50 protein-coding genes, 16 tRNA genes and 1 rRNA gene (2 of these 67 only partly in view) are annotated in these 57,671 nt (G+C 36.6%); 59 read left to right on the top strand and 8 right to left on the bottom strand.

Annotated features, from left to right (window positions below; translation table 11 throughout):
• From RBU59_RS17790 to RBU59_RS17855, 14 genes are all read left to right on the top strand, one after another.
• A 23S ribosomal RNA gene (locus tag RBU59_RS17790) occupies nt 1-984 on the top strand; it begins 1,936 nt to the left of the window's first position.
• An 82-nt stretch (nt 985-1,066) separates the two neighbouring features.
• A tRNA-Asn gene (locus RBU59_RS17795) sits at nt 1,067-1,138 on the top strand.
• 88 nt (nt 1,139-1,226) lie between these two features.
• Nucleotides 1,227-1,298: transfer RNA gene (locus RBU59_RS17800), tRNA-Glu, on the top strand.
• Nucleotides 1,299-1,332: 34 nt separating this feature from the next.
• Nucleotides 1,333-1,405 (top strand) — tRNA-Thr (locus tag RBU59_RS17805).
• Nucleotides 1,406-1,408: 3 nt separating this feature from the next.
• A tRNA-Ile gene (locus RBU59_RS17810) sits at nt 1,409-1,482 on the top strand.
• 16 nt (nt 1,483-1,498) lie between these two features.
• Nucleotides 1,499-1,572, top strand: a tRNA-Asp gene (locus tag RBU59_RS17815).
• A gap of 38 nt (nt 1,573-1,610) precedes the next feature.
• Nucleotides 1,611-1,683: transfer RNA gene (locus RBU59_RS17820), tRNA-Val, on the top strand.
• Nucleotides 1,684-1,721: 38 nt separating this feature from the next.
• Nucleotides 1,722-1,807 (top strand) — tRNA-Leu (locus RBU59_RS17825).
• A gap of 42 nt (nt 1,808-1,849) precedes the next feature.
• Nucleotides 1,850-1,923 (top strand) — tRNA-Arg (locus RBU59_RS17830).
• 137 nt (nt 1,924-2,060) lie between these two features.
• A tRNA-Glu gene (locus RBU59_RS17835) sits at nt 2,061-2,132 on the top strand.
• A 413-nt stretch (nt 2,133-2,545) separates the two neighbouring features.
• Nucleotides 2,546-3,061 (top strand): DUF1700 domain-containing protein, encoded by a 516-nt coding sequence (locus RBU59_RS17840; protein ID WP_308143843.1) that lies wholly within the window; start codon nt 2,546-2,548, stop codon nt 3,059-3,061.
• A 522-nt stretch (nt 3,062-3,583) separates the two neighbouring features.
• Nucleotides 3,584-3,835: a hypothetical protein gene (locus tag RBU59_RS17845; protein ID WP_308143844.1), complete on the top strand. Its 252-nt coding sequence runs from the start codon at nt 3,584-3,586 to the stop codon at nt 3,833-3,835.
• A gap of 194 nt (nt 3,836-4,029) precedes the next feature.
• Nucleotides 4,030-4,362, top strand: a complete 333-nt coding sequence (locus RBU59_RS17850) for a rhodanese-like domain-containing protein (protein WP_308143845.1) — start codon at nt 4,030-4,032, stop codon at nt 4,360-4,362.
• Nucleotides 4,363-4,649: 287 nt separating this feature from the next.
• Nucleotides 4,650-5,813: a THUMP domain-containing class I SAM-dependent RNA methyltransferase gene (locus RBU59_RS17855; RefSeq protein ID WP_308143846.1), complete on the top strand. Its 1,164-nt coding sequence runs from the start codon at nt 4,650-4,652 to the stop codon at nt 5,811-5,813.
• A gap of 211 nt (nt 5,814-6,024) precedes the next feature.
• Here the strand turns inward: RBU59_RS17855 and RBU59_RS17860 are convergent, their stop codons facing one another.
• Nucleotides 6,025-6,942, bottom strand: coding sequence for an alpha/beta fold hydrolase (locus tag RBU59_RS17860; protein WP_308143847.1), 918 nt, complete (start codon nt 6,940-6,942; stop codon nt 6,025-6,027).
• Nucleotides 6,943-7,564: 622 nt separating this feature from the next.
• Between RBU59_RS17860 and RBU59_RS17865 the strand changes: the two genes are divergently transcribed.
• The 12 genes from RBU59_RS17865 to RBU59_RS17920 all read left to right on the top strand — a co-directional run bounded on the left by RBU59_RS17865 (nt 7,565) and on the right by RBU59_RS17920 (nt 12,994).
• Nucleotides 7,565-8,884, top strand: coding sequence for an N-acetylmuramoyl-L-alanine amidase family protein (locus RBU59_RS17865; RefSeq protein WP_308143848.1), 1,320 nt, complete (start codon nt 7,565-7,567; stop codon nt 8,882-8,884).
• Nucleotides 8,885-8,894: 10 nt separating this feature from the next.
• Nucleotides 8,895-9,494, top strand: coding sequence for an XTP/dITP diphosphatase (locus RBU59_RS17870; protein WP_308143849.1), 600 nt, complete (start codon nt 8,895-8,897; stop codon nt 9,492-9,494).
• A 128-nt stretch (nt 9,495-9,622) separates the two neighbouring features.
• Entirely contained in the window at nt 9,623-10,102 is a 480-nt protein-coding gene (locus RBU59_RS17875; protein ID WP_308143850.1) for a metallophosphoesterase, read from the top strand.
• A gap of 163 nt (nt 10,103-10,265) precedes the next feature.
• Nucleotides 10,266-10,340: transfer RNA gene (locus RBU59_RS17880), tRNA-Pro, on the top strand.
• Between the two features lie 72 nt (nt 10,341-10,412).
• Nucleotides 10,413-10,483 (top strand) — tRNA-Gly (locus RBU59_RS17885).
• 26 nt (nt 10,484-10,509) lie between these two features.
• Nucleotides 10,510-10,583, top strand: a tRNA-Arg gene (locus RBU59_RS17890).
• An 83-nt stretch (nt 10,584-10,666) separates the two neighbouring features.
• Nucleotides 10,667-10,740: transfer RNA gene (locus tag RBU59_RS17895), tRNA-His, on the top strand.
• Between the two features lie 17 nt (nt 10,741-10,757).
• Nucleotides 10,758-10,829, top strand: a tRNA-Gln gene (locus RBU59_RS17900).
• 45 nt (nt 10,830-10,874) lie between these two features.
• A tRNA-Lys gene (locus RBU59_RS17905) sits at nt 10,875-10,947 on the top strand.
• Between the two features lie 24 nt (nt 10,948-10,971).
• Nucleotides 10,972-11,051: transfer RNA gene (locus RBU59_RS17910), tRNA-Leu, on the top strand.
• A gap of 360 nt (nt 11,052-11,411) precedes the next feature.
• A complete protein-coding gene (locus RBU59_RS17915; protein ID WP_308143851.1) occupies nt 11,412-11,957 on the top strand; it encodes a GNAT family N-acetyltransferase in 546 nt (181 codons plus the stop codon).
• Nucleotides 11,958-12,136: 179 nt separating this feature from the next.
• Nucleotides 12,137-12,994, top strand: a complete 858-nt coding sequence (locus RBU59_RS17920) for a DegV family protein (RefSeq protein ID WP_308143852.1) — start codon at nt 12,137-12,139, stop codon at nt 12,992-12,994.
• Nucleotides 12,995-13,079: 85 nt separating this feature from the next.
• Here the strand turns inward: RBU59_RS17920 and RBU59_RS17925 are convergent, their stop codons facing one another.
• The gene (locus tag RBU59_RS17925) at nt 13,080-13,475 is read right to left on the bottom strand and encodes a pyridoxamine 5'-phosphate oxidase family protein (protein ID WP_308143853.1); all 396 of its coding nucleotides are present in this window, start codon (nt 13,473-13,475) and stop codon (nt 13,080-13,082) included.
• Nucleotides 13,476-13,625: 150 nt separating this feature from the next.
• Between RBU59_RS17925 and RBU59_RS17930 the strand changes: the two genes are divergently transcribed.
• From RBU59_RS17930 to RBU59_RS17960, 7 genes are all read left to right on the top strand, one after another.
• A complete protein-coding gene (locus RBU59_RS17930) occupies nt 13,626-13,976 on the top strand; it encodes a winged helix-turn-helix transcriptional regulator (RefSeq protein WP_308143854.1) in 351 nt (116 codons plus the stop codon).
• A gap of 70 nt (nt 13,977-14,046) precedes the next feature.
• Nucleotides 14,047-14,769 carry a M48 family metallopeptidase gene (locus tag RBU59_RS17935; protein ID WP_308143855.1) on the top strand — a complete coding sequence of 241 codons (723 nt, stop codon included), beginning with the start codon at nt 14,047-14,049 and terminating at the stop codon, nt 14,767-14,769.
• Between the two features lie 271 nt (nt 14,770-15,040).
• Nucleotides 15,041-16,333, top strand: a complete 1,293-nt coding sequence (locus RBU59_RS17940) for a BMP family ABC transporter substrate-binding protein (RefSeq protein ID WP_308143856.1) — start codon at nt 15,041-15,043, stop codon at nt 16,331-16,333.
• Nucleotides 16,334-16,438: 105 nt separating this feature from the next.
• Nucleotides 16,439-17,974, top strand: a complete 1,536-nt coding sequence (locus RBU59_RS17945; protein ID WP_308143857.1) for an ABC transporter ATP-binding protein — start codon at nt 16,439-16,441, stop codon at nt 17,972-17,974.
• The gene (locus RBU59_RS17950) at nt 17,971-19,077 is read left to right on the top strand and encodes an ABC transporter permease (protein WP_308143858.1); all 1,107 of its coding nucleotides are present in this window, start codon (nt 17,971-17,973) and stop codon (nt 19,075-19,077) included. The genes RBU59_RS17945 and RBU59_RS17950 overlap by 4 nt, the downstream gene beginning before the upstream one ends.
• 1 nt (nt 19,078) lies before the next feature.
• Nucleotides 19,079-20,059 carry an ABC transporter permease gene (locus tag RBU59_RS17955; protein ID WP_308143859.1) on the top strand — a complete coding sequence of 327 codons (981 nt, stop codon included), beginning with the start codon at nt 19,079-19,081 and terminating at the stop codon, nt 20,057-20,059.
• A 398-nt stretch (nt 20,060-20,457) separates the two neighbouring features.
• Complete coding sequence (locus RBU59_RS17960; protein ID WP_308143860.1) at nt 20,458-22,245, top strand: fibronectin type III domain-containing protein; 1,788 nt, start codon at nt 20,458-20,460, stop codon at nt 22,243-22,245.
• A 159-nt stretch (nt 22,246-22,404) separates the two neighbouring features.
• On the opposite strand, the gene RBU59_RS17965 is transcribed toward RBU59_RS17960, so the two are convergent.
• Complete coding sequence (locus RBU59_RS17965; RefSeq protein WP_308143861.1) at nt 22,405-23,448, bottom strand: D-alanine--D-alanine ligase family protein; 1,044 nt, start codon at nt 23,446-23,448, stop codon at nt 22,405-22,407.
• A gap of 226 nt (nt 23,449-23,674) precedes the next feature.
• Here RBU59_RS17965 and RBU59_RS17970 point away from each other — a divergent pair, with 226 nt between their 5' ends.
• Nucleotides 23,675-24,217, top strand: a complete 543-nt coding sequence (locus tag RBU59_RS17970) for a DJ-1 family glyoxalase III (protein ID WP_308143862.1) — start codon at nt 23,675-23,677, stop codon at nt 24,215-24,217.
• Here the strand turns inward: RBU59_RS17970 and RBU59_RS17975 are convergent.
• Entirely contained in the window at nt 24,201-25,454 is a 1,254-nt protein-coding gene (locus RBU59_RS17975; RefSeq protein ID WP_308143863.1) for an alanine/glycine:cation symporter family protein, read from the bottom strand. The genes RBU59_RS17970 and RBU59_RS17975 overlap by 17 nt on opposite strands.
• Before the next feature lie 370 nt (nt 25,455-25,824).
• On the opposite strand from RBU59_RS17975, the gene RBU59_RS17980 reads away from it, so the two are divergent.
• The 7 genes from RBU59_RS17980 (at nt 25,825) to yihA (ending at nt 34,904) form a co-directional block, all read left to right on the top strand.
• A complete protein-coding gene (locus RBU59_RS17980; protein ID WP_308143864.1) occupies nt 25,825-26,052 on the top strand; it encodes an alpha/beta-type small acid-soluble spore protein in 228 nt (75 codons plus the stop codon).
• A 503-nt stretch (nt 26,053-26,555) separates the two neighbouring features.
• A complete protein-coding gene (gene glmM / locus RBU59_RS17985; RefSeq protein ID WP_308143865.1) occupies nt 26,556-27,905 on the top strand; it encodes a phosphoglucosamine mutase in 1,350 nt (449 codons plus the stop codon).
• A 482-nt stretch (nt 27,906-28,387) separates the two neighbouring features.
• Nucleotides 28,388-29,674, top strand: coding sequence for a trigger factor (gene tig, locus RBU59_RS17990; protein WP_308143866.1), 1,287 nt, complete (start codon nt 28,388-28,390; stop codon nt 29,672-29,674).
• 137 nt (nt 29,675-29,811) lie between these two features.
• On the top strand, nt 29,812-30,393 hold the full coding sequence (clpP, locus tag RBU59_RS17995) for an ATP-dependent Clp endopeptidase proteolytic subunit ClpP (protein WP_308143867.1): 582 nt from the start codon (nt 29,812-29,814) through the stop codon (nt 30,391-30,393).
• A gap of 36 nt (nt 30,394-30,429) precedes the next feature.
• On the top strand, nt 30,430-31,725 hold the full coding sequence (gene clpX, locus RBU59_RS18000; protein ID WP_308143868.1) for an ATP-dependent Clp protease ATP-binding subunit ClpX: 1,296 nt from the start codon (nt 30,430-30,432) through the stop codon (nt 31,723-31,725).
• A 171-nt stretch (nt 31,726-31,896) separates the two neighbouring features.
• Entirely contained in the window at nt 31,897-34,236 is a 2,340-nt protein-coding gene (gene lon / locus RBU59_RS18005) for an endopeptidase La (protein ID WP_308143869.1), read from the top strand.
• A 38-nt stretch (nt 34,237-34,274) separates the two neighbouring features.
• Nucleotides 34,275-34,904, top strand: coding sequence for a ribosome biogenesis GTP-binding protein YihA/YsxC (gene yihA / locus RBU59_RS18010; RefSeq protein ID WP_308143870.1), 630 nt, complete (start codon nt 34,275-34,277; stop codon nt 34,902-34,904).
• Between the two features lie 159 nt (nt 34,905-35,063).
• Here the strand turns inward: yihA and RBU59_RS18015 are convergent, their stop codons facing one another.
• From RBU59_RS18015 to RBU59_RS18025, 3 genes are all read right to left on the bottom strand, one after another.
• Complete coding sequence (locus RBU59_RS18015; protein ID WP_308143871.1) at nt 35,064-35,591, bottom strand: DUF4364 family protein; 528 nt, start codon at nt 35,589-35,591, stop codon at nt 35,064-35,066.
• An 81-nt stretch (nt 35,592-35,672) separates the two neighbouring features.
• Nucleotides 35,673-36,650, bottom strand: a complete 978-nt coding sequence (locus RBU59_RS18020) for a TIGR01212 family radical SAM protein (RefSeq protein ID WP_308143872.1) — start codon at nt 36,648-36,650, stop codon at nt 35,673-35,675.
• A 4-nt stretch (nt 36,651-36,654) separates the two neighbouring features.
• On the bottom strand, nt 36,655-37,806 hold the full coding sequence (locus RBU59_RS18025; RefSeq protein WP_308143873.1) for an NAD(P)-dependent malic enzyme: 1,152 nt from the start codon (nt 37,804-37,806) through the stop codon (nt 36,655-36,657).
• A gap of 461 nt (nt 37,807-38,267) precedes the next feature.
• Here RBU59_RS18025 and rho point away from each other — a divergent pair, with 461 nt between their 5' ends.
• The 8 genes from rho to RBU59_RS18065 all read left to right on the top strand — a co-directional run bounded on the left by rho (nt 38,268) and on the right by RBU59_RS18065 (nt 45,445).
• Nucleotides 38,268-39,914: a transcription termination factor Rho gene (gene rho / locus RBU59_RS18030; protein ID WP_308143874.1), complete on the top strand. Its 1,647-nt coding sequence runs from the start codon at nt 38,268-38,270 to the stop codon at nt 39,912-39,914.
• A gap of 114 nt (nt 39,915-40,028) precedes the next feature.
• A complete protein-coding gene (rpmE, locus tag RBU59_RS18035; RefSeq protein WP_308143875.1) occupies nt 40,029-40,238 on the top strand; it encodes a 50S ribosomal protein L31 in 210 nt (69 codons plus the stop codon).
• Nucleotides 40,239-40,420: 182 nt separating this feature from the next.
• Nucleotides 40,421-41,785 carry a DUF1385 domain-containing protein gene (locus RBU59_RS18040; RefSeq protein WP_308143876.1) on the top strand — a complete coding sequence of 455 codons (1,365 nt, stop codon included), beginning with the start codon at nt 40,421-40,423 and terminating at the stop codon, nt 41,783-41,785.
• A gap of 37 nt (nt 41,786-41,822) precedes the next feature.
• Nucleotides 41,823-42,674, top strand: a complete 852-nt coding sequence (gene prmC / locus RBU59_RS18045) for a peptide chain release factor N(5)-glutamine methyltransferase (protein ID WP_308143877.1) — start codon at nt 41,823-41,825, stop codon at nt 42,672-42,674.
• 146 nt (nt 42,675-42,820) lie between these two features.
• Nucleotides 42,821-43,894 (top strand): peptide chain release factor 1, encoded by a 1,074-nt coding sequence (gene prfA / locus RBU59_RS18050; RefSeq protein ID WP_308143878.1) that lies wholly within the window; start codon nt 42,821-42,823, stop codon nt 43,892-43,894.
• A gap of 141 nt (nt 43,895-44,035) precedes the next feature.
• Nucleotides 44,036-44,206 carry a hypothetical protein gene (locus RBU59_RS18055; protein ID WP_308143879.1) on the top strand — a complete coding sequence of 57 codons (171 nt, stop codon included), beginning with the start codon at nt 44,036-44,038 and terminating at the stop codon, nt 44,204-44,206.
• Complete coding sequence (locus tag RBU59_RS18060; protein WP_308143880.1) at nt 44,196-44,528, top strand: helix-turn-helix transcriptional regulator; 333 nt, start codon at nt 44,196-44,198, stop codon at nt 44,526-44,528. The genes RBU59_RS18055 and RBU59_RS18060 overlap by 11 nt, the downstream gene beginning before the upstream one ends.
• A 47-nt stretch (nt 44,529-44,575) precedes the next feature.
• Nucleotides 44,576-45,445 (top strand): methionyl aminopeptidase, encoded by an 870-nt coding sequence (locus tag RBU59_RS18065; protein ID WP_308143881.1) that lies wholly within the window; start codon nt 44,576-44,578, stop codon nt 45,443-45,445.
• Between the two features lie 120 nt (nt 45,446-45,565).
• Here RBU59_RS18065 and RBU59_RS18070 read toward each other — a convergent pair whose 3' ends face one another.
• Nucleotides 45,566-46,516 (bottom strand): DUF1097 domain-containing protein, encoded by a 951-nt coding sequence (locus RBU59_RS18070; RefSeq protein ID WP_308143882.1) that lies wholly within the window; start codon nt 46,514-46,516, stop codon nt 45,566-45,568.
• Between the two features lie 266 nt (nt 46,517-46,782).
• Between RBU59_RS18070 and RBU59_RS18075 the strand changes: the two genes are divergently transcribed.
• The 10 genes from RBU59_RS18075 to argF form a co-directional block, all read left to right on the top strand.
• Nucleotides 46,783-47,595, top strand: coding sequence for a TrmH family RNA methyltransferase (locus RBU59_RS18075; RefSeq protein ID WP_308143883.1), 813 nt, complete (start codon nt 46,783-46,785; stop codon nt 47,593-47,595).
• Nucleotides 47,596-47,877: 282 nt separating this feature from the next.
• Nucleotides 47,878-48,315, top strand: a complete 438-nt coding sequence (locus RBU59_RS18080) for an NfeD family protein (RefSeq protein WP_308143884.1) — start codon at nt 47,878-47,880, stop codon at nt 48,313-48,315.
• Nucleotides 48,316-48,317: 2 nt separating this feature from the next.
• Entirely contained in the window at nt 48,318-49,250 is a 933-nt protein-coding gene (locus RBU59_RS18085; RefSeq protein WP_308143885.1) for an SPFH domain-containing protein, read from the top strand.
• A gap of 360 nt (nt 49,251-49,610) precedes the next feature.
• Nucleotides 49,611-51,215, top strand: coding sequence for a chemotaxis protein CheA (locus tag RBU59_RS18090; protein WP_308143886.1), 1,605 nt, complete (start codon nt 49,611-49,613; stop codon nt 51,213-51,215).
• A 67-nt stretch (nt 51,216-51,282) separates the two neighbouring features.
• On the top strand, nt 51,283-51,720 hold the full coding sequence (locus RBU59_RS18095; RefSeq protein WP_308143887.1) for a chemotaxis protein CheW: 438 nt from the start codon (nt 51,283-51,285) through the stop codon (nt 51,718-51,720).
• Nucleotides 51,721-51,722: 2 nt separating this feature from the next.
• Nucleotides 51,723-52,211, top strand: a complete 489-nt coding sequence (locus RBU59_RS18100) for a chemotaxis protein CheW (RefSeq protein WP_308143888.1) — start codon at nt 51,723-51,725, stop codon at nt 52,209-52,211.
• Nucleotides 52,212-52,247: 36 nt separating this feature from the next.
• Nucleotides 52,248-54,083: a methyl-accepting chemotaxis protein gene (locus tag RBU59_RS18105; RefSeq protein ID WP_308143889.1), complete on the top strand. Its 1,836-nt coding sequence runs from the start codon at nt 52,248-52,250 to the stop codon at nt 54,081-54,083.
• 146 nt (nt 54,084-54,229) lie between these two features.
• On the top strand, nt 54,230-56,107 hold the full coding sequence (locus tag RBU59_RS18110; RefSeq protein WP_308143890.1) for an LTA synthase family protein: 1,878 nt from the start codon (nt 54,230-54,232) through the stop codon (nt 56,105-56,107).
• A 232-nt stretch (nt 56,108-56,339) separates the two neighbouring features.
• Nucleotides 56,340-57,527, top strand: coding sequence for a patatin-like phospholipase family protein (locus tag RBU59_RS18115; RefSeq protein WP_308143891.1), 1,188 nt, complete (start codon nt 56,340-56,342; stop codon nt 57,525-57,527).
• A 93-nt stretch (nt 57,528-57,620) separates the two neighbouring features.
• Nucleotides 57,621-57,671, top strand: the 5' end (the start) of a protein-coding gene (gene argF, locus RBU59_RS18120) for an ornithine carbamoyltransferase (protein ID WP_308143892.1). It continues 885 nt past the right edge of the window; only the first 51 of its 936 coding nucleotides appear in the window; the start codon lies at nt 57,621-57,623; its stop codon lies beyond the right edge, outside the window.

Below are 57,671 nucleotides of genomic sequence, written 5' to 3' on the forward strand. Positions count from 1 at the left end.
ATAACGGTCCTAAGGTAGCGAAATTCCTTGTCGGGTAAGTTCCGACCCGCACGAAAGGCGTAATGATTTGGGCACTGTCTCGACAATGCACCCGGTGAAATTGAAATACCAGTGAAGATGCTGGTTACCTGCGCCAGGACGGAAAGACCCCATGGAGCTTTACTCTAGCTTGATACTGGGATTCGGTATTGCATGCACAGGATAGGTGGGAGGCTTGGAAGCTACGACTCCGGTCGTGGTGGAGCCACTGTTGGGATACCACCCTTGCAGTATTGGATTTCTAACATGTGCCCGTGATCCGGGCAGTGGACAATGTCAGGTGGGGAGTTTGACTGGGGCGGTCGCCTCCGAAAGGGTATCGGAGGCGCTCAAAGGTCTTCTCAGAATGGTTGGAAACCATTCGCAGAGTGCAAAGGCATAAGAAGGCTTGACTGCGACACCGACGGGTGGAGCAGGTAGGAAACTAGGACTTAGTGATCCGGTGGTATAAAGTGGGATTGCCATCGCTCAACGGATAAAAGCTACCCTGGGGATAACAGGCTTATCACTCCCAAGAGTTCACATCGACGGAGTGGTTTGGCACCTCGATGTCGGCTCATCGCATCCTGGGGCTGTAGTAGGTCCCAAGGGTTGGGCTGTTCGCCCATTAAAGCGGTACGCGAGCTGGGTTCAGAACGTCGTGAGACAGTTCGGTCCCTATCCGGCGCGGGCGTAGGATATTTGAGAGGAGCTGACCTTAGTACGAGAGGACCGGGTTGGACTGACCTCTGGTGGATCGGTTGTACTACCAAGTGCATGGCCGAGTAGCCAAGTCGGGAAGGGATAAACGCTGAAGGCATCTAAGCGTGAAGCCCCCCTCAAGATAAGATATCCCATAGCGTAAGCTAGTAAGACCCCTTGAAGACGACAAGGTGGATAGGTTAGAGGTGGAAGTGCAGTAATGTATGGAGCTGACTAATACTAATAGGTCGAGGGCTTGACCATAAAGTGTTTGTTCATAAATACTAATTTCTATGAAATCAAGAGATTTCAGTTTGTTGGATAAGATATTATCAAATGTAGTTATTCCTCGATAGCTCAATGGTAGAGCACACGGCTGTTAACCGTGGGGTTGTTGGTTCGAGCCCAACTCGGGGAGTTGGTACTCCAAAAGTTAAACTTACGAGTATATAAAAAATAAAATATTAATTGACAAGATATTGTTACTATGTTATAATTAATATTACGGCTCCATGGTCAAGCGGTTAAGACACCGCCCTTTCACGGCGGTAACAGGGGTTCAAATCCCCTTGGAGTCATTTTTTGATACTTAGATTCGTCCGATTACAACTTGCCGACGTGGCTCAATTGGCAGAGCAGCTGACTTGTAATCAGCAGGTTATCGGTTCGAGTCCGATCGTCGGCTTTTGGACCTTTAGCTCAGTTGGTTAGAGCAACCGGCTCATAACCGGTCGGTCCGGGGTTCAAGTCCCTGAAGGTCCACTTAAAAAATTAATATGGCCTAGTGGCTCAGTTGGTTAGAGCGCCGCCCTGTCACGGCGGAGGTCGAGGGTTCGAGTCCCTTCTGGGTCGTTTCTTTTCTATAAAGAAATTTAATAATTTATTCCCATGGGATCTTAGCTCAGCTGGGAGAGCATCTGCCTTACAAGCAGAGGGTCATAGGTTCGAGCCCTATAGGTCCCATTGAATCTTTGATTCAATATTGAACAATTTGTTCAAATGCCGGCGTGGCGGAACTGGCAGACGCACAGGACTTAAAATCCTGCGGGCCTAATCGCCCGTACCGGTTCGATTCCGGTCGCCGGCATTATATTAAGAAATTGTTTCAATGCAAATAAGTCAGTTGTACGTGCGTTTAGCTCAGCTGGATAGAGCGTCTGGCTACGGACCAGAAGGTCGGGGGTTCGAATCCTCTAACGCACATAGTCTAGAAATGATTAAGACTTAAATACGAGTTATTTAAGCCTTTTTTATTGTGTATAGGGTTGTTAAATAAAATTATTAAATTAAAGTAATTTTAGGTTTACAAATCAAAGATAGTATGATATAATTATTTTCTCGGCTCCATGGTCAAGCGGTTAAGACACCGCCCTTTCACGGCGGTAACAGGGGTTCAAATCCCCTTGGAGTCATTTTATTTAACTCTCTAATTCCATATCTATAGAGATATTCTTGAGAATTTTATTTAATAAAGAAATAATTATGACTTAAGTACATTTATACTTAGGTCTTTTTTTATTTCATAGGAAAGTTCTCCGAACTTCCCTATGAATAAAAAGCCCGACACTTCTTATTGAATATTACTTTTAATCCAGTAAAAAAGTTAACAATTTATAATTGTATGAGTACTCAGGTAAAGCACTAATTATTCCCTTCATAATTTATATTTAATTAAATGTTAATAATCGTAGTATTTACGCACTATATAAGATGTGTTAGAATAGAAATACTTATTAATCAGGAATTTACAGAAGGCAGTAATTCCACAGATGAGAACCTGTTAGGTGTAAGAGAGCTTTATTACAGGCATAGTTAGGAGGCATTTATGACTAAGAGTGAATTTATTGACGGTTTAAGAACTGCCTTAACCGGAGAACTCCCCGATTCTGAAATTACAAGTAATATTCGGTTTTATGAAGATTATATAAAAAGTAAAAGTAGTGATACGAGTGAAGAAGCAATTTTGGCACAATTGGGTGATCCAAGATTAATAGCCAAGACTATTATAGAAACTTATCAGATGAGTCATGGACCTTTATATAGCGGCTCTAAACACGATAAAGCTTATCAGGATGCACAAACTGCCGATGGTAGTTCCTATCAGGAATATAGAAGTAATTATGATGGTAATACAAGCGATTATGGAAAAGGGTTTAAGTTTAATATAAGCACTTCATTGAAGTGGTACCATAAGGTAATACTTATTGTCATAGCCATAGTCTTAATTGTATTGTTTTTTATTATCGGCGGTATATTATTACAGCTATTTTTTACTGTTGGTTTGCCTCTTTTAGTTGTATATCTTGGTTATAGATTAATCGTTAATAATTACAGACGGTAACTTTGTAATCTAAAAAAAGAATAGCATAAAAAATCTAAAATAAAGTAACTAAAACAGAATAACTAAAAACCCTGAAGATTCAGATTATTGATTTGGCCTCCATATATTAGACCTTAAATCTAACATATAGGAGGTCACATCATAGTTTTAATGAATTCAGGGTTTTTCTTATTTACTTTTTTACAAAGTGAAACGCCCGCGAGGGGGAGCCAGGCGGGCGTTTCGATGAGGGGAGTATAAATAATTAATAAGGGGTTATATAGTGTGTTAGGAGAAACACGAATGTAATCTCTTTAACACAATTACATTATAATACATTAAGAGATATAATGCAATAAAAAAAGATGAAAATTTATAAAAAATTTTAACTTAGAGATAAGTTAATTAGTTTAGCTAAGAAAAGGGATCTTCTTATATTATGTATTTTATTTATGCGATGAATATTTTCATATTAAATAGTTCATAATAGTTTATGTAATCTGAAAAACATGATTATAAACGATTATTAGGAGGTCAAATAAAATGGAAAACAAATTTAATGATGCAACAACAAGAAACAACGAAAGAAATTCTACAAATAATTCTTCTAGAAATGCTAATACTTCTAACACAACAGGTACTTCTAGAAACAATGAGAGAAACTCTACAAACAATAATTCACAGAATTATACAACGGGTACTTCCAGAAATTCAACATCTAATAGTACTTCTAGAAACAATGAACGAAATTCTAATACCTCTAACTTCCGTGATGCTAACGAAAGAGATAGATAGTAGTGAAGTAGTAAAATAAGTCTTCATCAGAGATGGAGACTTTTTTTAATTCATAATCCAAAGTTAACTTTTTTATATTAACTTAATAATAAATATCTGATTATAATAATGAGTAATAATTTTGACTATAAGCTACTTGATAATGATTATTATGTTTAATCCATGGCACTTGCACAATATGGGGTAAACGGAATATGATAGTAAAGGAATTGAAGGTGATGCTATTGACATTTGAAACTATTCGAGCAAAAGATGTTGAGAACTACATAGGTAGAGATAATGTACTAATCATCGATCTAAGAGAATCAAATGAATACAATAAAGCTCATATACCCACTGCGATTAATATTCCATATATTGATTATGAAAATAGAGAAATTACATTACCTTTAGATCAATTATTAATATTATATTGTGATAGAGGTAATTTAAGTTTATTGTTAGCAAGAGAATTAAGTAATGAGGGATATCAGGTTAAAAATATATATGGTGGCATACGTGCGTATAGAGGACAATTAGAGCGATAATGATAAAATATTATTTTATGGTAAATAATATTCAATGAGAAAAAATATTCCATTTATATTGTGTTTTATTAAAGTTTCTTAGTTATCAGATTAAAATAAGAAGTAACTAAATAATTATTTAACGGAGTCTGTTTGTTGAATTGGCATTTACAAACATTTAATCCATATGTTATAATCTATTGTCAGTTAAACCTCGACGGCCGCATGATTTATAAGCTTATTAAATGAAAAACCATAAATTATGCTGCTGTCTTTTATGTTATAAACGCAGATTGGAGTACAAAAAGATGAGCCGGTTTGAATTTTTAGCACCATGCCATTTTGGTTTAGAAAGTGTTTTAAAAAAAGAAATTGATAATTTAGGATATGAGGTTACACAGGTAGAAGACGGACGTGTAATATTTGCGGGTGATGAATCAGCAGTAAGCAGGGCTAATATTTTCTTAAGGACTACGGAACGTGTTTTATTAAAAGTAGATAAATTTAAGGCGGAATCCTTTGATGAGTTATTTGAAAAAACGAAAGCGATTCCGTGGGAAAATTATATACCGGTAAACGGCAAGTTTTGGGTTGCTAAGGCTACTTCAATTAAAAGTAAAGTTTTCAGTCCTTCCGATATACAGTCTATAATGAAAAAAGCAATCGTAGAACGACTTAAGAAAATATATAAAATTGAATGGTTTCCTGAAGACGGTAATGAATACCCGATAAGAGTTACATTTATGAAAGATGAAATAACAATAGGGATTGATACTTCCGGGGAATCTCTTCATAAACGCGGATACCGTAAACTTACCAGTAAAGCACCGATTACGGAAACTCTGGCAGCGGCGTTAATTCTGTTAACTCCCTGGAATAAGGACAGGATTCTGATAGATCCGTTTTGCGGCAGTGGCACGATTCCAATCGAAGCTGCTATGATAGGTGCCAATATTGCCCCTGGAATAAACCGGTCCTTTATATCTGAAAATTGGACAGATCTAATTCCCAAAAAAAACTGGTATTCCGCTATTGAGGAAGCTAATGATGTAAGACGTGATTCTGTTGAAATGACCATTCAAGGATATGATCTTGATGGAGAAATTATAAAAGCTGCAAGACAAAATGCTGCATTGGCAGAAGTAGATCAATATATACATTTTCAGCAAAGATCAGTAAGTGACTTAAGCCATAATAAAAAATATGGTTTTATTATTACAAATCCGCCGTACGGTGAAAGATTAGAGGATAAGGCAGATTTACCTGCCTTGTATAAGGAAATAGGAAGGACGTTTAATGCCTTGGATTCCTGGTCATATTTTATTATAACCAGTTATGAGGATGCACAAAAATATATTGGAAGAAAAGCAGATAAAAACCGTAAAATCTATAACGGTATGATGAAAACATATTTTTATCAATTTATGGGACCAAAGCCGCCCAAAAGAGAAAATAAAGAGAATTTACATTAGTTATAAAAATATAGATTATGGAAAATAATTTGAAGCAGAACAGTATAAAGTTAATATGTATTAGTCCAGAAAAACCAGAAAAACTAATATTGTGTGTTTTTCTGGTTTTTATCTAATAGGATTTAGGATTCGAGTGTCAAAAGTCATACAATTAATTTATAGTCGTAAAATAACACATCGATACCTCTGTATGGGTATGCTGCCTTATACTTTAAAGTTCTTGCAAAATCCAACTAAGAATGTCTTTCATTACCTCTTCCGCATTTATTTCCTGGAGCAGTTCATGTCTGCATTCCGGATAAAGTCTGCCGGTTAATCTCTTAAATCCCAATTTATTATACAAGGATATCAAATGTTTCACTTCTTTTCCGTAATTTCCCACAGGATCATGATCTCCTGAAATAATTAACAGAGGCAATGAATTGCGTGTATGTTTCATCATAGAGGTTTTGGTGGCATTTGACGCTAACTTTAAAAGATCATAATAAAAACTTATAGTACAGACAAAACCACAGTAGGGATCATGAATATAAGCTCCTACTGCCGGTTTATTTCTTGACAGCCAATCATAGGAGGTTCTGGTAATAAGTCGTGTATATGCTTTTCCTCCAAACATCATATTATTGAAGAAAGGTGAACGGTGCTCCGGTTTTGAGAGGACCTTTATCAGGGAAGCCAGGGCTATTCCGAATTTTGTTTTTAATTTAAAAGGGTGTGTAGTGCCGCATAAAATGGTACCATCTATTTCATCATATGACTGAATCACATTTCGAGCGATGAGAGAGCCCATACTATGTCCCATTATGAAAAGTTTTGTGGTTCTCTTATTTTTCTTTACATAATGTATTACTGATAAAGCATCATCCACCAGGATTTTATATCCTTTTTCTTTGGCTATAAACCCCAATTCTTTCATTTTTTTGTAAGTGCCATGTCCCCTATGGTCATATAAATATACATCTATCCCATGAGTATTCAAAAATTTAGCAAATGGTTCGTATCTTTTATGATGTTCGGCCATTCCGTGTAATATTATAACACTTGCTTTAGGCTCTATGGAACTGAAAAAATGAAATAATATGGTTTTATAACCGTCCTTTTGTGAGATTATCTCAGTATCGATATCCATTCTTTAACCCCTTTCCCATTATCTATATTCTATGCATTCCTTTGATTTATACTGATGCAGCTTAATCGAAATTGGATAATATAAGATGTTGTCTCTTCTCCAGTAGTCAAATTATCACATATTTTAGTAATATCCTATCCATAACCCAGTACAGCCTTGTTTAGTTTTCATATAAGTCGGTACCCACGATCTTCGCCGGTACCGCGCTGGTGTCAATCAGAGTATGTGAACGCCAGCCCTTGTTCCGCTCTTGCCCCAGGGTAGATATAAGACATTGATGTGAAACGAAAGTTATACAAGGCTGCACTAGTAACATATTCCTAATCTATAAATATAAGGTTAAGAAGGTTAAACGTAACCTCCGATATAAATTCCAGTAGAGCATTACCAACAGCTACAAATAATTATATAGCGGTTAAAGAGTCTATACTTAAATTATACATAAAACTGATAAAAAAAGCAAATAAATTCCATAATATGTAATTATATAATAATAATCGCTTAACAAATATACCCTGGAATAATATATTTGTAAAATTATAATAATATTTTTGTAACATAAAAAACTATATTGTAGAATTGTAAAATGCATAGTATAATTTCCATATCAGGGGGAAACTAGATGGATGAAAAACTTCTAAAACATATGGCCAGAAACAGCCTTGCATTAATGGTGCTGGTTATATTTTTATCTTCTATTCTATCAAATTTAGGACAGTATAAGATATTCGCAGACAGCGATCAAAATGACGATATAATGGAAGAGAAGAAAGAGGTAAAGAATGGTGCACTTATTAATACAGATACCGGTAAAACAGAGTCTGCTGATACATCCATCCGGGAACTTCTAGGTGATAAATATTTAATTATTAAGAAACCAGATAAAGAATTATATAATATAAACTTAGAAGATTTATATATGGAAAGAAGTATCCGTCTTGTTATAACTGATCTAAAAGAAGATAAGTTTAATGGAACATCCATTTTAAGAGTTAATCAGGGTTATGAATTTGATGGTATACCGGATAATGAAACAACAGATACCTCGGTACCGGTTAAAGTGGAAAAAAGTAACACAAAAGAGAAATCAAGGCCTGATGCTGCCATTTTCAACAGTAAATCAAATAATAAAAATATTCTGGTACCTGAAGTAATTTCGGCAACTGGTAAGATAACGGCTTATGGAACGGACCCGTCAAAGGTTACCTCAGATCCTGTTAAAAATTTTAATATTAGCTATATACAGGATAAATCCTCAGCTCTTTACACTGCTTCCATAGAAATAACTCTGGATTTTGTATATGCACCTATCTTATATCAGGATGAAGAATATATTTATGTCGACTTAAAACGTCCCAAAGATATATACAATAAAATTGTTGTAATAGATGCCGGGCATGGAGGAAAAGACTGTGGTTCTTTTTCACAAGGTGAGAAATATTATGAAAAAGACATGAATCTCAGCTTAATTAAGGATATAAAAGAAATACTGGATAAGGAAGATATAAAAGTTTATTATACAAGAACTACAGATAAAACCATATTCTTAAACCCCAGGGTTAATTTTGCAAATGATGTGGGAGCAGATCTATTTATAAGTTTACATTGTAATTCCAGTGAATCGGCACAACCTTACGGTTCTGAGGTTTTATATAATGAAAAACAGCAGGGTAACGGATTTGAATCAAAAGATTTAGCAAAGATCGCGCTGGAAGAAATAACAGATGTGACACACAAAGTTAACCGTGGACTGGTACCTGCAAGTGAGATGGTTATTGTGGGTAAATCCAAAGTTCCTGTGGCTTTAATTGAAGTTGCTTTTATGTCCAACCAAGAAGACTTAGATTTCTTATTAAAAGAAGAAAATAAAAAAAAGATTGCCAAAGCAGTTCATCAGGTTATTTTAAGGTCATTTAAGGAATTAGAAAAAGAAACTGAATAGAGGAAGGCGAATGAACAATAGGTTAATTTTTGCAACAACCAATGAAGGAAAAATGAAAGAAATCCGTATGATTCTAAAGGATTTAAACTATGAAATCGTATCAATGAAAGAAGCAGGAATTTTTATTGACATCGTTGAAGATGGCAGTACATTTGAGGAAAATGCAGTTATAAAAGCAAAAACGATTATGGAAATGACCGGAGAAATGGTACTGGCAGATGACTCAGGGCTTGAAGTAGACGCAATGGGTAAGGCACCGGGGATTTATTCCGCCCGTTTTCTGGGAGAAGATACATCTTATGAGATAAAAAATAATTATATACTTGAGCAGTTAAAAGATTTGCCCGAAGAAAAAAGAAGTGCAAGGTTTGTCTGCGCCATAGCCTGTGCATATCCTGGTGGCGAAGTGGTAACCACCCGTGCGACCATAGAAGGCTTCATAGGTCACGAAATTATTGGGGATAATGGGTTTGGATATGACCCTATATTCTGGGTACCTGAGTATGGATGTACATCAGCCCAATTATCTACAGAAATTAAAAATAAAATCAGTCATCGTGGCAAAGCGTTGGAATCGATGAAAGATATAATAAAGAAGAAATTGAAATAGACAGCTATTTATGGGTTTTTGCTAAATAACTCTATATAGAGAAGTTATGGAAGCAATTTTAATTTAACCCTGATTTAAGGATTTACTAGGAGTTAAATCACACCGATGATTAGTTCACGGGAGTTAATATGAAAATAATGATAGTAAGTGATTCACACGGCAGAAATACTAATTTAGAGAAAGCATTGGAAAAAGTAAAACCAATTGATTTATTTCTGCATCTTGGTGATTTTGAAGGCAGCGAAGATTATATCAGGTCTATAGTACCCTGCAAGATTGAAATGGTACCCGGGAATAATGATTATTTTACTGGTCTGGAGAAGGATAAAATTATAAACATAGGTAGGTATACAATATTCTTGACTCATGGGCATCGATATGGAGTTAATTTCGGTACAGAGAGGTTAAAGGATATTGCAATGCAATATGGAGCCGGTATTGCCCTATTTGGACATACCCACCGGCCTTTGATTGACTTGAGCAGTAATATATGGGTCATTAATCCCGGTAGTATTACACAGCCAAGACAGGAGAACGGAAAACCGTCCTTTATCATAATGGACCTTGATTCAAACGGACAAGCTCATTTTACTTTGAATTATATTTAATATATTGGTTAACAATATATACAAATGGCTTAAATGCTGATTTTACAGCATTTATTGTTCAAAAAATAAAAACTGCTAAAAAATTAAAAAAGTTGTTGACATTAAGGTATCTCTATTATATAATAGTTCTTGCGTCACGGAAGACATCATAAACACAGCAACACGGGGTGTGGCTCAGCTTGGCTAGAGTGCTTGATTTGGGATCAAGAGGTCGCAGGTTCGAATCCTGTCACCCCGATTGTATTAACTGTAGTAAGTGATTGTAAAGAATAGATATTTAGCACTTCCCAAGATTTGTACAGACAAATATGCGGGTGTAGTTCAATGGTAGAACACTAGCCTTCCAAGCTAGATACGTGGGTTCGATTCCCATCACCCGCTTAATATGCGTTAAGCATATTTAAAGTGTGCTAGTAGCTCAGTTGGATAGAGCAATGGCCTTCTAAGCCATGTGTCGGGGGTTCGAATCCCTTCTGGCACGTTTTTTTATCTCAGCCTATAAGTTTAAGCAGTAAGAATAATAATTTATAAGCGGACAAGATAAAATAAGCGTAATTGAATATGGTGGGTATAGCGCAGTTGGTTAGCGCGCCAGATTGTGGCTCTGGAGGCCAAGGGTTCGAATCCCTTTATCCACCTTATGGTAGTTTACCATTGGGCTGTCGCCAAGCGGTAAGGCACAGGACTTTGACTCCTGCAGTCGCTGGTTCGAATCCAGCTAGCCCAGTTTCCGGTTTTATCTATCGGAGAACATTAGTGCGAAGCATCATATGGGATATTAGCTCAGTCGGTAGAGCACTTGACTTTTAATCAAGGTGTCCCGGGTTCGAATCCCGGATGTCTCATTTTATTATTTTATAATAAAATAAGCGGATGTGGCGGAACTGGCAGACGCGCTAGACTTAGGATCTAGTGGGAGACCGTGCAGGTTCAATTCCTGTCATCCGCAGTAAATTAGAAGCTACATTTTTGTTGGTAATAAACCAATGAAAGGGTAGCTTTTTTCTTATCTGAAATAGTAATTGAAGTTTGAAGTACCCAAGGTGGTGCTGCATTTTTGCCTTGTTAGTACTGAACGTGATATATTCTCGCTGACTGGTAATTGTAAAAATCAGAGCTTTTGGTTTTACCTTATTAAAAAGAAAAAGTAACTTATTGTTGATCTATTTATTTTGACATGATAAAATAAAATTACTTGTCAGAGGACTTGTAATCATAATTGATTATTTAAGTGGGATAAGATCCGAAAAGGTCTTTTCCCACTTTTTGTTTTTTAGCTTGTTTATTTGAAATGGAGGAGAAAAAGATAATGTTTATTAAAACTGCCAGAATTCTCATTCGAGATTTCGAAGAAAAGGATATAGCTGGATTGTATGAATATCTTGCTGCACCATCTGTAAATTGCTTTTACAGTGAAAGAGTGAAATCTTACGAGGAAGCTTTACAAAAATTAAAAGAAAGACAAAGCGGAGAGATTTACGGTAACTGTTATGCAGTTTGTTTGCTCGACTCTGATTTAATTATTGGTGAAGTGTTTGCAAAGAAAGAAGAACCGGATACTTATAGTGTGGGATGGCACTTTAATTTGAAATACGGCAGAAAAGGATATGCTACAGAAGCGGCGGAGGCGCTATTCAACGATCTGTTTCAAAAGGATGCAAGAAGAATTTACGCCTATACAGAGGATAATAATATCCCATCGCAAAAACTTTGTGAACGGCTTGGAATGCGAAAAGAGGGGCTGTTTCTTGAGTTTATATCTTTTATAAACAATTCCGATGGAACCCCGCACTATGAGAATACTTACCAGTATGCTATTTTGAAAAAAGAGTGGAAAAACTTGTCTTTAGATTGAAAAGTTTATAATAACGTGATAATATGGTTTTGAACACTACTATATGTAATGTTAAAGCCGCAATATAAAACTTGGGATAATCTGGTTTAAAGTAAATCAACTGTTTCAGAATGTTTAAGTGGAATACAGCGGTGAAGAATATTATGGAAAACATATATATAGAAGGAGAACTGTATTTCATGGAGAAGATTGCACTAATAACGGATTCGGCTTGTGACATAGATACTGAGACAGTCAAAAAATACAATATTCGTATTTTACCCTTTAAGATTATATACAGTGACAGGGAATATACGGACAAGATTGATATTACACCGGAAGAGATTTATAATAATATGATAAATGAAATTCCTAAGTCTTCCTTACCGGCAATGGAGGACATAGAGACTGTATATAAATCCCTGGCGGAAGAAAACTATACCCATGTTATTGCAATTGTTATTTCAAGTGGTCTATCGGGTACTTATAATGCTTTTAAACTAGTCAGTGAACAATTTCCTAATATTAGATCTTATGTATATGATACAAAATCGACCTCAGTATGTGAGGGTATCCTTCTGAAGAAATGCGGAGAATGTATAACGGCTGGCAAAAGTTTTGAAGAAATAATAAGTTGTATTCCCCATATCAAAAAGAAAATGCATTTTCATTTTGTATTTGGCACCTTAGAATATGCCAAAAAAGGCGGGCGTATTGGAAGAATATCCGGAACGATCGGCGAGTTTCTAGACATTAAACCTATCGTTGGTTTTGATGATGAATATGGACAATGTTTCACTTATGCAAAGGTAAGAGGCCGGAATAAATCTCTTAATAAACTGGTCGAAATCGGTAAAGAAAGAACTGAGATAAAAAATTGTGATGCATATATTGTCCATGGAAATTCAATCGAAGATGCTACGAAAGTTTATGAATCACTAAAGAAGCTGCCAGGTATAAAAAATGTTTATCTGATAGGACAGATCAGTGCAATCGTTGGTGTATATTCCGGACCCGGTACCATTGGGGTATGTTACGTTGAAAATGAACAGGTATAATAATAAACTAAAAAGCCCCTGTAAGCGGTGACACTTATTAAGACGTGTTACAATTTACAGGGTCCTTTTATAATAGGAAGATTTGCTATAAGCTTATTACTTCCGGTTCACCTGCAAAGGAATAAATCGTAGCAGTTGCTTCTGTAAAATAGAGTACTTCATAGATACCGTCATCTGCTTTATACATATTTTGAAGACTTGGAACGGCAGTAAGCATGGCTTCTCTGGCTTCTTTTCTGTTATCCGGTATCAGTTTACCGGAGAGTCTTAACCATCGACCATCTTGGCTCATAGCTGAGATTTCAACTTTTGGATTTTTCAATATTTGAGCATAAACCTCTTTTTTGTTGTTTGTACAAATATATGTTTTTCCTTCCCATTCCATTACCGCGCCGAATGGGCGTACCCTTGGTTGGTCATTATCCAGTGTTGCTAAGAAAAAAGTTTGACTGTCTGCTAAAAATTGTGCTGCTTTATTCATGATATTGTCCCCTTCCATGAAGTGTGATATAATGATTTACGGATTAATTATAACAGATATAAAAGATATAACAAGTACGATAAGTTTTGTTGGTTAGTATAAAATAGATACTGTTAATATAAAATGAATAAAAGGAGAATAGGTGAAAGAATGGAATATGAGTTTGATCTTTACGGAAAATGTCCATATACAACAGCTCAAAAAATATTTTCGGGGAAATGGGCAATATTGATTATCTATCATTTATGTGAACGAACACTTCGTTTCGGAGAATTGCAAAGGAAAATTCCTGGAATCACCCAGGCTGCCTTGACAAAACAGTTACGTACTCTGGAGGAATACGGCTTAATTCACCGTTATGTTTACCCGGAAATCCCCCCTAAAGTAGAGTATTCTCTTACCGATATTGGAAAGGAATTCATTCCGGTTCTAGAACAGTTCAATAATTTCGGTACGAAGTATATTACTTATTTACAAAAAAAGGAGAATAGTAATAAATGAATCGTAGGACGGCCTGCATATAGCAAGCCTTGTTCCTTAACTATCCAGCAAACTCAGGAGAATTAAATATATGGCAGAAACGATTAACATAGGGAATATAAGTATTACTTATGAGCTTATTCGAAAAAAGGTGAAAAATATTAACTTACATGTAAAAGCAGATGGAAGAATCTTGATTACTGCTAATAACAGGGTAAGTAAAAAATATATTGAAGAATTTATTATAAGAAAAGCAGATTGGATTGACAAGGCCAGGAAACGGTTCGAAAGCCGTGAAATGAGTTATAATGGGGATTTTAAGCCGCAAGATGGGGAAAATATCAGACTTCTGGGAAAGGATTATACGGTTTCTATCAGACATTCCGATAAGAAGGCAATTGAAATCGGAGATAACTTTATAGTTATATATACCAAATATACGGATGAGGAGAGAAAAATTAAAACCTTGTGGGACAGATGGTATGCTGCATTTATAAAGGAAGTATTTCATCAGGTTGTTATAGATCTGTATCCAAAATTTCGTGTATATCAGATAGAAATGCCCATTATTAAGACAAGGAAAATGAAAACCAGGTGGGGTTCCTGTGCAGTATATGGAGGTAGGATTACTTTAAACACCGCACTGATTCATACACCCATAGAGTGTATTGAATATGTAGCGGCTCATGAACTTACTCATTTTCTGCAGCCAAATCACAGCACCAAATTTTATCAGATGCTTGAAATTATTCAGCCGGATTATAAAGCAAGAAAAAAACTCTTGGAGAGTCAGCCTATAACCTACTCTAATTAATTTGATTAAAAATGCTAAATATACTTCGATTGCTACAATATGTTATACTTGATTTTATTCCAGTAGGATATTTGCCGCAATCTAACCCATGGACGGGAGTTGCATGTATTCAATAGTACATACAGCTCCTTACATATTTATGATGATACATTATTTATCCTTTCGTTCATATTGCTTTGAGTACCAAATCATTTGAAAATGGTTTAAAGAAACTGAGAGCATAATGTGATAGATGTTACATTACACAATAATTTTATAGGAGGAAGCTATTATGAAGAAAATTTTAACATTAGTATTAGTACTTGCAATGACAGTAGGATTGGTGACCGGGTGTAGTTCTACGGCTACAAAAGAGACCGGTGAAAACACTGCATCTACAGATAAAACAGCAACCGGTGAAAACAGCACAGCAGAACCAGAAACTGCTACCGAAGAAAATTCTGCAGCAGAAAGTACAGATGTGTCAGGTTTAAAAGTAGGTATTATTTATGTAGGTGACGAAAATGAAGGTTATACTGCTGCTCATATGGCAGGTATTGATGAAATGATTAAGAACCTTGGTTTATCAGAAGATCAGGTTATTGAGAAAACAAATATTGCAGAAGATGAATCCTGTTATGATGCAGCAGTTGATTTAGCAGATCAGGGATGTAACATAATTTTTGCAAACAGCTTTGGACATGAAGATTTTATGCTTCAGGCAGCAAAGGAATATCCTGAGGTTCAGTTCTGTCATGCAACTGGTTATAAAGCAGCTTCCTCCGGCTTACCAAACGTACATAACTACTTTACAGCAGTTTATGAATCACGTTATGTATCAGGTGTGGTAGCTGGTTTGAAATTAAATGAAATGATCGCAAAAGGTACAATTACTGCTGATAAAGCGAAAATGGGTTATGTAGGTGCTTATCCTTATGCTGAAGTAGTATCCGGTTATACTTCTTTCTATCTTGGAGCAAAAAGTGTATGTCCTACTGTAACTATGGAAGTGCAGTATACCAACAGCTGGGCTGATATGGCAGGTGAAAATGAAGTGGCAAAACAGCTGATTGCGGGCGGTGCAGTATTAATCAGCCAGCATGCTGATACTACCGGCGCTCCTACCGCAGCAGAAGAAGCAAAAGTACCTGTTGTAGGATATAATGTGGACATGACTTCCGTAGCACCTGATTCAGCTTTAACTTCCGCAACCATTAACTGGGGACCATATTATACTTATGCAGTTAAGAGTGTAATTGACGGAACACCTATTGATACTGACTGGTGCCAGGGTTACAAAGATGGAGCCGTAGGTATATCTCCGTTAAATGAAAACGTAATAGCAGAAGGAACAGCAGATAAAGTAGCTGAAGTAGAAGCAGCTCTTAAAGATGGTTCTTTAAAAGTATTTGATACAAGTACATTTACCGTAAAAGGCTCCAAAATTGAAGACTTAATTAAATCAGATGCAGATTTTTCTAAGTACTCCGCTTATGTTTCTGACGGATATTTCCATGAATCCGAGTTAATTTCTGCACCGGCATTTGACTTAAGAATTGATGGTATTACAGAATTAACGAAGTAGTATTTTGCAGTGTTTTACCTTTAACAAGTACGGTCTTAAAGTGCCGTACCAAATGCGGAACTGTGTATAGCAGTTCCGCAAATTTACTTTATAGGAGGTCCTTTTGTGGAACAGATAAATGCGATTGAGCTAAAAAATGTTACCAAGTCTTTTGGCGAGGTTATTGCAAATGACAACGTCAATTTATCAGTAAAAAAAGGTGAGATTCTTTCAATTCTGGGAGAGAATGGCAGCGGAAAAACAACGCTGATGAATATGCTTTCCGGAATTTATTTTCCGGATGAAGGACAGATTATTATTAATGGAAATGAGGTAACCATCCGTTCCCCAAAAGATTCCTTTTCTATGGGTATTGGTATGATCCATCAGCATTTTAAACTGATTAACATATTAACAGCCGCTGAAAATATTATTTTAGGCCTGCCTGGCGGAGAACGTTTAAAAATGAACCAGGTCAACGATGACATCAATAAGCTGACAAGTCAGTACGGATTTGACTTGAATCCATCACAGAAAATATATGATATGTCCGTATCCCAGAAACAGACAGTGGAAATCGTGAAGGTTTTATACCGTGGGGCCGATATCCTTATATTAGATGAACCGACAGCCGTACTTACCCCTCAGGAGACCAGGAAATTGTTTGATGTGCTTACGAATATGAGAAAAGCGGGAAAATCCATTATTATCATAACGCATAAACTAAATGAGGTTCTTGAATTATCAGACCGTGTAGCAGTACTTAGAAAAGGGAAATATATTGGAACCGTAAATACCTCTGAAGCTACCGTAGCTTCCTTAACGGAAATGATGGTAGGCGAAAAGGTGCAACTGGATATTGATCGTACGGAACCGGTAAAACCTGAAAAGCGTATTGAGATGAGAGGCATTACCTGTAAAAGCAAAGAGGGTCTGAACTTGTTAAAACAGGCATCTTTTTCAGCTTATAGCGGTGAAATATTAGGAGTCGCTGGTATAGCCGGAAGCGGACAGAAAGAATTGCTGGAATCCATAGCAGGACTTATTCCGATCGAAAGCGGTGAAATACTCTATAATGCTCCGGATGGTACTACTGAGAAAATTTCTGATATGAAACCCGCCCAAATCAGAGACCTTAAGATTCAGCTGTCATTTGTTCCGGAGGACAGACTGGGAATGGGTCTTGTAGGCTCCATGGATTTAACAGATAATATGATGCTAAGAAGTTATAAAGAGGGTAAGCATTTCTTTGTAGACCGTAAGAGACCTAAGGATTTGGCTATGGATATTGTAAATAAACTGGACGTGGTTACGCCGGGTGTGGATACTCCTGTCAGGAGACTTTCCGGCGGAAATGTTCAAAAAGTGTTGGTGGGACGTGAAATTGCTTCAAATCCAACTGTTCTTATGGTAGCATATCCGGTGAGAGGCCTGGATATTAATTCCTCCTATACCATATATAATTTACTGAATGATCAAAAGAAAAAAGGTGTAGCGGTTATCTGTGTCGGAGAGGATCTGGATGTTTTACTGGAACTTTGTGACCGCATTCTTGTATTAAACAGCGGAAAGATAACAGGAGTTGTGGACGCACGTAAAACAACAAAAGAGGAACTGGGTCTGTTAATGACCTCGTCCGGAAAGGGGGCACATGTAAAATGAGCAGAGAAGCAGTAAATAACGAAATGTTTATAAGAATGACCAAACGGGATACTATCTCTAAAAAGAAAGCCTGGCTTATCCGCCTTTTAGCTATTGTACTTTCCCTGATTGTATGTGCTCTTGTTATTGTAGCATTTATTCACGAAAATCCAATTCAGGTTTACCTTGGAATTATAAACGGTGCGGTTGGTAAAAACCGCCGTTTATGGGTTACTATCCGGGAAGGATTGACCTTACTGATTATTGCAATCGGATTAACCCCTGCTTTTAAGATGAAATTCTGGAATATCGGGGCGGAAGGCCAGATATTAATGGGGGGTGCGGCTACGGCAGGTATGATGATTTATTTTGGGAACGCTATCCCCAACTGGCTCTTAATTCTCTTGATTTTTATTGTAAGCAGTTTAGCGGGAATGTTATGGGGACTGCTTCCGGGAATTTTTAAAGCATATTATAATACCAATGAAACCTTGTTTACGCTTATGCTTAATTATGTTGCCATGCAGATCGTAACGTTCTGTATTGTTTTCTGGGAGAATCCGGCGGGTTCCAATACGGTAGGAATTATTAATGCTGCTTCCGGCAAGGGGTGGTTCGGTAAAATATTCGGATTGCAATACGGACTTAATATTATTATCGTACTGGTAATAACATTAGGTGTTTATCTTTATATGAAGTATAGCAAACAGGGATATGAGATTGCTGTAGTAGGTGAAAGTCAGAATACCGCCAAATATGCGGGTATCAATGTAAAGAAAGTCATAATCCGTACCATGATGATCTCCGGTGCCATCTGCGGTCTTGCCGGAAGTATTATTGTAAGCGGAGCAAGTCATACTATCTCTACCAGTACTGCCGGAGGAAGAGGGTTTACGGCAATTATTGTTGCATGGATGTCAAAGTTTAACCCACTTGCCATGATTGCAGTATCGGCTTTCTTGGTATTTATGCAGCAGGGGTCCATACAGATCGCAACCCAGTATGGTCTCAATGAAAATGCTTCAGATATTATTACGGGAATTTTATTATTTTTCCTGATCGGATGTGAGTTCTTCATTAATTACAAAGTGGAATTCCGCAAAAAGATTAAGGAGGTACAGTAATATGTCATTACTATTAACCTTTATCCAAAATGCAATAGGACAGGGAGTCAGTATCCTATATGGTGCCTCCGGTGAGATCTTAACCGAAAAGTCAGGTAACTTAAATCTTGGAATACCGGGGATTATGTATATGGGCGGAATTTCAGGATTGATGGGGGCTTTCTTTTACGAAAAATCCACGGAGCATCCAAATGCCCTGGTTGGTTTATTAATTTCCCTTATAATAACCCTGCTTGCTTCTGCCTTAGGGGGACTTATTTACAGTGTCTTAACCATAACCCTGCGTGCAAACCAGAATGTGGTGGGGTTGGCGCTTACTACCTTTGGTGTAGGTTTTGGTAATTTTTTCGGAGGATCTATCTCCAAACTTGCCGGCGGTGTCGGACAGATATCCGTTAAAACAACAGCGGCGGCTTACCGGGCCAGAATACCCGGACTGTCAGATATTCCCATAATCGGAGATTTGTTATTCTCTTATGGGTTGTTAACGTATCTTTCCGTCATACTGGCCATTTTGCTTACGTATTTTCTTAAAAACACCAGAAAAGGCTTAAACTTAAGAGCAATAGGAGAAGATCCTGGTGCTGCTGATGCGGCAGGTATTAACGTATCGAAATATAAATATATCTCTACGGTGTCTGGTGCGGCGATTGCAGGACTTGGTGGTTTATATTTTGTAATGGAGTATTTAGGCGGCACATGGAATAATAACGGTTTTGGAGACAGAGGTTGGCTTGCCATTGCGCTGGTTATCCTTGCCTTATGGAAACCGGTTAATGCCATATGGGGATCCTTTCTCTTTGGTGGGTTATATATTCTCTACATTTATATGCCGGGTCTGACAAGAGCCACCCAGGAGTTATGCAAAATGCTTCCGTATGTAGTTACAATTATTGTATTAATTTTAACCAGTAAACGAAACAAACTTGAAAATCAGCCGCCCGCAAGTCTGGGTGAGGCATATTTCAGGGAAGAGCGTTAAAATACTGCCTGTTAACAGGGGGCTGTTGCAAAGTAAAAATTGCAGCAGCTTTTTTTTCTTATAGGATATTACGTCCTATAAGAAAAAAAGCCCGACCGGCAGGATGCACATGACGCACTTAAGGAAGATGTCACTGTCGTGACAGCGCGTCAGCGCTAGAGTCTGGCAAGCCAAACTCTTTCTTATTTACAGGAAAGTTCTCCGAATTTCCTTATGAATTAATTAAATCTTAAGGAAATACAAGACATATTTATCAATATTTAACAATTTTGACATATATATTACACATTTACAGTTTAAATTAATAATATAAGCGGGTGGTAAAATCTAGAATATGATATGATATTATACAATACCATTTATGAGCTAGCAAATTTTTAATTAAAAAGGAGGAAATTATGTTCAGGAGATTCACAAAAACACTTATTATTTCTTTGGCTTCCATAAGTTTGATAGGTACAGGTATTGTTACTAACCCTATCGTTGCCAGAGCATCCAGTTCCAGTCAGGAACAGTTGTCTGTTTTTAATATTTTTTCCGAAACAGCAGATATTTTAGGAGTGGACGAACAAACGATAGTTAATAAAATAGCAAGTGGAAGTACCTTAGGAGAAATCGCGGAAAGTTATAATTTCAGTGAGACCACTTTATTGGAGGAATTGGAAGGCAGAATAGTAGAGAGTATTAATGATGATTTAGCTGACGGTACTATGACCCAGACCCAGGCGTCTAATTTGAAAAACTACTATATCGGGATGCTAAAACTCCTTGTTGAAAATAAGTATATCAGCTCAAGTAACCTGATGTCAGCACCGGGAAGCCTTACGGCAACATCTAAAAATACAACCAGCATAACATTAAGCTGGGGTCCTGTATCAAGAGCAACATCTTATTATGTATATAGAGCGACATCTGTGTCTGGTCCTTATTCAAAAATAACTACAAGTGCAACATCCAGTTTTACCAATACCAAATTGGCAAATGGAACAACCTATTATTATAAAGTAAAAGCGGTTAACAGTTCAGGCACAAGTCCATTTTCTTCAGTAATTAAAGCTACCGTAGGAAGTAAATCCAGCAGTTTAAGTGCTCCCGGTGGTCTAACGGCTGCGGCTGACAGTGATACTCAGATATCGCTGAAATGGAGTTCGGTAACGAATGCGTCTTATTATTATATATATAGGGCAACTTCTTCTTCCGGTACTTACAGTAAAATAGCTACTTCCATAGTAACAAATTATACGGATAAAAATCTGGATGATGATACGACTTATTATTATAAAATAAAAGCTGCCAACAGTTCACTAGAAAGTGACTATTCAGCAGTAAAATACGTTTCAACCGGTGATGGTTCTGACAGCGATTCTGATAATCCGGATAATCTTATTGCTTATTCGGAGGAGGATGATGAGATAACTTTGGAATGGGATGAAGTAGATGATGCGGATTCTTATAATATTTACAGAGCTACCTCTTCTTCCGGAACTTATTCGCTGATTGCTAATGTTAATGGTACCGATTATACAGATGATAATTTAAGTAAAAATAAAACTTATTATTATAAAATTAAATCGGTTGACGGTTCCAATACCAGTGCATATTCTTCTATAGCCCATGCAACTACCGGAGATGATTCGGTTAATGATTTCAGAGCACCGCGTAACCTTGATATTGTTGACTCAGATGAAGATGGAATAACCTTGGAGTGGGATGATGTAAATGATGCGGAATCCTATTATGTCTACAGGGCAACCTCCAAATCCGGAACCTATACTAAACTTGAAGAGGTAAATGATACTGAGTATTACGATTACGATGTAACAAAAGGAAAAACTTATTACTATAAAGTTAAAGCATATAACGGTAAAAAAACCAGTGATTATTCATCAATTGTTTATGCTACCGCCGGAAAGGATGGAGTGGATAGACCGGATAATCTTTATGTGACCGATGAAACCGATGATGAGATTTCTCTTACATGGGATGAAGTGGAAGACGCAGATTACTATTATGTATACAGAGCTACTACGAAATCAGGGACTTACAGTAAAGTAGCTAAAGTAACGGACACGGAATATACGGATGACCATCTGAGATCTGATAAAACTTATTATTATAAAGTAAAAGCCTTTGACGGAGGCAAATCCAGTGATTATTCAAAAGCCGTTTCCGGAACTACGGATTAATATTAATAACAGGATTTATTTAATATAATTAAGAGATTATCTAAAACTGTAAGTGAATTAATAAGATAATATACAAGAAAAGTATAGAATATATAAGGCAGCTATTTACTGAATAACAGTTTAAGCTGCCTTATTTATGATTCAAGTATAAAAAGCTGTTTAGTTTTCCAGAGGCATTTTGGCAATCATCTCACAAAGTTTTTGATAGGTGATACCTTTTTGCTTTGCTTCCTGAGGAATTAAACTGGTGGGAGTCATTCCCGGAAGGGTATTTGCTTCCAGACAGATAAATTCATCGGCTTCATTTAAAATAAAATCGATTCTGGAGTAATCGCCCAGTCTTAATGTCTTATGTACAAGTAAAGCTCTTTTTTGAACCTTCTGCGTTAATTCCCGGGATAGTTTTGCAGGACAGATTTCCTTTGTTAAACCTCCCTGGTATTTGTTTTTATAATCATAAAAGCCCTTCAGAGGGATTATTTCAATTACCGGTAAAGCTTCTCCTTTCAATATACCGACTGAGAACTCCCTTCCTTTTACCAGTTTTTCTATCAGGACATTATCTTCGTATTTGGTTGCGTATTTAAGAGCTTTCGTTAACTCTTCTTTGGTTCCGGCGATTGAAACACCGATACTGGAACCATTACTGCAGGGTTTAATAACACAAGGAAAACCAATCTGCTCTGTTATTATATTAAAATCATTTTCCATAGAATGATATAGGATCCAATCGGCAGTAGGAATTCCCGCCTGGACGAGTAACCTTTTTGAAATATCTTTATCCATGGCTAATAAGCTTCCTATATATCCGGTTCCTGTATATTTAATATTATAATTATCAAAGGTTGCCTGAATCTGCCCGTTTTCTCCAATGGAACCGTGCAGAGCAATAAAAACCACATCAGCATAACGGCATAATTCAAGAACATTCTTACCAATGAAAGCCTCTTGTCCGTTATTTTGTATTTTGATATCATTTAGATCCGGTTCTTTCTCAGTTACCTGGTAAGAATATTTTTTTCCGTCACACGCTGCTGAAAATAAATGACTGTAATCTTTTTTATCTATTTCGATTCCAACATATACATCCAATAATAATACTTCATGACCGGATTCTATTAAAGAATTTGCTATAAGACTTCCGGAAGATAAAGATACATCCCGTTCAGGGCTTAAACCTCCGGCTAATACAACGATTTTCATATCTGATCCCTTTCTGATAACCTAAAATTTTATTTTTTTTTGCACTAAGCTAGGTGGCAATGACCATGCTTTCTAGAACTCAACAGGTTACTTCTGATTTCATTATAGCTGCCTTATAATTATAAGAATATCAAATTAATGCTTTGATTTCTGCAAATAGTGCTGTCTGAAACCCTTGTTATATATGGAAATGATGGTATAATAAAAAGCAAAAAGGAGCGAACGTATGGTATATATATTCTTAGCGGATGGGTTTGAGGAAATTGAGGGTTTAACGGTAGTAGATTTGTTAAGAAGAGCAGATGTGCAAATAGTTATGGTCTCCATAACCGGAAAAAAGCAGGTTATGGGTTCTCATAATATAAAAATCGAAGCAGATGAATTATTTGGTGAATCTGATTATACAAAAGCTGACATGCTTATCTTGCCGGGAGGTATGCCCGGTACCAAACACCTGGCGGAGCACCAGGAATTTGTTACCTTGTTAAAGCAATTTAATAGAGAAGGAAGAAAAATTGCGGCAATATGCGCCGCTCCAAGCGTGCTGGGAATGAATGGTATTCTTAAGGGCAAGAAGGTGACCTGCTACCCTGGTTATGAAGACAAATTAACTGGTGCTTTGGTTACCGGGAATAAAACGGAAGCAGATTTAAACATCATAACCGGTAAGGGAATGGGCGTTTCTATTGATTTTTCCCTGCGGATTATTGAAACATTAAAGGATAAGGAAACCGCGGAAAAAATTGCGGCAGCTATTCAGTACATTTAATATCACGGTATAATAACCAGATAGACAATACATTTGGAATAATCATAAAGGCATTAATTAAGTCGGAAAGTTCCCATACAAATTCCAGTGATAATATGGCACCTATGAATATCATAACAAGATAACAAATGCGGTAGGTATTTATTCCTTCTTTTCCGAAGAGATAAACTACCGCTTTTTCTCCGAAATAAGACCAACCGATTAAAGTTGCGGTAGCAAAAGCAATAATAGAAAGTCCTAATATATAACCGCCGAATGGAATCTGCTCGAAGGCAACGGTTGTTAATTCGGAAGCAGAAGCTCCTTGTACCGAGGAAGGAAATTTTAATATATGGGATACAATCACAAGACCGGTAATTCCGCACATTACGACAGTATCCCAAAAAGTTGCACTCATGGATACCAATGCCTGATTATAAGGATTTTCTGTTTTTGCACTTGAAGCTGCAATAGCGGCGGTACCAATACCCGCCTCATTGGAAAACAGACCTCTTGCAATGCCATATCTTGCAGCAGTTTTGATTGTACTTCCAATAAAACCCCCTGCAATTGCACTGGGAAGAAAAGCGGAATGGATAATCAATTTTATAGCAGGCAGAAGAAAGTCTATATTTAATACCAATAGAATGATACAAGCGGCCATATAAAAGATTCCCATGGCTGGAACCAGCTTTGTACAGATATTTCCAATGGATTTAATCCCTCCTATAATTACCAAACCGGTTATAAGAGCGGTAAGTAAACCAACGATATAAGGCGGAAAGCCCCATAAATCAGATGTAACATCTGTTATCGAATTAGATTGTGTAGAACAACCCACACCGTAGGATGCAGCCAGGGTCAGAAAGCAGTAAAGCATGGCCAGCGGTTTGGAATGAAGCCCCTTTTCCAGTACATACATAGGACCGCCGGAATAAGTACCATCTTTGCCAATGCAGCGGTAATGGATACCGAGATAACATTCGGCGTAGGTTGTAGCCATACCAAGAACACCGGTAAGCCAAATCCATAGGATAGCGCCCGGACCGCCCATTGCTACGGCTGTGGATACTCCTATAATGTTTCCTATACCCAGGGTTGCCGCCAAAGTAGTGGTAAGTGCTCCAAAGCTGCTGGTCTCACCATCCGAAGAGGAGGAGGATTTTACAGACAGACGAACACCCTTACCGATTTTTTTTTGAATAAATTTTAAACGAAAAGTCAGGAAAAGATGAGTTGCCAGAAGTATAATAATCATTGGGCCATTCCAAAGAAGTTTATTTATACTCTTTATGATAGAAAGAATCTCATTCATAATATACCTTTATCATTATTGTTTATATAATATATGAATCAGGTGGGACAATATATGAAAATAAAATACAGATAAAATAATTGAGCTCATTATAGTAGCTGCATTAATAACGCTTACAAGTATCAGCCTGTTTATAAAGAATCAAAAATAAAAATAAGTTCCACAACTTACCATAATAAAAATTCCCTCTTCTGTTAACAATATTACTAAGATAACTGATTCATAAAACAAATCATTTATCTTAATCAATTGGTTTCTTGTTTCAAACAAGCATTGGTTGATGCAAACAATCTTATCGTGGAGGTGAATTATTATGGCAAGTAACAATAACAGCGGTTCTAACAGATCAGAAGTACCTCAAGCTAGAGAGGCTCTTGACAGATTCAAAATGGAAGTTGCATCTGAAATTGGTGTACCTTTAAAACAAGGTTACAACGGAGATTTAACTAGCGCACAGAATGGTTCTGTTGGCGGTGAAATGGTAAAACGTATGATTAGAAGACAAGAAGAATCTATGTCAGGCTCTTCAAGTTCTTTCTAAACTAAAGCGAAAAAGATTTGAATTAAACGGTTAGCTTAAATTATACAACAAATGCTGTATAGTTGCTCCATGAGTTAATCATTTAAAACATCATCTTTATGTACGGTTGGATTATATGGGAACATAAAATCCAATTGTACATAGCGGATGGTGTTTTTTTATTGCATAGGAAAGTTCTTCGAACTTACCTATGCAACAAAAAGCTTTCCAGGCAGGATGCGTTTGACGCACTTAAGGAAGATGTCACTGTCGTGACAGCGCGTCAGCGCTAGAGTCTGGTAAACCAGACTCTTTCTTGTCGTATATATGGAGCAAACACAGTAAGTCAGACATATGATAGATAAAAACAAAGATGGAAAGCGGGCAGAACAGTTGCCATAATGAAACGGTTATGTTACAATCGGTTATATGATTTTATATAAATATTTGAGTCAATAAATACAAAGGGTTTGTACGAATAGAGTATTTCAAACGAAAATTAAGATAATGAAGGAGCTCTTTAGATGGGTAAATATTTTGGTACAGATGGATTTCGCGGTGAAGCTAATATTGATTTGACAGTAGAACATGCTTATAAAGTAGGTAGGTTTTTAGGTTATTATTACGGGAAGGAGCATAAGGCTAACGTTGTAATCGGCAAAGATACAAGGCGTTCCAGTTATATGTTTGAGTATGCCCTGGTATCAGGACTTACGGCCAGCGGTGCAGATGTTTATCTGCTTCATGTAACCAGTACTCCCAGTGTATCCTATTTGATAAGAAGTGAAAATTATGACTGTGGAATTATGATATCGGCAAGTCATAATCCTTATTATGATAACGGGATTAAAATCTTAAACGGAAGCGGTTATAAATTAGAAGCAGAAGTTGAGGAACTAATCGAAAAATACATAGACGGCGAGGGATTAAGCATTCCATATGCCACCAGAGAAAAGATAGGTAAAACCACGGACTATTACATAGGGAGAAACCGCTATATAGGGTATTTAATTTCTCTTGCTACCAGATCCTTTTCCGGTATGAGAGTTGGTCTTGATTGCGCTAACGGTTCTGCTTCTACCATTGCAAAAGGTGTATTTGATGCTTTGGGTGCGAAAACATATGTAATAAATAATGAACCGAATGGCACGAACATTAATGACGGCTGTGGTTCCACCCATATTAATACACTGCAGAAATATGTTATAGAAAATCAACTGGATTTAGGATTTGCGTATGACGGAGACGCAGATCGTTGTTTAGCAGTGGATGATAAGGGTAATATTATAGATGGAGATTTAATATTATATGTCTGCGGCTCATATATGAAAGAACGTGGTGAACTTAGTAATAATACGGTTGTAACTACCATCATGTCGAATATTGGCTTGTATAAAGCCTTGGATGAAAAAGGTATTTCATATGAAAAAACAGCTGTCGGGGATAAATATGTTTATGAAAATATGCTGGAATATGGCCACTCAATAGGTGGGGAGCAATCCGGACATATTATTTTCAGCAAACATGCTACTACAGGTGACGGAATCCTGACTTCACTAAAAATAATGGAAGTAGTTCTGGAAAAGAAAATGAAACTTTCCGATCTCATTAAAGACGTATATATTTATCCGCAGCTTTTAGTCAATGTTAAGGTAAAGGATAAGAAAACTGCCAGAGAAGATGATAAAATAATAGAAGTAATAAACCAGGTAACCCATGAACTTGGTGAAGAGGGACGAATCCTGGTAAGAGAAAGCGGTACGGAACCTGTTATCCGGGTTATGGTAGAAGCTCAGAGTCATGAATTATGTAAACTTTATGTGGATCGAGTAGTTGAAGTATTAAAACAACAGGGTCATGTAAGAAACGATTAAGAAAAAAATTATGGTATTTACAGAATGGCTATGTTATAATATACTAATGTCAAAACGTCAGAGTGGGAATCTGCCCTATTTTACCACATAGTAAAATTACTTCTTGTGTGGAAAACACTCCGCGGAATGCGTCCTAATACGCAATAGGATATTACTATCCAAGTTGAAATAAAACCATGGGTGCATATATATAATATATACTACAGGAACTAAAAACTGGTTCCTATAGTCGGATGCACGGCACCAAATACGGTGCCTTTTATCAGACGTTTGAAAAAGCAACATCTGATAAGTTATACTATAGGGACTAAAAACTGGTTCCTATAGTCGGATGCACGGCACCAAATACGGTGCCTTTTATCAGACGTTTGAAAAGCAACATCTGATAAGTTATATTATATATAACAGGGAAAAATACATTGACGGAAAATAATTGGATCGTATAAGGAAGATACGTTCACATATTAAGGAGGAAATTTTAAATGAGTTTACAAGTAGAAAAATTAGAGAAGAATATGGTGAAGCTAACCATAGAAGCTACTGCAGAGGAGTTTGAAGCTGCAATAGAAAAAGCCTATGCGAAAAATAAAGGTAAGATGAACGTACAGGGCTTCCGTAAAGGAAAAGCTCCACGTGCTATAATTGAAAAAATGTATGGAGCAAGTGTTTTCTATGAAGATGCTGCTAATATGATTATACCCGATGCTTACGAGAAAGCTGCTGAAGAAAGTAAATTAGAAATTGTTTCAAGGCCGGAAATCGATGTAGTGCAAATTGAAAAAGGCAAGCCATTTATTTTTACTGCTGAAGTAGCGGTAAAACCTGAAGTAACTTTAGGCGATTATAAAGGAATTGAAGTAGAAAAAACTGCTGTCGAAGTAACTGAGGAAGAAATTCTAGCCGAGATAGATAAAGTAAGAGATCAGAATTCCAGAGAAATTACCGTTGAAGACAGACCGGTTGCCGATAAAGATATGTTAGTAATCGACTTTGAAGGATTTGTAGACGGTGCTCCTTTTGATGGCGGCCAAGCAGAGGATTATTCCTTAACCATAGGATCCCATTCTTTTATTGATACCTTTGAAGAACAGTTAATCGGAAAATCTCTTGGAGAAGAGACAGAAGTAAATGTAACTTTCCCTGCAGAATATCATGCAGCTGAATTAGCAGGTAAACCAGCATTATTTAAAGTTAAGATAAAAGAAATCAAAGCAAAGGAATTACCGGAATTAGATGATGAATTTGCACAGGATGTATCTGAATTTGATACATTAGATGAATATAAAGCAGATATTAAAGCAACAATCTTAGAGAGAAAAGAAAAAGAAGCTAAGACTGCAAAAGAAGATAAAGTGATTGAAAAGATTGTTTCAAATGCTGCTATGGAGATACCGGATGCCATGATTGAAACACAGGTTAGACAAATGGCGGATGATTTTGCTCAGAGAATTCAGTCTCAGGGAATTACAATTGAACAGTATTTCCAATTTACAGGTATGAACAGCACACAATTATTTGATCAGATGAGACCGCAGGCTCAGAAGAGAATAGAAAGCAGATTAGTTCTTGAAGCTGTTGTAAAAGCTGAAAATATTACAGTGTCCGACGAAGATGTGGAAAAAGAATTTACTCAGATGGCTGAAACTTATAAAATGGAACTAGATAAATTAAAAGAATTAGTAGGCGAAAAAGAAAAAGAACAAATCGTTATGGATATGGCAGTTCAAAAAGCAGTAGATTTTGTTACCAACGCAGCAGCAGAAGTTTAATAGTACGAACTATTAACTTAAAAAGGAAGAGAATATAATATTCTGTTTAAATTCATGTTTTGTTTCCCTATTGATTATTATACAGGGGCAGCTGCGAGTATTGCAGCAGCCCCTAATACAAAGAAGGAGGATTTACTATGAGTTTAGTACCTTATGTCATTGAACAAACAAGCCGTGGTGAAAGATCCTACGACATTTATTCCAGATTATTAAAAGATAGAATAATTTTCCTGGGTGAAGAAGTTACAGATGTTTCTGCAAGTATTATTGTAGCACAGTTATTATTCCTGGAATCAGAAGACCCTAATAAAGATATAAACTTATATATTAACAGTCCGGGTGGATCTGTTACTGCAGGTATGGCAATCTATGATACCATGCATTATATTAAGTGTGATGTATCTACTACCTGTATTGGTATGGCTGCAAGTATGGGGGCATTCCTTTTAGCCGGAGGTACCAAAGGTAAGAGATTTGCTCTTCCTAATGCTGAGGTTATGATTCATCAGCCGTCTGGTGGTGCAAAAGGCCAGGCTACCGATATTAAAATCGTAGCTGAAAATATATTAAAAACGAAAAAGAAATTAAACGAGATTCTTGCTGCTAATACAGGTAAGCCTTTAGATATAATAGAGATTGATACAGAAAGAGACTATTATATGAGTGCTGAAGAAGCAAAGATTTATGGTATCATTGACAGTGTAATTGTAAGCAGATAGATAAAAAAATGCAGCGGGAAAGGAGATGATAACTAAGTGGCAAACAGAACGGATGAAAGAAAACAGATAAGATGTTCTTTCTGTAATAAAACTCAGGATCAGGTCAGAAAATTGATTGCAGGACCGGGTAATGTATATATATGTAATGAATGTATTGAGATTTGTTCTGAAATTGTAGAAGAAGAATTTGAAGATACAACCCAGGATGCAGATATCAACTTATTGAAACCTGCTGAAATCAAAAGCTTTTTGGATCAATATGTTATTGGACAGGAAGAAGCTAAAAAAGTTCTCTCCGTATCCGTTTATAATCATTATAAACGCGTACTGGCAGGCAGAGATCTGGATGTGGAATTACAGAAAAGTAATATACTTATGGTAGGACCTACCGGTTCTGGTAAGACATTTCTGGCCCAGACTCTGGCTAAGCTTATAAATGTTCCTTTTGCTATCGCCGATGCTACTGCATTGACAGAAGCAGGTTATGTAGGGGAAGATGTAGAAAACATACTTTTAAAACTTATTCAGGCAGCTGAGTTTGATGTGGAAAGAGCAGAACACGGAATTATATATATTGATGAAATAGATAAAATAACCAGAAAATCTGAAAATACATCCATAACCCGAGATGTATCCGGTGAGGGTGTACAACAGGCTTTATTAAAAATCCTGGAAGGTACCGTTGCTTCTGTTCCTCCCCAAGGAGGCCGTAAGCATCCTCATCAGGAATTTATCCAGATAGATACAACTAATATTCTATTTATCTGCGGTGGAGCTTTTGATGGTTTGGAAAAGATAATTGAAGCCAGAATCGGACAAAAATCAATCGGATTTAATGCTGAAATAACCAAAAATGTGAAAGAGAATATAGGCGAATTATTCAGACAGGCAATGCCTCAGGATTTTGTCAAATATGGCTTAATACCTGAATTTGTAGGGCGTGTTCCTGTTACGGTGGCCTTGGACTTATTGGATGAAGAAGCATTAGTTCGTATTCTTACGGAACCCAGAAATGCAATCGTAAAGCAGTATAAAAAACTGTTTGAATTAGATGGAGTTGAACTGGAATTCGAAGAGGAAGCGATACGTGTTATAGCAAAACGTTCCCTTGAGAGAAAGACAGGAGCAAGAGGTTTGCGTGCAATTATGGAATCTGTTATGATGGATTCTATGTATAAAGTCCCATCGGATACACAAATCTTGAAATGTATTATTACGAAAGAAGCTGCAGAAGGCGGAACTCTGCCTACATTAATTAGCTCAGAGGATAATCAGCCAAGAAAACCGATATCAAAGCGGGTACCGAAAAAAAATAGTAACGAAATTGCTTAAAAAAGATAGACAAGGGGCTGTCTTAAAATACCTTTACTGTTCCAAAATGACTTCAGTGCCGCATACTATGAAGTTATGGAAACTTAATGAAGGCATTTTAAGACAGTCCTTTTTAACATAAGACACTGCCTTAATAGGACAGGCTTAAATTAAACTTAAGTGGAGGTAAAGATGAGTGAATGTAGTAGGAGAGTTCCCGTTGTAGCTTTAAGAGGAATGGCAGTACTCCCCGGCATGTTAATTCATTTTGACGTAAATCGTAAAATGTCCATTGATGCAATAGAAAACGCTATGGAAAATGACCAGTTAGTATTATTGCTAACCCAACGGGATTCTGATATAGAAGATCCGGGTCAGGATGATTTATTTCAAATAGGAACAATAGCAGAAGTAAAGCAAATTATTAAATTGCCCGGAAATGTAATACGTGTATTAGTTTCGGGAACGGAGAGAGCACAATTAGAGAATTTAATTGAAGAACAGCCGTTTCTGCTGGGAGAAATCGGATTATTTAAAGATTCCGGTGAGCAGCATATTTCCAATACGGAAAAAAAGGCAATGCTTCGAGGTTTGAAAGACATCCTGGAAGTATATTTTATAGAGAACACTAAGATTAGCAAAGAAGTAATCAAACAATTGATGAAACTGGAGGATATTCAGGAATTAATTGATCAGATAGCTATAAACATTCCGCTTTCAGTAGAAGAGAAACAAGATTTAATCGAAGCAGTGGATTTAATTGAGAGATACCAGAAAATAACAGTCATTCTTACAGAAGAGATTGATATCTTAAGAATTAAGAAAGACTTGCAAAATAAAATAAAAGAAAAAGTAGATAAGAATCAGAAAGAATATTTATTAAGGGAACAACTAAAAGTTATCAGAGAGGAACTGGGAGAATCCAATGCCCAGACGGATGCGGATAATTACCTGGAGGCAGCGAAAGATCTGATAGCTACAGATGAAGTAAAAGAAAAAATAATCAAAGAAATAGAACGATTTAAGAACTTATCCGGTAATTCATCAGAAAGCTCCGTAGCTAGAGGGTATATAGAGACATTACTTTCATTACCTTGGGATAAGGCAGGAATCGATAAAACAGATATTAACAATGCTGAAAAAATCCTTAACCAGGATCATTACGGACTTCTTAAAGTTAAAACAAGAATCTTGGAATTTCTTTCAGTGCGCATTTTAACGAAGAAAGGTGACAGTCCTATTCTTTGTCTGGTTGGACCACCGGGAACAGGTAAAACTTCCATAGCCCGTTCGGTGGCAAAAGCTTTAAACAAAGAATATGTTAGAATCAGCCTGGGTGGGGTCAGAGATGAAGCGGAAATCCGCGGTCATAGAAGAACTTATATCGGTGCATTACCGGGTAGAATTGTAAGCAGTCTTAAAAGCGCCGGTGTAAAAAACCCTCTTATACTCTTAGATGAAATTGACAAGGTAAGCAGTGACTATAAAGGGGACACTTCGGCAGCTCTTCTTGAAGTATTGGACGCAGAACAGAATAATAAGTTTGTGGATCATTATATTGAAATACCCGTTGATCTATCGGAAGTTTTGTTTATTGCCACGGCTAATTCGGTACAAAGCATTCCAAGACCATTACTGGATAGAATGGAATTGATTGAGGTTACAAGCTATACGGAAAATGAAAAACGCCATATTGCAAAAGAGCATTTAATTGCAAAGCAGTTGAGTAAAAACGGCCTGAGCCGTAAACAATTAAGTATATCGGATAAAGCTTTAAGCCGTATTATTACCGGATATACCAAAGAAGCCGGCGTTCGTAATCTGGAGAGAAAAATTGGTGAGATCTGCCGAAAAGCTGCCAAAGAAATCATTATGGACGGCAGTGTAAAGATTAATATAAATGATAAAAACCTGACAAAATATCTGGGGAATGAAAAATATACTTTTCAGATGGCTGGTACCAGGGATGAAATCGGTATTGTTAGAGGTCTTGCCTGGACAAGCGTCGGAGGAGATACCTTGCAGATAGAAGTTAATGTTATGCCGGGTAAAGGAAAGTTTGAATTAACCGGACAATTAGGGGATGTAATGAAAGAATCGGCAAGAGCCGGTATCAGTTATATCAGGTCTGTTAGCAAAGATTATGGCATAAAAGATGACTATTTTGAAAATCATGATATTCACATTCATATTCCGGAGGGAGCAGTACCTAAAGATGGTCCGTCAGCGGGAATTACCATGGCAACCGCTATGCTTTCTGCAATCGTTGAAAAACCTGTCCGGGCGGATGTTGCTATGACAGGCGAAATAACCCTCCGCGGCAGGGTTCTTCCCATCGGTGGTTTAAAAGAAAAAATTCTTGCCGCAAAAGCAGCTAAAATTAAATTGGTTCTGGTGCCAAATCAAAATAAAAAAGATATTGAAGAATTATCCGAAGAAATTCTGGATGGTATTACAATAAATTTTGTAAGTTCAATGGAAGAAGTATTACAACTTGCTTTGGCAGGCGGAGTCATACCTCTGCAAAAATAACAGAAGTGAAATGATAGATAGGAAAGGATACCACAAAAATGCATGTAAAAAGTGTTAACCTGGAAACCGTATGCGGAATAACAAGTACTTTACCTAAAAATAATAAAATGGAAATAGCCTTTGCCGGCAAGTCCAATGTTGGTAAATCATCTCTGATTAATGCATTGATGAACCGAAAGGCTTATGCCAGAACCTCTGCGCAGCCTGGTAAAACACAAACAATCAATTTCTATAATATAAATGATGAACTTTATTTTGTGGATCTGCCCGGTTATGGTTATGCTAAAGTATCGGAAGCCTTAAAGGAAAAATGGGGTAAAATGATAGAAAAATATCTAAAAACCTCACAACAGTTAAAAATCGTTTTTCTTCTGATCGATATACGTCATGACCCATCGGAAAATGACCGGAACATGTATGAATGGATTGTATATCAGGGATACCAGCCGATTATTATTGCAACAAAACTAGATAAAATTAATCGGAGTCAGATTGATAAACAGACCAGAGCCATTAGAAAAGGGTTAAATGCACAGGCATCTACAAGTATTATCCCATTTTCCGCCTTGTCAAAACAAGGCAGAGATGAAATATGGGGACGTATTGAATCAGTAATAACAAAAGAAGCCGAAGAAGAAACCGATTCAGAAACTGAAACTTTGGAATAAAGTAAAGATCAATGTACTATTGACCATAACAGAATATATAAAAAAAGGTCGGGATGTTGTAAAAGAGAACAATATCCTGACCTTTTATTTCAATAAATGGCTAATTCTACATCAAGGGAATCGGTAATTTATTCCTCGCTGCATTTAAATTCAGTTCCTTTATTCCTCTTCTTTTAATAAATTACTTAAAACATAAGCATAAATCTGCTGACTGCGGGTCCGCCAGTTATCACATATTTTTGATGCATCTTCCTTGGTAGGAACTGCGATGGTAAGGTCTATAATGGAATCTTCTTTCTCAACAACCCTAAGACGTACCATATATTCCCCTCTTTTAGCTTCATAATATTCGGAAAGAGTAGAAACTTCATCTCGTAATGGATATTTGTTTTTTCTCAAATAATCTAAGATGTCTGACTGAATCGCCGAAGATATCATATTCCCAAAAAAGGATAAGGTTTCCCTGCCTGAGGCTGTAATTCTGTAATGAGAACTATGACCAACGGTTTCTACGGTCACAAACTCTGCTTCTAATAACTCTGATATGGACTGCTGAATATTAAAGTAATTGGTATAATCTTTTTCTAGGATAAAATTAGATATTTGAGCATTTGTTAACGGAAAATCCACTTTGTCCAATAAAAACAAAATAATTAATTTATACAATGTAAAAGCATCTGATTGCATATGGCAGCTCCTTTCCTAAAATCAATTACTTATCCTGTGTAATTCGGAATGATTAGAATACTGATACTATTCTGTTTGTATTTAAGCTTTTTTGCCCTGCCAGGTATTTCTTATTTTCAATTCTTGATTAATACGATTTAACACTAACTTTTTATTACTGCTCCATAAAGGTGCCATTAATAAGTTCTTAGGACCGTCCCCTGTAATTCTATGGATTACTATATTCTTCGGAATGATTTCCAGGCATTTTATTATAATATCAACATATTGTTCCAGAGTCAGAATGGGAAAGGAATATTTTGATAAATCAGTGTCTTTCAGTATATGCAATAATTGCAGCTTAATGCCCTGTACAGGGATAGATGATACATATCTAACTGTTTCTAACATATCAGGCACACTCTCGCCCGGAAGCCCAATAATTACATGTACTATAACTGTTAATCCATTCTCCTGAAGTCGTTTTACTGCATCTTCAAAGACAGATAGAGGATATCCTCTCCGGATAAAAGCGGCAGTAGACTCATGACAAGTCTGAAGTCCTAATTCAATCCACACGGGTTTAATCTGATTTAGTTCTCTTAGTAATAAAATCACATCTTGTCCCAGACAGTCAGGTCTTGTAGCAATGGATAAGGCTGCTATATCCGGATTATTGATGGCTTCCGTAAATAAACTGCGAAGCATATCGGGATTACCATAAGTATTAGTATATGCCTGAAAATAAGCAATATATTGTCCGCTGCCGTGACTTTCAGCCGGCTTACTAAAATCAGCTGCTTTTGCGTAATCTTTCTGTTTAAACTTTCCGGCGATCAGCCTTTTGGCTTCATTTATCTGATCGGTAATTGATAATAGGGAAGAAGCTGAAAAATCGCCGGAGCCACCCATACTGCAGAAAATACATCCTCTGGTATCAATGGTTCCGTCCCGGTTAGGACAAGTCATTCCGCCGTTTAAGGACAACTTATATATTTTCCGGCCAAAGCTCTGCTTTAAATAGTAATCAAGGGAATAATAACGCTTATCACCCCAGAAAGTTGTTTGTAAGTCATTCATATTATTATTTGATATGAGCTTTCACTGCATTACTAACCGCCTCACATACGCGGGGATCAAAAGGTTGAGGCATGATGCAATCTTCATTTAATTCCTTATCGGAAACTAAAGCTGCAATTGCCAGCGCCGCAGCCAATTTCATTTCTTCGGTAATCTGCTTTGCCCTGCCCTCCAAGGCACCTTTAAATATTCCCGGAAAAGCCACTACATTATTAACCTGGTTTGGAAAATCAGAACGACCGGTACCTACCACTTTAGCACCTGCGGATTTGGCAAGATCCGGCATAATTTCAGGAACCGGGTTAGCCATAGCAAACAGGATGGAGTTCTTATTCATGGAGGCTACCATGTCAGCTGTTACAATATTAGGAGCAGAAACACCAACGAAGATATCAGCACCTTTTAATGCATCTGCCAAAGAACCTTCCTTTTCGGATATATTGGTTATCTCCATCATCTGCTTCTGCATCCAGTTAAGGTTGTCCGTTTTTTTGGATAAGATACCAACTTTATCACAAAGGGTAATATTTTTAAAACCGTAACTATACAGAAGTTTTGTAATGGCAATTCCGGCTGAACCGGCGCCGTTTACAACAACTTCGCAGATTTCCTTATTTTTGCCTGTAACTTTTAAGGCATTAATAACCCCTGCCAGTACAACAATTGCTGTACCATGCTGGTCATCGTGAAAAACAGGGATAGTAAGAAGTTCTTTTAATCTTTCTTCAATCTCAAAGCAGCGGGGAGCTGAAATATCTTCTAAGTTAATTCCTCCGAAGGCGGGAGCGATATTAACTATGGTTTTAATAATTTCCTCTGTATCCTGAGTATCAAGGCATATAGGAAAGGCATTTACGCCGCCGAATTCCTTAAAAAGAACAGATTTTCCTTCCATAACAGGCATTGCGGCATACGGACCGATATTACCAAGGCCCAATACTGCGCTTCCATCTGATATTACTGCAACAGTATTCGCTTTTAATGTATATTTATAAGCTGCTTCTTTATCCTGGGCAATAACCTTGCAGGGCTCCGCTACACCGGGTGTATAGGCAAGTGCCAGATCTTCTCTTGATTTTACTGTGCATTTTGATGTTGTTTCAATTTTGCCATTCCATTCTTCGTGTAATATTAAAGCTTTTTCGCTGTTAGTCATAGATAAAACCACCTTATTTTCGTATTTTTATAAGCTAAAATTATCATATCACTTAAATAATGGTAAATCAAGCAAAAAACTGCCGCTCTTTTGGGGACTAAAGGTATAAAAAAGTTCCTGTTCACTCCCCTGCAAAAAGCAGCAGTTCCGTGAACAAGAACATGCATCTCGATGCACACAAAGCGCTAAGAAAACTTTCCTACACTGCAATGCTCCGGTTTTCTGTGACTTTCGCTTCGCTACACTCACAAAAAACACGTCGTTTTGTTGCCTGTGAAAGTAACATAAAAAACTAAAAATTACGAATATAAATAAAAAAAGCTTTTTTTTCTTGTACATTAGGTGTATAATATAGAGAATATATATTTTGGGTGCTAAAATCATAAGAACTGTCTAGATCATATCAAAATCCATCCCCATTGAAATGAAAAAATTTTATACTTGTAAAGGAGTAAGATTACATGGAAGCGCAGTATAATGAAATGTCCTTAGCAGAGCTTAGAACATTGGCAAAAAACAAAGGTATTAAGAGTATAACTGCATTAAGAAAACAGGAACTGATTGATGCCTTGGTATTAAAAGATTCAGCGGACGCAAATACGGTGGATTTACAATCAGGCAGAGAAAAGGCAAATCTTAGTACAGCAAAAGAAGCAGCAGAAGCAGAGACTAAATCTGAAGAATCAGAAAAAAGAAAAGACAATAACGCAAATCAGACAAAATCAAAAAGAAATAATACAGAGAAACAAGAGACGGACTTAAAAAAGAACTCAGTTCAAGCAGACCAGGATATTAGAAAGAATAGTAATTCCAATCAGGATTTCGATACCAAAAGAAATAATAATGTGTCACAAGATGCTGATATAAGAAAAAATACCGGGAATACACAAGAATCCGACTTAAGACGCAGTAACGGAGTATCTCAGGAACTGGAGGGGAGAAGAAACACGATATCCGCTTCAGAATCGGAGCAATTAGACAGCGGTGAAACCAAAGAGGGTATACTGGAAGTTATGCCGGATGGATATGGTTTTATTCGATGCGATAATTATCTTCCCGGAGAGAATGATGTTTACGTTTCACCGGCACAGATCCGCAGATTTGGTTTAAAAACAGGCGATATTGTAGCAGGTAATACCAGAATTCGTAATCAAGGTGAAAAATTCAGTGCTCTATTATTTGTTAAAAGTGTAAATGGGATGCACCCATCCGAAGCGCAGCGCCGCAAAAGATTTGAAGATCTAACACCAATTTTTCCGAATGAAAGAATTCATCTTGAAACACCGGGTACGAATGTTTCTATGCGTATGGTAGATTTAATTTCTCCAATCGGCAAAGGCCAAAGGGGAATGATTGTATCTCCACCTAAAGCAGGTAAAACAACGCTTCTAAAACAGATTGCCAAAGCAATTACAAAAAATCATCCGGGAATCAGCCTCATTATTCTGCTTATTGATGAACGTCCGGAAGAAGTAACTGATATTAAAGAATCCATAGAGGGTAAGAATGTAGAGGTTATTTACTCAACATTTGACGAGCTGCCGGATAATCATAAAAGAGTTTCAGAAATGGTAATCGAGCGTGCAAAACGTCTGGTTGAACATAAAAAGGACGTAGTAGTATTATTAGACAGTATTACAAGATTAGCAAGAGCTTATAATTTAACGGTACAAGCCAGCGGCAGAACCTTATCCGGCGGTCTTGATCCTGCAGCACTTTACATGCCGAAACGCTTTTTTGGTGCGGCAAGGAATATGAGAGAGGGCGGCAGTTTAACCATATTGGCATCAGCGTTAGTAGATACGGGCAGCAGGATGGATGACGTAGTATTTGAGGAATTTAAAGGAACCGGTAATATGGAGTTGGTTCTTGACCGTAATTTATCCGAAAAAAGAATTTTCCCGGCGCTCGATTTAACGAAATCCAGTACCCGTAGGGATGATTTATTATTAAACCAATCCGAACTAGAAGCCACTTTTTTGATGAGAAAAGCATTTAATAGTATGAAATCAGATGATGCGGTTGAAAGAATAATTGACATGTTTATAAAAACAAAAACAAATACTGAATTTATTGAGATGATTAAAAAGACCAAAATTGTTTTTTAGGTATTGCAATAATTTACAAACTATGCTATAATTAAAAAGCTGTTTAAAAGATGATAATAGTTTGACATTCGGTCAACTTTTAAAATTTAAGTTAGATTATGAAGAGGTGAAATCATGAAAGAGGGAATCCATCCTAATTATTACCAAGCAAAAGTTGTTTGTAACTGTGGTAACGAATTCGTTACTGGTTCGACAAAAAATGATATCCACGTAGAAATTTGTTCTAAGTGTCATTCATTTTACACTGGACAGCAGAAAGCAGCTGCAGCTCGTGGAGCTATTGATAAGTTCAATCGTAGATATGGCCTTAATAACGAAAAATAGAAAAACGGTAACATATCCATGTTAAAAATCAGGTTGAGGTTTCAGAATCTCAACCTATTTTTAAATTTCAGGAATCTGCAAAAATAACTTCACTATATGATAAATGAACAAAATAAGGGAACCATAAATTATTTATGGTATTTTGCGGCTTTTTCAGCGGCAGAAGAGAGGATGTGCAGTATATGAAACCATCAGGAGTTGGCGGACAGGCTGTTATTGAAGGCGTAATGATGAAAAATAAAGAACAGTACGCTGTAGCTGTAAGAAAACCCAATAATGAGATTGTAGTAGAGAAAAAGACGTTCATTAGCGCTGCAGAAAAGTATAAATTATTCAAACTTCCTATTTTCCGTGGGATGTTAGCCTTTGCTGAATCTATGATTATAGGTACCAGAACATTAACATTTTCAGCTAGTTTTTTTGAAGAAGAAGAGGAAGTTAAACCTAGTAAAATGGACCAGGCGTTTTCCAGGATTTTTAAAGAAAAGGCTGAAAGTGTCATTATGGGAATTACTTTTTTTATAGCAATCGTGTTGGCAGTTGGAATCTTTATTGTACTCCCCGCCTTTGCTGCCAATTTATTAGGTGATATGATTGAGTCTGAAACCATAATAGCTATCGTAGAGGGCATTATCCGTATACTGATTTTTATAGCTTATATTGCAGCAATCTCCCAGATGAAAGATATTAAGCGAATGTTTATGTATCATGGCGCGGAGCATAAAACCATAAATTGTTTGGAACAAGGATTTGAACTAACCATAGAAAACGTAAGATGGCAGTCAAAGCAGCATAAAAGATGTGGTACCAGCTTTATGTTTATCGTTATGTTCGTAAGTATCATATTTTTTATATTTATCCGTGTGGATCAGGAATGGCTGCGTTATTTAATTAGAATATTATTAATTCCGATTATTGCAGGGGTATCTTATGAGTTTATACGTTTTGCCGGCAAGAGTGATTCAAAAATTGTAAATGTCTTAAGCAAACCGGGGATGTGGCTGCAAGGTCTCACTACCAGAGAACCGGATGATGATATGATAGAAGTAGCTATCCAGTCTGTGGAGGCGGTATTTGACTGGAGAAAATTCCTGGGTATAGATTCTGTTAGTGAAGATAAAGACGAAACTCATAATAAGAAAAATTCAGGAAAGAATCATAATCAGAATAATAAAACCCCAAATAATAAACAGAACAAAAATCTCTCAAATAATAAGCAGAATAAAACTGTAAATAGTAACATAAATAAGAAACAAACAGAACAGAGCAATAACCAAAATAATAGTCAAAACGGCGGCAAACTTGATAAAATAGAACAAATTGAAGTAAAGTCAAATAAGGACAATAAAAAGAATATTAATACCTCAAATTCATCAAAGAAAAAAGCAATATCATCCGATGATGCACTTAAACAGTCGGTTGAAGAAACGGCAGTTAGTATGCAAAAGACTTCAAAAGTACCGGTTCATCCGGCCTTTGAGGAGGAAGAGGATGAAATTTTAAGGGCTTTAGACCGTTATCTTGTGAGCAAAGAGGAAGAAAAATAATATCTGATATAATTAGCATATAGGTAAGGATGATAGTATGATAACATTAGAGAATGCATTAAATCAGGGAAAAGCTGTGCTTAAGGGAAAAGGGATAGCGGATTGGGACATAGATGCCTGGTATTTATTCTCCTATTATTTTCAAATTAACAGAACCCAGTTTATTTTGCATTCCCAAAAGGATATAACGGAGGAGCAGCTTAGTTTATATCTTGAATTAATTCAAAAACGCAGTGAGCATATTCCTTTACAATACATTACCAAAGAGCAGGAATTTATGGGTCTTAAATTTCATGTTACGGAGGATGTACTGATCCCTAGGTTAGATACTGAGATACTGGTGGAAGAAGTCTTAAAGGTATCAGCGGGCAAAGACATACTGGATATATGTACCGGTTCCGGTTGTATTATTATCAGTTTATCAAAATTAGGGAAGGTAAAAAGTGCCGCAGGTGTTGATATCTCGCCAAAAGCATTAGAAATAGCCAGGGAAAATGCAAGTAAACTTAAGGCAGATGTAACTTTTATTGAGAGTGATATGTATACACAAGTAAAGGATAGATATGATATAATAGTATCAAATCCACCTTATATACCTACACAGGATATTGCAGTATTGATGAGGGAAGTGAAAGATCATGAGCCGATTTTGGCTTTAGATGGAAGTACAGACGGACTGTATTTTTATAAAATTATAATTCATGACATTAATTTATATTTAAAACCGGATGGTTATGTTTTTTTTGAGATAGGATATAATCAGGCAGAAGCTGTCAGTGAATTATTACGGGAGGCGGGAATTACGGATATTAATTTAAAAAAGGATCTGGCCGGACTTAACCGTGTTATAAGCGGCCGGTTTAAAAAAACCCAGGAGCCCTTCACTTAGCTGTGTATCATTTAAATCATTTGGGAAAATTCACTTAATTTTAAAGGGCAGTATATATTTATAACTAAAACGGTATAGATGCAGTGAATCTTTCGGGTATAAATAAAATGAAAACAGTATGTGTAATTTGAATGGAGGACTATAAAATGTTTGATAAATTAGAGGATCTTTTAATAAGATATCAGGAGTTAGTGGATGAATTAAATGATCCGGGTGTAGTAAATGATCAGAACAGATTCCGCAAGCTCATGAAAGAGCAAAATGATTTAACGGATATTGTTGAAAAATATAAAGAGTATAAAGCAACAAAAGCCCGTATTGAAGACAGTATTGCTATGCTTGAAGAAGAAAGCGACGAAGAGATGCGGGAATTGGCAAAAGAAGAATTAAATGAATGCAAACAAACTCTTACGGTTATAGAAGAGCAGCTTAAGATTCTTTTATTACCAAAAGACCCCAACGACGAAAAGAATGTAATTGTTGAAATCAGAGGCGGTGCCGGCGGTGATGAGGCAGCTTTATTTGCTGCCGAGTTATTCCGTATGTATACAAAATATGCAGAAAGACAACGCTGGAAGATTGATATGATGAACTTAAATGAAAATGGTTTAGGTGGATTCAAGGAAGTTGTCTTTATGATAAACGGTAAAGGTGTTTATTCCAGAATGAAATACGAAAGCGGGGTTCACCGTGTACAACGTATCCCGGTAACTGAATCCGGCGGACGTATTCATACCTCCACTACAACGGTAGCAATCATGCCGGAAGCAGAAGAAGTGGATGTGGAATTGAATTTAGGCGATTGTAAATTCGATGTATTCCGTTCCTCAGGCAACGGGGGACAATGTGTTAATACTACAGACTCCGCAGTACGTCTGACACATCTACCTACTGGTATTGTAATCTCCTGTCAGGATGAAAAGTCCCAGTTAAAAAACAGGGATAAGGCACTTAAGGTTTTACGTTCTAAATTATATGAATTAGAATTAGAAAAAGCCCATAATGCAGAAGCCGAAGCCAGGAAGAGCCAGGTAGGAACCGGTGATCGTTCTGAGAAAATCCGTACCTATAACTTCCCTCAAGGACGCGTGACGGATCATAGAATTAAATTAACTCTTCACAGGCTGGATTCTATATTAGATGGTGATATGGATGAAGTAGTAGACAGCCTAATTGCAGCCGACCAGGCAGCAAAACTGGCAAATATGCAGCAGGAGTGAAAGCCTGGTCGGCTTGCGACCAAGGCAGCAAAACTGGCAAATATGCAGCAGGAGTGAATACGAATGTAAGGATGCTTAAGAAGACTATAGCGGTTAAAGACTGCTATATGTCTTCTTTTATCATATGAAAGGGAGGAAAGTATGATTATAAGAATTATTAAGGGAAGCAGTGATTATTCGGATGATTGTGAAGAGGCATTGGTCAATTCAGAATTAGGAAAAAGACTATTCGTTAAAGTGCAACTAATGTCAAGCGTGAACCAAGATTTTATGTTACTGTTTAAAGAAGGAGTGATTAACAGTGTCGGTTAAAACAATTGAAACTATGATTAATTGGGTAGAAGATAATATAGAAGAGGGACCTACCTTAGAAGCGATGGCGGAATATGTAGGTTATTCTTCTTATTACTGTTCATCCAAATTTCATGAAGTTGTGGGAATATCATTTAAGGAATATGTTAGAAAGCGTAAGCTGGCGCTGGCAGTAAAGGAATTAAAAAATACGCAGAAAAGAATTTTAGACATAGCGATTCAATATGGATTTTCCTCAAACGAAGCCTTTACCAGAGCCTTTGCCAAATTATATGGCTGTTCACCGAATGAATATCGGAAACAAAGCAATTACAGCAGATAAATGATATTCTAAAGTTAATAACTCCTAAAAAAGATAAGGAGTTTGTTATGAGAATAAATAGAAATGATAATTGTTGGTGCCAAAGCGGAAAAAAATATAAGTACTGTCATCTATCTTTGGATGAAAAAGTGGAAGAATTTAAACAAGCAGGATATGTCGTGCCAAAGCGGAAATTACTTAAAAATATTGAACAAATAAAGGGAATCAGAGAAAGCGGCAGAATCAATACCATGATTCTGGATTCAATCAGTGAAAAAATAACATCAGGGATATCTACAGAAGATATTAACACTTATGTACATGAAAAAACGATACAGCTCGGAGGTATTCCGGCTACACTTGGATTTGAAGGGTTTCCGAAAAGTGTATGTGTTTCCATCAATAATGAAGTATGTCATGGAATACCCTCATCAACCAGATATTTAAAAGATGGTGATATAGTAAATGTAGATGTCTCAACAATTTATAATGGTTTTTATGGTGATTCCTCAAGAATGTTCTGCATAGGAGAAATATCTTCTGAGAGGAGTAATCTGGTAGAAACAGCAAGGAAAGCTATAGAAGCTGGCCTTAGGGAAGTCGGTCCATGGAAAACTTTAGGTGATATGGGTCAGGCAATCAATGATTTTGTTAGATCAAAAGGATATTCTGTGGTTTCTCAAGTAGGGGGACACGGTATAGGATTAGAATTCCATGAAGACCCTCATGTCAGTTATGTAACAAAGAAAAACACAGAAATGTTAATGGTTCCAGGTATGGTATTTACAATCGAGCCGATGATAAACAGAGGTAGGCCAGAGGTTTACGTAGATAATAAAAACGGCTGGACGATCTATACGGAAGATGGTATGGATTCAGCACAATGGGAGATAATGGTGCTGATTACGGATAAGGGATATGAAATTTTGGCCCATTAAATACAGCAAACCGATTTTTGTATAAGGGCAAATAAGCGAGAAATGAAAGAGGGGCGGCTGTGATTATTAAAACATGTCTAAGAGAAAGATATGTTCTATAATTACAGCCGCCCATAGGCATTAACCAATTAATTTCTTGGTAATATATTTTCCACTGCTGCTCTGATAAGCAGAAATAAAGGTAGAGACAGTACCAACGGCAGTAAAAAGATATCCTGTTGCCAGATCGGCATAAAAAGATCTGCTGATTTCCGGATACTCACTGATAAAGCTTTTGACAGACCGGATAGCTGAAAAAATATCAATATTATCGGTATCTTTAAAAGCATCATATATAGAATATCCATAGGATATGTAGGTTGCGGCATATACCATAATTATTGTGATTGCTATAGTAGAAACGAAACCTAAGAGATTCAGCTTACCGCCAAATAATTCAAAGCCCTTGATGATACACACCGCTAAAACGATTCCACATATGGTAGCAATGTAGCCAAGTGCATATATGGCAACCCAAAGGGCTACTCCAATTAAAGAGCCGATTAAGGCGCCTACCAGGCCTGTGATCACATTTCCTTTTTTTCTTTTTACAGCTTCTTTTAAATCATCTAAACTGTCGATTGTTTTGTTATAACAATTTTCACATCCGCATAAGGTTTTTCCATTAATCATATAGGTGGAGACTTCCGTAACCTCCCCACATATCTCACAACAGGTATCATATGCATTATCCCTTGCGAATTCAATAACCTTATCCAATACAGAAAGAATATTATTCTGATTGCTTTTTGCCTTCCCGGTCATATTAACTTCTAAATTAAGACAATATCCCTCTAAGAATACTTTTTTAATCAACTTCTTGTCATATGAAAGTGTTCGAATGAAGTCATCCATTTTATTGCCCTGAGTATAGTCAGATGCTTTTATCGGAAGACTGACGTAGTAGCGGCGGTTATGCGGATCTTCTTTCACTGCAACCTTATAACCTTTATAAAGACCCCACATCACTTTAACCTGCTTGTCATAGGATAAGCCCAGTTGTTCAGATACTCGTGCTAATTCTGTTTTCATATTTATGTTTACCTCCCTATTATACAAATTAAGTATAGAAGAAAAACAGGGAGAATTCAATCGAATGTTGTCGTAATAGGAATAATTTGCTACTTAAATGCCATTGAAAAAACACTATCGAAAAATTGACAGGTTGTTTAAATTGACCTATAATAAGGTACATAAAACTTATCAGAGCTTAATATAACCTGAATAGAAATATAAACCTTCCAGAACTTACCCGGTAGACAGGAAGGTTTTTTATATGATAAAAAGAAGGAGCCAGTATGATTACCAGTTCATCCAATTCACAAATTAAAAATATTATACAATTACAAAAAAAATCTAAGACAAGGACGGAGCAGGGAGCTTTTGTAACGGAAGGTATTAAAATGTTTGAAGAATCAAAAGACGGCGGATATCTGATTAAAGCCTATGTTTCGGAAATGTACTACAATGAAAAGCTTGCAGAGGACGCAGAGTATTTTAAAGGATTTCCTTATGAGGTTGTGGCTGACGGAGTTTTAAAAGAAGCCTCGGATACGTTAACTCCTCAGGGTATTATGGCAATCGTTAAAAAACCGGTTTATGATTTGGATAAAATAATTACTGATTCACATGCTAATTTATTGCTGCTGGAAGACATCCGTGATCCAGGTAATCTTGGAACTATTATTCGAACTGCAGAAGGTGCAGGTTTTACCGGAATTATAATAAGTAAAACTTCCGTTGATATGTACAATCCCAAGGTAATCCGATCGACAATGGGTGCTATATATCGTATGCCCTTTATATATGTTGAAGATTTTAAGCAAACTTTAAATCAGATAAAAAGAAATCATATTCCTGTCTATGCGGCGCATTTAAATACGGACTATAATTATGATGAAGTAAACTATCCGGAGAAATGTGCTATATTAATAGGGAATGAAGCCAACGGATTAAGTGATGAAATAGCAGATATGTCTGATCAATATGTCAAAATTCCAATGGAGGGCAGTGTGGAATCCTTAAATGCTGCCATTGCTGCCGCAATACTAATGTATGAGGTATATCGTCAAAAAAGAAAAAATAATCAGGATTCAGGTACTTTAGAATAAAAAAAGTGTGATTGGAAATTATTAAGATTAATCAGATTTTACCCGATATTAAATATATAATAATTTAAGACCGGATAAATGATAAAGGCAGCTTATCTTTTATTTATGTCAGATTATCATATTAGGTTTTTAAAATCCGGATTAAGTAAAGAATTCTTTACTTTTACATTAAAACCAAATTAGAAATAGATTAAATAAAGTAAAATCCAGGAAATATCCTTGTAAATTTAATCATGTTGCTGTAAAATCAAAGTATGGATAGAAAATGGAAGGGGGTAAAGTATGAATTCAAGTTATTGGTTAATTGCATTAGCAGTTTTTTTAGTGATAGAGATTGCTACATTAGGTCTTACTACAATCTGGTTTGCCGGCGGAGCATTAATTGCATTTTTATTGTCCCTGGTAACGGATAACTTTATCTTAGAATTTTCAGCTTTTATTATAGTTTCGTTAGTACTTTTATTTTTTACCAGACCCATTGCGCAAAGGTTTTTTAATAAGCAGCGGGTTAAAACAAATTATGAAAGCCTGATTGGTCGTCATGGTAAAGTAATTGAGAAGGTCGATAATTTTAATAATTCCGGACAGGTGACCATTAATGGCCAGGAATGGACAGCAAGGGCATTAAACAATCAGAATATTATTGAACAGGGTAAACGGGTCATAATAAAAGATATAGCAGGTGTTAAATTAATAGTTGAAGAAGTGGAGGATTTATAATTATGGAATATGTATTAATAGTATTTGTGGTGCTTGTACTGGTGGTATTGGCATCCTGTATTAAAATTGTACCTCAGGCCCATGCATATGTAGTTGAAAGGCTCGGGGGGTATCAGGCTACCTGGAATGTTGGTATCCATATAAAAGTTCCTTTTATTGACAGGATAGCAAAAAAAGTACTGCTGAAGGAGCAAGTTGTAGATTTTGCACCCCAGCCTGTTATTACAAAAGATAATGTCACCATGAAGATAGACACGGTAGTATTTTTTCAGATTACTGATCCTAAATTATTTGCTTATGGTGTTGAACGGCCCATCATGGCAATAGAGAATTTAACCGCAACTACATTAAGAAATATTATCGGTGATCTGGAACTGGACCAGACATTAACTTCAAGAGAAATTATCAATACTAAAATGAGGGTAGCTCTTGATGTGGCAACGGATCCCTGGGGAATAAAGGTTAACCGGGTTGAATTAAAGAATATTATACCACCTGCGGCAATTCAGGATGCAATGGAAAAGCAGATGAAAGCAGAACGGGAGAGAAGAGAAGCTATCTTACGAGCTGAAGGAGAAAAAACTTCTGCGATTCTTGTATCAGAAGGAAAAAAACAGTCTGTTATTCTCCAAGCAGAAGCGGATAAAGAAGCAGCTATCTTACGTGCAGAAGCGAAGAAAGAAGCCACTATAAGAGAAGCAGAAGGCCAGGCAGAAGCAATTCTTGCAGTGCAAAAAGCCAATGCAGACGGTATTCGTTTCTTAAATGACTCCAATCCGGGTAATGCTGTTCTTCAGCTAAAGAGTCTGGAAGCATTTGCGAAAGCTGCTGATGGAAAAGCTACTAAAATAATTATCCCCTCTGAGATTCAGGGTATTGCAGGATTGGTAAAATCCTTAACGGAAGTCGGGAATGATACAAATATCGCCGAATAAATAAATTATAAAACTATAAAAAACATGAATTTCTATCAAGAGGAATTCATGTTTTTTTTGTATTCTATAATGAGGGACATCAAGAAAACCGTTACTGTTCACTTCCCTGCAAAAAGCAGCAATTTCGTGAACAATAACACGCTTCGCGTTGTTGCCTGTGAACAGTAACAAAACCTATAATTCGACATAATATATTATATATTGACAAACCGACAACAATATTGTAACCTATGCTTGAGTTAAATATGTCCAGATATGGGATAAATGGCCATAATCTTAGTTATTTTTTTATCCATGGGTAGTATTTAAACGGATATTTTATGGTAGGAGATTAACTCATATAATTAAAAAGATTAGGTGGTGATTAATATTTCCGAATATAATACCAATGACCCTTTATTAGATATGTTTTTATTTGAAACATTCCAGCTAACAGAGCAGTTAGAGCAAATTATTCTTAATTGCGAAAGTAAGGAATGTTTTTCTTTAGAAGCAATAAACGAAATTTTTCGTATTATGCATACGATAAAGGGTTCATCGGCTATGATGCAATTTTATCCGATTTCTACTCTGGCACATTCCATTGAAGATTTATTCTATTTTCTCAGAGCTGAGAAACCGAAACTCATAAATTACTCAGCTCTTTCTGACATCATTCTAAAAAGTATCGATTTTATAAAAGAAGAAACAGAAAAAATAAAGCAAGGACTACCTGCAAATGGTAACCCTGATATGCTTATCGAAATATTAAAAGGCCTTTTAACCAATCTTAAAGAAAAAAATAGTTCACACGTTTCGATAATAAAGGAGACTGGGGAAAATACCATAATAGAGGAACTGCCAAACGCAGGAGAAAATGTTTCCTGCACATATGAATATAGGGCTCTTATCCACTTTGAAGAAGAGTGTGAGATGGAGAATATGCGTGCATTTTCCGTTATTCGTGATCTTAATGATAAAGCCGCCGAAATCAGTTATATTCCTGAGGACATACTGGAAGATGATTTCAGCTCTAATGTTATACGCCAGAATGGTTTTATTATCAAATTTAAATCAAATTACGAATATAAAATACTTTACGAATTTCTAATGAAGACAGCTTTTTTAAAAAGTCTGGATCTGATTCAGCTTAATCAAATGGACGATAATTTACCAATATGCAGTAAAATTGACGAAATTACATATCAAGATACAGATTCTCTTCAATCGACTAAAGAAACTGCCCAAGATACTATTACGGTAAAAGAGAATCAACCGGCTTCCATACAGCAAAGTATCATAAGCGTGAATGTGGCGAAACTGGATAGACTTATGGATCTGGTCGGTGAGATGGTGATTGCGGAAGCAATGGTAATACAGAATCCGGATTTGTACGGACTTGAGCTTGAAAACTTTAAAAAAGCATCCAGGCACCTTAGTAAAATTACTGGTGAAATGCAGGATATGGTCATGTCGGTAAGAATGGTCTCCCTATCACCAACTTTTCGTAAAATGCTCAGAATTGTACGGGATATGAGTAAAGATCTGAATAAAGAAGTAAAACTGGAAATTATTGGTGAGAATACTGAAGTTGATAAGAATATTATTGAGCATATTTCTGACCCTTTAATGCATCTGGTAAGAAACGCTCTTGATCACGGGATTGAGAAACCGGATGAGCGTTTGAAGAAAGGAAAGCCCAGGCCTGGAACAATTACTTTGGAGGCCAGAAATTCCGGCAGTGATGTACTGGTTATAGTAAAAGATGATGGAAAAGGACTAAATAAGGATGTAATTCTGAAAAAAGCGGCAGAGAAAGCACTTCTTCCGGATAAGTCAGAACAATTAACGGATAAAGAGATATTTAATTTAATATTCCTGCCTGGTTTCTCAACGAAAGATAAGATATCAGAGTATTCTGGACGCGGTGTGGGAATGGATGTCGTTATGAAGAATATTGAGGCAATAAACGGTTTTCTCAATTGATAGTATTCCGGATGCAGGTACAACCATAACAGTTAAAATCCCGCTTACACTGGCAATCATTGATGGCATGAATATTAAAATCGGTAATTCTTATTATACGATTCCTACCATGTCCATAAAGGAATCTTTCCGGCCGGGTGAGAGGGATGTGTTTACGGACCCGGATGGGAATGAAATGATAATGATAAGAGGTTTATGTTATCCGGTAATAAGACTGCATAAATTATTCTCAGTAAGAACCCAGATAGAGGATATCTGCAGTGGAATTATAATTATGCTGGAACATGATGGAGAGGTTTTTTGTTTATTTGCTGATGGCTTAATCGGTCAGCAGCAGATTGTTGTTAAATCTCTTCCGGACTATATCCGGAAGTTAAAGAAAACACAGGCTCTGGCTGGATGTACATTATTAGGTGACGGCAGTATCAGTCTGATTCTGGATGTAGGGGGGATTATCAAATCGGCGGCAAGTCATAAAAAATTAACCACCTTTGGAAAGGAGTAAAAATGGAAGAAATCGAAATTGATTGGGAAGAAGATACCCAGAAAGGAAAATATCTTACCTTTTTTGTGGATCAGGAAATGTATGGCATTGAGATTCAATATGTGAAGGAAATTATAGGGCTGCAGACAATAACCCAAATCCCGGAGCTCCCCGAATATATGATGGGAATAATTAATCTGAGAGGGAAAATTATACCTGTGATGGACATAAGACTCCGCTTTAAAAAAGAACCAAGAGAATATAATGACCGTACCTGTGTAATTGTTGTGGATATTGATAATATGTCCATCGGCTTAATTATTGACAGTGTATCCGAAGTGCTTACTATTCCGGAGCAAAATATCGAGAAACCACCAATAATCGGGAGAGGGTTCCAAAACAGGTATATTAAAGGAATTGGGAAAGTAGATAACAGTGTTAAATTATTACTTGATTGTCATAAGTTATTTACGGAAAATGAGTTGAATGATTTAAATGAATTATACGAATAAACGATTTTTATCTTATTAACTTAAGGAGGCAGCAATATGAAATGGTATAATAATATGAAGATATCTTCAAAATTAATTACGGGGTTTGTTTTAGTTGCTATTATTGCAGGAATTATAGGTGTTATTGGAATTGTAAATATCAGAAACATGGATAAACTGGATACAGAGTTATATGAGAGACATACGGTAACTTTACCTGAATTATCGAATATTACCAATGCCTATTTAAAACAGAGAACATCGGTTCGAAACCTTTATATCGTTAAAGATTTAGATGCAAGACAATCCTATATTGACGATATCAATGTACAGCAGCAAAAGTTAACCGATGCCATGGAAATTTTTAAGAAAACGATTCAGGATGCTTCCATTCAGGAAAATTTCGATATATTAAGTAAAGCCTTAGCTGATTACAAAGAGCGATCGGAAGGAATAATCAGCCAGATACAGTCTAACAATATGGATAAAGCGTATGAACTCTTAATGGATGCGCAGGGAAAACAAATATCGGATACAATTCAGCAGTCTATGGATAAAATGTACGAGTTAAAATTGGAATTGGCCAAACAAAATTCCGACAAAAATTCGGGGGCAGCCCAAACCTCCACCGTGATGATGATAACCATAGCTGTAGTCGGAGTTCTATTTGCTGTCTTCCTGGGATTATTCATATCAAGCTTAATCAGCAAACCAATTAGAAAGATGGTTGAAGTGGCCAATAAACTAGCCCTTGGCGATGTTGAAGTCAATATCGATATCAATACCAAAGATGAAATTGGAACTTTGGCTAAAGCCTTTACCGGAATGATCGAAAACATAAGAGAACAGGCTGTTACAGCAGAAAAAATTGCTGCGGGTGATCTTACCACAGATGTAAAGATTCGTTCGGAAAATGATCTTTTAGGACAAAAATTACATGAAATGGTGGAAAATAATAATCAGGTTCTTGCGGGTATTGCATCTGCTTCAGAGCAAGTTGCGGTAAGTTCCAAACAAATGTCAGATTCCAGTATCGCATTGTCTCAGGGAGCTACGGAACAGGCCAGCTCGATTGAAGAATTAACAGCATCCTTAGAAGAAATCTCATCCCAGACAAGATTAAATGCTGAGAACGCAACCCAGGCCAATGAACTGGCAGTAGATGCGAAAACAAATGCAATACAGGGCAATGATCAGATGAAAGATATGTTAAATGCAATGGAAGATATTAATGAATCTTCTTCTAATATATCCAAGATAATCAAGGTCATTGATGAAATTGCATTTCAAACCAATATATTGGCATTAAATGCCGCAGTGGAAGCTGCAAGAGCGGGACAGCACGGCAAAGGTTTCGCAGTGGTTGCGGAAGAAGTCAGAAATCTGGCCGCTCGTTCTGCTAATGCAGCAAAAGAAACAACGGAGATGATTGAGGGTTCCATTAAGAAAGCTGAGGGAGGAACCAGAATCGCTAAAGATACCGCTCTAGCATTAGCCAAAATTGTGGATGGAATAGAAAAAGTGGCAGGACTTGTAGGAGATATAGCCATTGCTTCTAATGAACAGGCTTTAGGAATTGAACAGATTAATCAGGGAATCATGCAGGTATCGGAAGTTGTTCAGACGAATTCAGCTACGTCGGAAGAAAGTGCTGCGGCAGGGGAAGAACTTTCCGGACAGGCCAGCCTTTTAAAAGAAATGGTATCAAAATATAAGTTAAAACAAAATACATATAATAGAAGTGATGAATTTAATCCGGAAATAATACAAATGCTAAATAATATGTCTAATACAAAAAAGACTAATCCCGGTACCGCAGCAGATAAGGTTTTAAATGCGGATACTAATAAGGTAAAGATAAAATTAAGTGGTTCCGATTTTGGCAAATATTAATAGTAATTTTGCTTCACTTGCATATTAAGATAAACTTAAGAATTCTTGCCTTGATAATAAAATAACTATGAGCTATTATATATAAGAGTTAGAAATGGGGAGAAAAAACGTTCTTTGTTTTTTGTTAAAAAGGAGAGAGAATCTAAATGATTATCCATGTGAAGAAAATTATTAAATCACCCTATATGATACTTTTACTTTTTGCTGCTAAGCTTATGATATATTATAGTTTGATTGATGTGAGCTTAAAGGATATAACATTTATTTTGTTAAGTGTCATAGCTATGGGCATTATATTCATCTGTTTCAGCAGAAGTAAATTAAAAAGGAAAAAGGGGCTGTTTTTGATTGTTTACAGCCTTTTAAGCCTGTTAATGTTTGCGGATTCAATGTATTATAATTATTATAATCAGACAGTTTCCATAAAGCAGTTATGGCAGGCGGCTAATGTAGCCGCGGTTCCTGACAGCTTTGTGGCAACTTTAATACCTGCCAGCTTTTTGCTGTATTTAGATATACCTTTTGTTTATTACTTCTTTAAAAAACATATTAAGGAAGACCAGGGTAAAAATGGATGGAGCTTCAAGAAAGAAATTAAATATATTGTAGCGGGTTTATGTGCTGTCTTTGCTTTGTTGGTTATTAATCCGTTGGACAGTGTTGCCATTGACAAAGTAAATAGTGTGGAGTTTTTTACAAATCATGTAAATGATGTTTATAATGCTATTACAGAGAATATTGTTACAAATGATGTTTCTGCAGAGGATGTATTGGATGCTGTGGAAGATGTGGCAGTTCAAAATCCGGGTAACCTGCTGCATGGAATCGGTTTAGGTAAAAATCTGGTTGTTATCCAGGTGGAAGCACTGCAGAATTTTGTAATAAATGCTGAATATAACGGTCAGGTCCTCACGCCGAATCTAAATGCTTTTATTAAAAAAGATACTGTTTATTTTGACCGTTACTACAGTAATATCGGAAAAGGAAATACGGCAGATGCCGAGTTTTCAAGTTTAAACAGCTTATATCCGGTAATTGACAGGGAATGTTATACATTATATCAGGATAATACTTTTAATGGGTTACCCTGGCTTATGAGGGATCTGGGATACCACTCATTTGCGATACATGGATATAAAGGTGAATTCTGGAACAGGGAAGCAGCTTATCCGGGTCAGGGATTTGAAGATTTTTATAGTATGGAAGATCTTAATGCCAGCGATATCATAGGACTTGGTATATCGGATAAATCTATGTTTAAGCAGGCCGTTGATATCTTTAAAGGAGAGAAAGGCCCTTTCTTTAGTTTTATCATAACCCTTACCAGCCACCATCCGTTTTTAATAGATCCAAAGGATGCGACTTTAAAACTTAAGGAGGAAGATACGGATACGAAATTCGGTGGTTATTTACAAACCATTCACTATATGGATGAAGCTTTCGGACAGTTCATTCAGGAACTAAAAGATGCCGGTCTATATGATAATACGGTAATAGCATTATACGGCGATCATCATGGATTGAACGTAGGTATGGATAATAATGCGGAAATAATGAGTAATTATTTAGGCAGAACATACGATTATGATGAGATGTTAAGAGTACCGATGATGATCCATGTGCCGAATAGCAATATTACAAAGACCATATCTACTACGGGCGGACAGATAGATTTTCTACCAACCGTAGCGAATATCATGGGTATTGATATAAACCAACCTTATGTTCTGGGACAGGATTTGGTTAATGCCAAAGATGGTTTTGTAGCATTTACGGCATATTTATTCGGAGGCTCCTTTGTTCATAATAATGTTATGTTTGAGATATCAAGAGAGGGCGTATTTGAGGGCAGCCGTGCCTGGGATATTAATACTCATCAGCCTTTAGATGCCACCGCGTATGAGGAAGATTATAACCGTGCCGTACGATTGAAACAAACTTCAAAAGAAATATTAGATCAAAATCTAATTGCTGATTATGTTCAACGGGATTTACCGGGTACATCAGATCAGCCAATTGAATAAGAAATTACCATAAGGGACTGCTGCAAACATTCTATACGTAAGTTTATGGAATAAAATCTTGCTGCAGTTCCTTTCTATACATAGAGACTCTGCAACTATGAAATCCGCAATAAATGTGAACATGCCCCTAAAGGCAACTTAAGTTATAAAATTCGTACGAATTGTATGGAATATGTAGATAACTATATTGTTTCGCAATCACCTATTATTATATAATTGTGAGGAGAATGGAATGGGGAATACTTTTGACTTGAATAAGGAATATGGAGTTGTCTTAGAAGGCGGCGGTGCCAAAGGGGCCTATCAGATTGGTGTCTGGAAGGCTTTTTTGGAAAATGGACTTAAGATAAAAGGGGTCTCGGGGGTTTCGGTCGGAGCTTTAAATGGGGCACTAATCTGCATGGATAATTATGAAGAGGCGGAAAGCTTATGGAAAGGCTTAACATATTCCTCTATTATGAATGTAAACGATGAGCAGATGGATAAACTTATGAAGCGAAATTTAAAGGATTTAAGTCTGAAGGAACTAACAAAAGATACAACAAGGATTCTGGCGGACGGTGGTATCGATATAAGTCCGCTTCGCAATTTAATCGAAAACTGGGTGGATGCGGAAAGAATAAAAGATTCCGATATTGAATTTGTATTTGGAACTTTTCTGGTATCTAAATTAAAAGAAGTAGAGATAACCGCTAAGGAAGCAGAGAAAAGCAGTTTAAAGGACTATTTAATCGCAAGTGCATCCTTGCCTGCTTTTCGGAATGAGAAGCTTCATGGAATGAAATACCTGGATGGAGGTATGTTTAATAATGTACCGGTGGATATGTTAATTAACAGAGGGTATAAGGATATCATTGTTGTACGAATTTATGGAATCGGTTTGGAAAAGCCGGTAAAAATTCCAAAGGATGTGAATATTATTCAGATAGCCCCGCGAATTAATTTAGGCGGGATTCTGGAGTTCAATCCGGATAAAATTAAACGTAACATTGATGTGGGTTATTATGATGGGATGCGGTGTCTTCGTTCTCTGAAGGGGAAGATATATTACATTGATTCGAAATACACGGAGGAGGATAGCATCAATCAGTTTGTAAATGTAAATGAAGCGGCAAAGATGGCTATGCTGGAATATTACAAAGCAGATTATACCAATCTTTCCGTTAATACAAGGAAGTTTCTGGAGATTGTGTGCCCGAACCTTGCTGTAACTTTGAAATTAAATAAAGATTGGACCTATCATGAGTTGTATATCAGTTTGTTAGAACTTAGTGCAAAAACTTTAAGAATACCGAAATACAGAATCTATACGGAAGAAGATCTCATTACAATGATCAGGGATAAATATGAATTGGTAACAAAAAGGGGATATCAGTTTCCTGTGTTCCATATGTTAATTATTAAAATGATGATTATATAAGAATAAATTGTTTCTTCTATCTTGACAAATGAATAAAAATTAAGTATAGTGTATAAATAAACATAAATAACATCTCGTCGGGGAGGTAGAACCATGAATTTAAAAGGTCGTAGTTTTTTAACATTAAAAGATTTCTCAACGGAA

Origin of the sequence: Anaerocolumna sp. MB42-C2, from assembly GCF_030913705.1 — a bacterium.
GTDB lineage: Bacteria > Bacillota > Clostridia > Lachnospirales > Lachnospiraceae > Anaerocolumna.

Excerpts from the sequence above, each read along its gene's own strand:
- RBU59_RS17920 (WP_308143852.1), top strand. The coding sequence starts at position 12,137 with ATGGAGAAGATTGCACTAATAACGGATTCGGCTTGTGACATAGATACT.
- RBU59_RS18040 (WP_308143876.1), top strand. The coding sequence starts at position 40,421 with ATGAAACCATCAGGAGTTGGCGGACAGGCTGTTATTGAAGGCGTAATG.
- RBU59_RS17845 (WP_308143844.1), top strand. The coding sequence starts at position 3,584 with ATGGAAAACAAATTTAATGATGCAACAACAAGAAACAACGAAAGAAAT.
- RBU59_RS17950 (WP_308143858.1), top strand. The coding sequence starts at position 17,971 with ATGAGCAGAGAAGCAGTAAATAACGAAATGTTTATAAGAATGACCAAA.
- rho (WP_308143874.1), top strand. The coding sequence starts at position 38,268 with ATGGAAGCGCAGTATAATGAAATGTCCTTAGCAGAGCTTAGAACATTG.
- RBU59_RS18115 (WP_308143891.1), top strand. The coding sequence starts at position 56,340 with ATGGGGAATACTTTTGACTTGAATAAGGAATATGGAGTTGTCTTAGAA.
- prfA (WP_308143878.1), top strand. The coding sequence starts at position 42,821 with ATGTTTGATAAATTAGAGGATCTTTTAATAAGATATCAGGAGTTAGTG.
- RBU59_RS18020 (WP_308143872.1), bottom strand. The coding sequence starts at position 36,650 with ATGAATGACTTACAAACAACTTTCTGGGGTGATAAGCGTTATTATTCC.
- clpP (WP_308143867.1), top strand. The coding sequence starts at position 29,812 with ATGAGTTTAGTACCTTATGTCATTGAACAAACAAGCCGTGGTGAAAGA.
- RBU59_RS17915 (WP_308143851.1), top strand. The coding sequence starts at position 11,412 with ATGTTTATTAAAACTGCCAGAATTCTCATTCGAGATTTCGAAGAAAAG.
- RBU59_RS17840 (WP_308143843.1), top strand. The coding sequence starts at position 2,546 with ATGACTAAGAGTGAATTTATTGACGGTTTAAGAACTGCCTTAACCGGA.
- RBU59_RS18070 (WP_308143882.1), bottom strand. The coding sequence starts at position 46,516 with ATGAAAACAGAATTAGCACGAGTATCTGAACAACTGGGCTTATCCTAT.
- RBU59_RS17855 (WP_308143846.1), top strand. The coding sequence starts at position 4,650 with ATGAGCCGGTTTGAATTTTTAGCACCATGCCATTTTGGTTTAGAAAGT.
- RBU59_RS18080 (WP_308143884.1), top strand. The coding sequence starts at position 47,878 with ATGAATTCAAGTTATTGGTTAATTGCATTAGCAGTTTTTTTAGTGATA.
- tig (WP_308143866.1), top strand. The coding sequence starts at position 28,388 with ATGAGTTTACAAGTAGAAAAATTAGAGAAGAATATGGTGAAGCTAACC.
- RBU59_RS18055 (WP_308143879.1), top strand. The coding sequence starts at position 44,036 with ATGATTATAAGAATTATTAAGGGAAGCAGTGATTATTCGGATGATTGT.
- RBU59_RS17965 (WP_308143861.1), bottom strand. The coding sequence starts at position 23,448 with ATGAAAATCGTTGTATTAGCCGGAGGTTTAAGCCCTGAACGGGATGTA.
- RBU59_RS18065 (WP_308143881.1), top strand. The coding sequence starts at position 44,576 with ATGAGAATAAATAGAAATGATAATTGTTGGTGCCAAAGCGGAAAAAAA.
- RBU59_RS17940 (WP_308143856.1), top strand. The coding sequence starts at position 15,041 with ATGAAGAAAATTTTAACATTAGTATTAGTACTTGCAATGACAGTAGGA.
- RBU59_RS17930 (WP_308143854.1), top strand. The coding sequence starts at position 13,626 with ATGGAATATGAGTTTGATCTTTACGGAAAATGTCCATATACAACAGCT.
- RBU59_RS17970 (WP_308143862.1), top strand. The coding sequence starts at position 23,675 with ATGGTATATATATTCTTAGCGGATGGGTTTGAGGAAATTGAGGGTTTA.
- RBU59_RS17865 (WP_308143848.1), top strand. The coding sequence starts at position 7,565 with ATGGATGAAAAACTTCTAAAACATATGGCCAGAAACAGCCTTGCATTA.
- RBU59_RS17870 (WP_308143849.1), top strand. The coding sequence starts at position 8,895 with ATGAACAATAGGTTAATTTTTGCAACAACCAATGAAGGAAAAATGAAA.
- RBU59_RS18105 (WP_308143889.1), top strand. The coding sequence starts at position 52,248 with ATGAAATGGTATAATAATATGAAGATATCTTCAAAATTAATTACGGGG.
- RBU59_RS17875 (WP_308143850.1), top strand. The coding sequence starts at position 9,623 with ATGAAAATAATGATAGTAAGTGATTCACACGGCAGAAATACTAATTTA.
- RBU59_RS17975 (WP_308143863.1), bottom strand. The coding sequence starts at position 25,454 with ATGATTATTATACTTCTGGCAACTCATCTTTTCCTGACTTTTCGTTTA.
- lon (WP_308143869.1), top strand. The coding sequence starts at position 31,897 with ATGAGTGAATGTAGTAGGAGAGTTCCCGTTGTAGCTTTAAGAGGAATG.
- RBU59_RS17955 (WP_308143859.1), top strand. The coding sequence starts at position 19,079 with ATGTCATTACTATTAACCTTTATCCAAAATGCAATAGGACAGGGAGTC.
- rpmE (WP_308143875.1), top strand. The coding sequence starts at position 40,029 with ATGAAAGAGGGAATCCATCCTAATTATTACCAAGCAAAAGTTGTTTGT.
- RBU59_RS17935 (WP_308143855.1), top strand. The coding sequence starts at position 14,047 with ATGGCAGAAACGATTAACATAGGGAATATAAGTATTACTTATGAGCTT.
- RBU59_RS17960 (WP_308143860.1), top strand. The coding sequence starts at position 20,458 with ATGTTCAGGAGATTCACAAAAACACTTATTATTTCTTTGGCTTCCATA.
- RBU59_RS18075 (WP_308143883.1), top strand. The coding sequence starts at position 46,783 with ATGATTACCAGTTCATCCAATTCACAAATTAAAAATATTATACAATTA.
- RBU59_RS17860 (WP_308143847.1), bottom strand. The coding sequence starts at position 6,942 with ATGGATATCGATACTGAGATAATCTCACAAAAGGACGGTTATAAAACC.
- RBU59_RS18095 (WP_308143887.1), top strand. The coding sequence starts at position 51,283 with ATGAATATTAAAATCGGTAATTCTTATTATACGATTCCTACCATGTCC.
- RBU59_RS18015 (WP_308143871.1), bottom strand. The coding sequence starts at position 35,591 with ATGCAATCAGATGCTTTTACATTGTATAAATTAATTATTTTGTTTTTA.
- RBU59_RS17925 (WP_308143853.1), bottom strand. The coding sequence starts at position 13,475 with ATGAATAAAGCAGCACAATTTTTAGCAGACAGTCAAACTTTTTTCTTA.
- RBU59_RS18085 (WP_308143885.1), top strand. The coding sequence starts at position 48,318 with ATGGAATATGTATTAATAGTATTTGTGGTGCTTGTACTGGTGGTATTG.
- RBU59_RS18110 (WP_308143890.1), top strand. The coding sequence starts at position 54,230 with ATGATTATCCATGTGAAGAAAATTATTAAATCACCCTATATGATACTT.
- RBU59_RS17980 (WP_308143864.1), top strand. The coding sequence starts at position 25,825 with ATGGCAAGTAACAATAACAGCGGTTCTAACAGATCAGAAGTACCTCAA.
- prmC (WP_308143877.1), top strand. The coding sequence starts at position 41,823 with ATGATAACATTAGAGAATGCATTAAATCAGGGAAAAGCTGTGCTTAAG.
- glmM (WP_308143865.1), top strand. The coding sequence starts at position 26,556 with ATGGGTAAATATTTTGGTACAGATGGATTTCGCGGTGAAGCTAATATT.
- yihA (WP_308143870.1), top strand. The coding sequence starts at position 34,275 with ATGCATGTAAAAAGTGTTAACCTGGAAACCGTATGCGGAATAACAAGT.
- RBU59_RS18025 (WP_308143873.1), bottom strand. The coding sequence starts at position 37,806 with ATGACTAACAGCGAAAAAGCTTTAATATTACACGAAGAATGGAATGGC.
- RBU59_RS18100 (WP_308143888.1), top strand. The coding sequence starts at position 51,723 with ATGGAAGAAATCGAAATTGATTGGGAAGAAGATACCCAGAAAGGAAAA.
- RBU59_RS17850 (WP_308143845.1), top strand. The coding sequence starts at position 4,030 with ATGATAGTAAAGGAATTGAAGGTGATGCTATTGACATTTGAAACTATT.